Raw genomic sequence first — 57138 nt, 5'->3', positions numbered from 1 at the left:
CGGCACCCCGTTGGTCATCCCGGCCGCCCGCCGGCCGGCCAAGACGGCCGTGCCGGCCGCGGCTACAGCAGCGTCCTGAGCCGCAGCAGATCGCGGAAGCCGGCCTCCAGCTTCACCCGGCCACTGCCCCAGGCCCGGGCGAAGTTGAGGTCGCCGGCCACCAGCGCGACCAGGTCGTCCCCGGTCATGGACAGCCGGATCTCGGCCTTCTCCGGCGGCGGCCCGGGCACCGCGGTCACGTCCCGCAGCACCCCGTCGACCAGCCGGCCGACGAAGGTGGTGTCGAGGTCGGTGATGCGGCAGCTGACGGAGCGGTCGAGGGCCGCGGCGCCGCGCACCTCGCCGTCCGCCGAGGACAGATTGTGGGCCAGCCGGTCGAGCGCGGCGCGGCACTGGTCGAGAGTTGCCATCGCGCCCGACGATACGCCAGGTCACGGACGGCCGGGGGCGGGCGTCCGAGGTAGCGTCGGGGGCATGGCAGACCCGACGAACGACCCGGAGCCGGCGGTCCCCGACAACCCGGCCGAAGGCCCGGAAGGGGCACAACTCCCCGGCGGCACCGACCCCGTCGAGCCCGCCGGCCCCCGGCCGCTGGGTCTGGCGGTGACCCCCACCGGCCAGCCCGCGGTCGACGCCGGCCTGGCACGCCTGGCCGGAGCCGACCACCTCCCCGTCAGCGGTCACCTGGGCATGTACGAGGATGTGCACCGAGGGCTGCGCGACACCCTGGCCTCGCTCGACCAGCACCCCGGGCCGTCCGCACCGTCCCCGACGCACGACCGTCCCGATCACTAGGAGCTGAACCACAGGTGGCAGGAGTGGCACGACGCCGACTCGACGCGGAGCTGGTGCGCCGCAAGCTGGCCCGCTCGCGGGAGCACGCGAGCCAGCTCATCGCCGCGGGCCGGGTGACCGTCGGCGGGACCACCGCGACCAAGCCGGCCACCCAGGTGGAGACCAGCGCGGCCGTGGTCGTCCGGGCCGACGAGTCCGACCCCGACTACGTCTCCCGCGGCGGCCACAAGCTGGCCGGCGCGCTGGCCGCCTTCGGCCCCCTGGGGCTGCGGGTCGAGGGCCGCCGGGCCCTGGACGCCGGCGCCTCCACCGGCGGCTTCACCGATGTGCTGCTGCGGGCCGGCGCCGGCCACGTCGTCGCCGTCGACGTCGGCTACGGGCAGCTCGCCTGGCAGCTCCAGAGCGACGACCGGGTCACCGTCAAGGACCGCACCAACGTCCGTGAGCTGACCCTGGAGCAGATCGACGACCGGCCCGTCGACCTGGTCGTCGGCGACCTCTCCTTCATCCCGCTCGGCCTGGTGCTGCCCGCGCTGGTGCGCTGCGCGGCGCCCGACGCCGACCTGGTGCTGATGGTCAAGCCGCAGTTCGAGGTCGGCAAGGAGCGGCTCGGCAGCGGCGGCGTGGTGCGCAGCGCGGCCCTCCGCGCCGAGGCGGTCCGCGACGTCGCCGACCGCGCGGCGGGGCTGGGGCTCGGCGTCCTGGGGGTGACCGCGAGCCCGTTGCCCGGTCCGTCGGGCAATGTCGAGTACTTTCTGTGGCTGCGCGCCGGGGCGCCTGCACTCGACCCGGCGGATGTCGACCGTGCAGTGGCGGAGGGGCCCAGTTGACCACTACCCAGGCAGTTGAAGGCAGCGCAGCACCCGAGACCGGCCGCGCCGGGCGGACGGTGTTCCTGCTCGCGCACACCGGCCGTCCGGCGGCCGTCCGCAGCGCCGAACTCGTCGTCCAGGGGCTGCTGCGCAGCGGGATCGGCGTGCGGGTGCTGGCCGAGGAGGCCGCGGACCTGCCGCTGCCGGAGCGGGTGGAGCGGGTGGAGTCCGAGCAGTGCGCGGCCGAGGGCTGCGAACTGCTGGTCGTCCTCGGCGGGGACGGCACGCTGCTGCGCGGCGCGGACTTCGCCCGGACGTCCGGGGTGCCGATGCTCGGCGTCAACCTCGGCCGGGTCGGCTTCCTCGCCGAGGCCGAGCGCGACGACCTCGACAAGGTCGTCGACCGGGTCGTCACCCGCTCCTACGAGGTCGAGGAGCGGATGACCCTCGACGTCCTGGTGCGCAACAACGGCGCCGTGGTGCACACCGATTGGGCGCTCAACGAGGCGTCGGTGGAGAAGGCCGCCCGGGAGCGGATGCTGGAGGTGGTCACCGAGGTCGACGGCCGGCCGGTCTCCCGGTTCGGCGGTGACGGGGTGGTCTGCGCGACCCCGACCGGCTCGACCGCCTACGCCTTCTCGGCCGGCGGGCCGGTCGTCTGGCCGGAGGTCGAGGCGCTGTTGATGGTGCCGATCAGCGCGCACGCCCTGTTCGCCAAGCCGCTGGTCACCGCGCCGACCTCGGTGCTGGCCGTCGAGGTCCAGCCCAAGACCCCGCACGGGGTGCTCTGGTGCGACGGCCGGCGCACCGTCGAACTCCCCGCCGGCGCCCGCGTCGAGGTCCGCCGCGGCGCCGTCCCGGTCCGGCTGGCCCGGCTGCACCACGCCTCCTTCACGGACCGGCTGGTCGCCAAGTTCGCCCTCCCGGTGGCCGGTTGGCGGGGCGCTCCCCACTAGGGCCCGTCCTGAGGACCGTCCGTACGGACAACGGCCCGGACCGCGCGCGAGCGTGCGGTCCGGGCCGTTGTCGTGGGCGGGCGTGCGGCTACGCGCCGCCGCGCGCCAGGAGTTCCCGGGCCCGGGTCAGGGCCGTGTCGCGGCGGGCGGAGAGCTCCGCGGCGGTGAAGACCGGGGTGCGGACGGCGGGTGGGATGCCGGCTCCGTCGAAGGTGCGGCCGTCGGCGGTCAGGAACTCCTCGTTGGGCAGCCCGAACCCCCAGCCGTTGGGCAGCTTGCGGTCCAGCACGTCGGAGAAGACGCCCTGGGTGTTCTCGCCGATCCGGGTGGGCGCGGGCGAGCGGCCCATCAGGGACTGGGCGAAGGTCTCGCCCGCGCTGATCGTCAGCCGCCCGGTGAGGAGGGCGATCGGGCCGGTGTAGACGGGGCCGCGGTGCGGGCGGACGACGAGCGGCTCCGGGGTGGTGAACCGCCCCGCGTCCTGTGGGTCGTTGCGGGCTTGCTTGCGGTAGGCGAGGTAGGAGCGGTCGGTGAGCCGGGAGGCGATCCGCAGGCCGAGGGTGTCCGAGCCGCCGCCGTTGAGCCGCAGGTCGAGGACGAGGCCGCGGAGCGCGTGCGGCCCCTCGGTGCGCTCCTTGGTGAAGACGGCGTCCAACGCCCGGTCGAGCTCGGCGACATCGTCCGGGTAGCCGCCGTTCTTGGTGTAGCCGGCGAACTGGGTGATGCGGAAGTAGCCGATCCGGCCGGGCAGATCGGCGTAGGAGAGCTTGCCGTCGGCCCAGTGCCGCTGGACGGTGCCCGGGCCGAGGTGGGCGGCGAGCGCCGCGTCGACCCGGGTGGTGAACTCCGGGGTGGGCAGCACGGTGCCGGGGCGCTTGCCGGCGAACCAGTGGTCCTTGTCGGCGACGACCCGGGTGTGCGCGTCGTGCAGCGGCTCGATCATCTCGCGCAGCACCGCGAAGAGTTGGGCGTCGGTGGTGCGGGCGGTGATCCGGGGGCGGTAGCGGTCCCGGACGGCGTTCCAGTCGATGCCCTTGGCCCGGAAGAAGGGATAGTTCTCGGCGTAGGTCTGCCAGAAGACGTCGAAGACCGTCCGCGGGTCGTGGGCCGGCGGGGTCGTGCAGCGCCCGGGCAGCGCGCCGGCGCGGTGCAGGGTGCGGTGGCCGGCGTTGTCCTCGGAGGACAGCCGGGCCTCGTCCCGGCCCGCCGGGGCCACGGTGAGCGGCGCCCCGTCCGGCACGGTGAAGCGGACCGTGCCGTCCGGGCCGGGGGTGCCGGCCCGGCTGCCGGTGAGCGAGCCCGGCAGGCAACTGAGGGCGGTGGTCTCGTAGGTCTTCAGGGTGCGGCCCTGGAGGGTGACGAGGGTGCCGTAGCCGTCCGTCCGCCAGACGCCGTCCAGCGACGGCGCGGCGGCCCGCGCCGTCCCCCTCGCGTGGGCGGGGGCCGCGGCGGCGGTGCAGGCGGGCAGCACCGTCACCGCGGCCAGGGCGGCGGCCAGCAGGACCGGGGTGCGCGGGCGGCGGTCCTGGCGGGACGCGGTGCGGCGGCCGGGAGCCGGCCGGAGCGTCGCCGGGTCGCTCATGGGAGTACCTCACAAGGGTCGAAGGGGCGGAAAAGCGGGAGAAGGGGCGCCGGGCCGATCCGGTGCGCTGCCAGCCTGCCGGCCGGCCCGGACCGGCGACCATGCGGCGGCCTCCCCTCTTCCGGTGGGGTTTTCCGCAGGTCCCGGGCGCGCGGCCGGTCCCGGAGGGGAGCGGAGGGGGTGCGGGGGCGGTGGCGGTGTGGGGGAGGCCGTCGCGGGGCGGGCCCGGGACCTCGTAAGGTCATACCCGTGTTGGAGGAGATGCGGATCCGGTCCCTGGGCGTCATCGACGATGCGGTCGTCGAGCTGTCCCCGGGCTTCACGGCCGTGACCGGTGAGACCGGCGCGGGCAAGACCATGGTCGTCACCAGCCTCGGGCTGCTGCTGGGCGGACGGGCGGACCCCGCCCTGGTGCGGATCGGGGCCAAGTCGGCGGTGGTCGAGGGCAGGCTCACCCTCGCGTCCGCCTCCCCCGCGGCCGTGCGGGCCGAGGAGGCCGGCGCGGAGCTGGACGACGGCGCGCTGCTGATCAGCCGCACGGTCTCCGCAGAGGGCCGCTCGCGGGCCCATGTGGGCGGCCGTTCGGCGCCGGTCGGACTGCTCGGCGAACTCGCCGACGACCTGGTCGCGGTGCACGGCCAGACCGACCAGCAGGGCCTGCTGCGGCCGGCCCGCCAGCGCCAGGCCCTGGACCGCTACGCCGGGGACGCGGTCGCCGTCCCGCTCGCCAAGTACACCGCCGCCCACCGCCGGCTGCGTACCGTCGCCACCGAGCTGGACGAGCTGACCACCCGAGCCCGGGAGCGCGCCCAGGAGGCCGACCTGCTCCGCTTCGGCCTGGACGAGATCGCCGCCGCCGAGCCGCTGCCCGGCGAGGACGTGGAACTCGCCGCCGAGGCCGAACGGTTGGGCCACGCCGAGGCGCTGGCCTCCGCCGCGACCGCCGCGCACGGCGCGCTGGCCGGCGACCCCGTGGACCCCGAGGGCGTCGACGCCACCACCCTGGTCGCCGGCGCGCACCGCGCCCTGGAGACGGTCCGCGGCCACGACCGGGAGCTGGCCGCCCTGGCCGACCGGCTCGGCGAGCTCGGCATCCTGATGGCCGACGTCGCCACCGAACTCGCGAGCTACGCCGACGGGTTGGACGCCGACCCGCTGCGGCTGGCCGCCGTCGAGGAGCGCCGCGCCGCCCTGACCCACCTCACCCGCAAGTACGGCGCGGACCTGACCGCGGTGCTGACGTGGTCCGAGGAGAGCGCCGCCCGGCTCGCCGAACTCGACGGCGACGACGACAAGATCGCCGAGCTGACCGCGGAGCGCGACGCGCTCCGCGCCGAACTGGGCGAGCTGGCCCAGCAGTTGACCGACGCCCGGGCCGAGTCCGCGGAGCGCTTCGCCGCCGCGGTCACCACCGAGCTCGGCGAACTCGCCATGCCGCACGCCCGGGTGAGCGTCGCGCTGCACCAGAGCGAGGTGCCCGAGGACGCCGACGGCATCGTCGTGGGCGGCCGCACGGTGGCCTACGGCCCGGCCGGCGCCGACGAGGTCGAGATCCTGCTGGCCCCGCACCCGGGCGCCCCGCCCCGGCCGATCGCCAAGGGGGCCTCCGGCGGAGAGCTGTCCCGGGTGATGCTCGCCGTGGAGGTGGTCTTCGCCGGCTCCGACCCGGTGCCGACGTACCTCTTCGACGAGGTGGACGCCGGCGTCGGCGGCAAGGCGGCCGTCGAGGTCGGCCGGCGGCTGGCCAGGCTCGCCAAGTCCGCGCAGGTCGTGGTGGTCACCCACCTCCCGCAGGTCGCCGCCTTCGCCGACCGGCAGTTGCTGGTGGAGAAGACCAACGACGGCTCGGTCACCCGCAGCGGCGTCACCGTCCTGGAGGGCGAGGACCGGGTCCGCGAGCTGTCCCGGATGCTGGCCGGCCAGGAGGACTCCGAGACGGCCCGCGCGCACGCCGAGGAGCTGCTGGAGACCGCGCGCACCAGCGCGTAGCGCAGCAACGACCCACCAGGGGGAGCGACATGACGGGGACCAGCGGCCGCGGCCGGCCGCCGCGGCGGGGCGCGACGCTGCTCGCGGCGGCCGGCGCGACCCGGGCCGCCTACGAGGCGCTGCGCCGCCGGCCACCGGGCGGCCCGGCCCGCTGGGAGCGGACCAACCACGCGGGCCGGACGGTCACCCTGCACGCCGGCCCGGCGGCCGCGCTCGGCACCGCGCTGGCCGCGGCCAGCGCGCCGGGGCTGCCCGTCCGGGCGCGCGCGGCGGCGGCGCTGGCCGTGCTGGCCGCTGGCGGCTGCGGCGGCTACGACGACGTCGCCGGCGCCGGCGACCCCCGGCGCGGCTTCCGGGCGCACCTGTCCGCGCTGCGGCACGGCGAGGTCACCAGCGGCACGGTCAAGCTGTTCGGCATCGGTGCCGCCGGGCTCGCCGCCGGCACCCTGCTCAAGGACCGCCCCGCGGAACGGGTGTTGGCGGGCGTGGTGATCGCCGGCTCGGCCCATCTGGTCAACCTCCTCGACGTGCGTCCGGGCCGGGCGGCCGGCGCCGCGCTGGTGCTGGCCGCGCCGGGGCTGCTGCGCCGCGGGCCGGCCGGGCCGCTCTCCGCCGTCCCCCTCGGCGCCGCGGCCGCGCTCGTCGCGGACGACCTCGGGGAGCGCACCATGCTCGGCGACGCCGGGGCGCATGCCCTCGGCGCCGCCCTCGGCCTGGCCGTCGTCGCCGGCAACGGGCGGGCCGGACTGGCCGCGCACGCGGCCGGGTTGGTCGCCGCGGCGGCCGCCGGCGACCGCATCAGCCGCCTCGCCGGGGCGCTTTGACCCACCCCGGCGCCGGCCCCGGTTTTCCGGCCGCCCGGCCCGGAGAAGATCCGGTGCTACCCGATCCGGACAGTGAAGGTCGGGTTCCGGACAGTGGCGGGGGTGACGCTCCAGGGGCGGGTTCACCCCGTTCGGGTGGCAATCCGCGCACGCATCATGTCGCCCATGTGGGTGAATCCGTGGATCCGCGGATGAGACTTCCCACCGGAACGGCGTGCGCACGGTGCCGAATTGACGGTGCCCAACTGGCATCCTGGGCGCGGTGCGCAGTGCCGGGGCGCGCCCGCTCCGCCCTGCCCACGGGCCGGGCACGCAACCACGCCCCGACACATCGCGGCACCTCGCAGTGGCAAACCGCCCCGCCGGTACGGTTCGTACCGCGTGTACCGCCCCCCGACCCAGGAGCCCGCCCTCGTGAGCTGCACCCCGACCCCGCCGCACGGGCCGTCGTCGCTGCGCACGGTCCAGGTGCTCGGCCAGGGCGGTGCCGGCAGCGCGGCGCACGTCCGCTCCCTGGCCGAGGGGCTGGTCGCCCGCGGGATCCGGGTGACCGTCTGCGCCCCGCCGGAGTCCGAGGAGACCTACGGCTTCGCCGCGGCCGGCGCCCGCTTCGTCCCGATCACCCCGCGGCTGGACCCGGCGGGCATGGCCGTGCTCCGCGGCACCTGTTGGGACGCCGACCTGGTGCACGCGCACGGACTGCGGGCGGGCGTGCGCGCGTCGATGGCCCTGCGCGGGCTGCGCGGCCCCCGGGGCGGCCGGGTCCCGCTCGTCCTCACCTGGCACACCAAGGCGCACACCGAGGGCGCCCGGGCCCAGATGGTGCACCTCATGGAGCGTCAGGCGGCGCGGGCCGCCGCGGTCGTCCTGGGCGTCTGCTCCGACCTCGTCGACCGGGCCCGCGAGCGCGGCGCCAGGGACGCCCGCCTCGCGCCGGTCGCCGTCCCGGACCTCCGCCCCGGCCGGGCCGCCGCCGACCCCGACCGCAGCCCCGACAAGGAGCGCGCCGAACTGGGCGCGGTGGACCGGCCGTTGCTGCTCGCGGTCGGCCGGCTCGATTCCTCCCAGGGGCACGACGTGCTGCTGGACGCGGCCCGCGCCTGGTGCGGGCTGGACCCCCAGCCCCTGTTGGCCATCGCCGGCGAGGGCCCCCAACGGGCCGCGCTCCAGCGCCGGATCGACGGCGAACGACTGCCGGTCCAGCTCCTCGGCCGCCGCGACGACGTGCCCGAACTCCTCGCCGCCGCCGACCTGGTGATGCTGCCGAGCCGTTGGGAGGCGCGGTCGCTGATCGCCCAGGAGGCGCTGCGCGCCGGCGTCCCCCTGGTGGCCACCGACACCGGCGGCACCCGCGAACTGGTCGGCCGGGCCGCCGCGTTGGTCCGCTACGGCGACGCCGCCGCGCTGGCCCGTACGGTCCTGGAACTCCTCGCCGACCCGGTGCGCCGCACCGCGCTCGCCGCGGCCGGCCGCGCCCAGGCCACCCACTGGCCCAGCGAGAACGACACCGTCGCCCAGGTCCTCAGCGTCTACGACGAGTTGACCCAGCCGACCCCTTCGGACCGCCCGGTCTGACCCGGCCCGCGCACCGCGCGCTACCGCCCGGTGTGCCGCCGCGCCCGCAGCGCCAGCCGCAGCCCCAGCACGGTCCCCGGATCGTCCAGGTCCGTCCCCAGCAACTGGGCGATCCTCGCCAACCGGTCGTAGAGCGTCTGCCGGTTGACGTTCAGATCGCGGGCGGTCTCGGCCTTGCGGCCCGCGCTGGCCAGGTACGCCTCCAGCGTCGGCAGCAGCGGCTGGCGGGCGGTCCGGTCGTGGGCCAGCAGCGGGCCGATGGCGCGCTCGACGAAGTCGCCGAGCATCCCCTGCTCGCCGTGGTCCCGCATCCGCCACAGCAGCAGCTCGATGTCCAGCCGCTGGGCGTCGTACCAGGGCGCCTCCGGCAACCCCTGGGCCGCGGCCGCCGCCTCCGCCGCGTGCCGCAGCCCGGGGCCGGCCGCCGCCCAGTCGCCGGCCGTGCCGACCACCACCACCGGGCGCTGCGCGGACGGCCGGTCCAGGCCGGCCCGGACGACGCCGGCGCGCAGCGCCTCGGCGATCCGGTCGGCCAGCGCCGCCCGGTCCTGGCCGCCGCGCAGCGCCACCAGCAGCGGCACCCGGCCCTCCACGGGCCGCACACCGAGCAAGACCGGCGCCCCGGGCCCGGCCAACTCCTCGCGCAGCGCCTGGGCGAGCAGCGCCCAGCTCCCGGGGGAGGGCAGCGCCGCCGGCAGCCTCATCACCACCGGCAGGATCGCCTCGGCGCCCGGCCGGAAGCCCAACAGCCGGGCCTGCGCCGGGGCTTCGGCCGCGGAGACGCGGCCCTCCGCCAGCTCGGCGAGGAAGTCGCCGCGGCCGCGGGCGGCCAGCACCTCCTCCTGACGGGACTGGAGCATGACCACCGCCAGCAGGTCGGCGGCCCGTTCCGCGGCGATCCGGTGCACCGGCGCCAGCGGCCCGTTCACCGGGAGCAGCACCAACCGGGCGCGCACCGCGTCCGGCCCGGGCCCGCCGCCCGGCACCTCGATCCGCACGCCGGTCTCCCGCAGCCCCTCCCAGGCCAGCAGCGGATCGGCGTCCGCGCCGCCGTCGTCGCCCTCCGGCCCGGCCGCGTAGAGCGGGCTGCCGTCGGGCGCCTCCAGGCACAGCGGGTTGCCGGTGAAGACCGCGAGCAGCCGCAGCACCTCCGGGGCGCCGCCGCCCCGCAACAGCACGGCGGTGCAGCGCCGCAGCAGTTCGTCGGCGCGCCGCAGCAGGCCGTAGTGGCTGTTGATGATCTCGGTGTGGATCTCCTCGGTCACCGTGACGTACGGGACCTCGCGGTGCAGTTGGACCAGCGGCAGCCCGCAGTCCCGGGCCGCGTCGATCAGCGCCGCTGGCAGCGCGTCGAACCGCGACCCGAGCTCCACCACCAGCGCGGCCACGTCCCGGTCCGCCAGCTTGCGGATGAAGGCGCGCTGCTCGGACGGCCGGGTGCCCACCCCGAGGCCGGTGGTCAGCAGCAGCTCGCCGCCCTTGAGCAGCGAGGCGATGTGCGGCACCTCCCCGGCGTGCACCCAGCGCACCGGCCGGTCCAGCCGCCCCTCGCCGGCCAGCACCTCCGGCAGCCCGCGCCGCAACGACGGCAGCTCCAGTGCCCTGCGTACCGTGATCTCGGCTTCGATCGCCGCGCGTGGCCCCATGCCGCGAACGCTACCGCGCATCCGCCGATCCGGAGGAACGCCATCCGGATAACCGCCGCCGCCCCCGGGGAGCACCCGCCCCGCCCTTCCCCAACTTCCCCTCCCGCCCGCCCACTTGACGGCATCGGGGATCACTCGGCAGGGTGCCCGCACCAGGAGAGCGCTCACCCCCCACGAGGAGCCGCCCCATGATCACCCGCCGCACCCTGCTCGGCGGCATAGCCGCCGGCGCCACCGCCGCCGCCCTCGCCGGCCGGGCCGCCGGCGCCCCCGCCCCCCGCGCGGCCGGCCCCCTCCCGCTGCACATCGTCAACAGCTCCGGCGCCTACGCCAACACCTCCGCCTGGATCTACGTCATCGGCAACGCCGGCGGCCAACAGGTCCGCGTCACCCCCGACGGCCGCCTCGCCCCCGTCGCCCTCGCCGACAACGGCCAGGACGGCTTCACCGACTACGCCATCCCGCTCGCCGGCTCCGGCCCCACCACGCTCCAACTGCCCCCGATGTCCGGCCGGATCTACGTGTCCCTCGGCGGCAAGCTCAAGATCAAGGCGGTCGCCGACGGCAACGGCAAACCGGCCCTGGCCTACCCCGCGGGCTGGGTCGCCGGCGACCCCAACTACGACGTGCTGCACGACTGCGCCGAGTTCACCTACGACGCCAGCGGGATGCACTGCAACACCACCATGGTGGACATGTTCAGCGTCCCGCTCGCGCTGCACCTCACCGGCGCCGCCGACCAGACCACCGGCACCCTCAAGGAGGGCGCCCGTGCCAAGGTCTTCGCCGACGTCAGGGCCGCCGCCGGCTTCGACCGCCTGGTCGTCGGCGACCGCCGGGTGATCGCCCCCGGACACGGCCTGGACACCGGCCTGTTCGCCGCCGACTACCTCAACTCCGCCATCGACGAGGCATGGTCCGCCTACGCCGCCAAGGACCTCAAGGTCACCACGAACGCCGGCACCTTCACCGGCCGCACCAGCGGCGGCCAACTCGCCTTCACCGGCCCCGGAAACCTCTCCTTCACCAAGCCCGGCACCCGCGACGTGCTCTTCTGCGACGGCGTCCTGGCCGCCCCCAACGACGGGATCCGCGGCCCGGTCGCCGCCGTCCTGGGCGCCGCCCTCAACCGCTCCACCCTGGCCACCCACGCCGCCCAACCGGTCACCGACCCGGCCGCGTTCTACGGACAGCCGCACACCAACCACTACGCCCGCGCCATGCACGCGGCCACCAAGGACGGCAAGGCGTACGGCTTCGCCTTCGACGACGTCGCCGGCTTCGCCTCCTACATCGAGGACCACGCCCCCAAGGAACTCACCCTCACCCTGACCCCGTTCTGACCCCGCACGCGGACACCCCCTGCGGACCGCCCGCAAGCGCGGTCCGCAGGGGGCGCCCCAACGGGACCGGGGCGCTACCCCCCGTACGCCCCGCTCGCCGTCAGCCGCAGCGCCGTGTCGATCAGTGGAACGTGGCTGAACGCCTGCGGGAAGTTCCCCACTTGGCGCTGGAGCTTGGAGTCCCACTCCTCGGCGAGCAGCCCCAGGTCGTTGCGGAGCGAGAGCAGCTTCTCGAACAGCCTGCGGGCCTCCTCGACCCGGCCGATCATCGCCAGGTCGTCGGCCAGCCAGAACGAGCAGGCCAGGAACGCCCCTTCCTCCCCTTCGAGGCCGTCCACCCCGAGCCCCTCACCGGCCGTCGGGTAGCGCAGCACGAACCCGTCCTCGGTGGACAGCTCCCGCTGGATCGCCTCGATGGTGCCGATGACCCGCTTGTCGTCCGGCGGCAGGAAGCCGACCTGCGGGATCAGCAGCAGCGACGCGTCCAGCTCCTGCGACCCGTAGGACTGGGTGAAGGTGTTGCGCTCCTTGTCGTAGCCGCGCTCGCAGACGTCCCGGTGGATGGTCTCCCGGAGGTCCTTCCACCGCTCCAACGGCCCGTCCACGTCACCGGATTCGATCAGCTTCACCGTACGGTCCACCGCGACCCAGGTCATCACCTTGGAGTGCACGAAGTGCCGGCGCGGCCCGCGCACCTCCCAAATGCCCTCGTCCGGCTCGTCCCAGTGCTTCTCCACCCAGTCGATCAGCTTGATCTGGAGCAGCGAGGCGTAGTCGTTGCGGGCCAGCCCGGTCATGTGCGCCAGGTGCAGCGCCTCGGTGACCTCGCCGTAGACGTCCAACTGGAGCTGGCCGGCGGCCCCGTTGCCGACCCGCACCGGGCGCGAGTCCTCGTACCCGGGCAGCCACTTCAGCTCGGTCTCGCCCAACTCCCGCTCACCGGCGATGCCGTACATGATCTGGAGGTTCTCCGGGTCGCCGGCCACCGCCCGCAGCAGCCACTCCCGCCACGCCCGGGCCTCCTCGCGGTAGCCGGTGCGCAGCAGCGACGACAGGGTGATCGCCGCGTCCCGGAGCCAGGTGAAGCGGTAGTCCCAGTTCCGTACCCCGCCGATGCACTCCGGCAGTGACGTCGTCGGCGCCGCCACGATCCCGCCCGTCGGCGCGTACGTCAGCGCCTTCAGGGTGATCAACGAGCGCACCACCGCGTCCCGGTAGGGCCCGTGGTACGTGCAGTGCTCGACCCACTCCCGCCAGAACTCCTCGGTCGCCTCCAGCGACGCCTCCGGCTCGGCCAGCGCCGGCGGCTCCTGGTGCGAGGGCTGCCAACTGATCGTGAACGCGATCCGCTCGCCCGGCGACACCGTGAAGTCGGAGTACGTCGTCAGGTCCTTGCCGTAGGTCTCGGTCGAGGTGTCCAGCCACACCGCGTCCGGCCCGGCCACCGCCACGGTCCGGCCGTCCACCTTGTGCACCCACGGCACCACCCAGCCGTACGCGAACCGCATCCGCAGCTCCGAGCGCATCGGTACCCGGCCGCTGACGCCCTCCACGATGCGGATCACCTGCGGCACGCCGTCCCGGGGCGGCATGAAGTCGATCACCCGGACGGTACCGCGCGGGGTGTCCCACTCGGACTCCAGGACGAGTGAATCCCCGCGGTAGCGCCGCCGGTCCGCGGCCCGCGGACCCTCCCCGGCCGGCCCCATCCGCCAGAAGCCGTGCTCCTCGGTGCCCAGCAGCCCGGCGAAGACCGCCATCGAGTCGAAACGGGGCAGGCACAGCCAGTCGACGGTGCCGTCCCGGCACACGAGAGCGGCGGTCTGCATATCACCGATAAGTGCGTAGTCCTCGATGCGCCCGGCCACGTGCATCTCCCGTCGAACTGGAGTCACGCCCCCCATGGGACGTTGTGTGCTGTCCGTCCTGCCCATGAAACGTCGCCGAGCTGCGGGACCGGAAAACGGGCGGGGGTGGTGCCTTCCCGGACGGCTCGGAGCGAGTGTCCGAGCAGGATACGACGCAGGCGGGCGGGGCGCGCGATGCTCGCGTCGAGTGGGGCTGGTCCGAACGGGTGGCCGTGTTCGAGGGCACTCCGGGTGCGCGGCCGGACGCGACCACGCCCGGTCGCTGATAGCCTGGTACCCCGTGGACCGGTGGGACCCAGCAGAAATGCGGCACCCCCGAACCGCAGCGACACCGCCCCCTGAATCCCAGGGCCGGCGCCCTGTCGCCCCTCTCCACCTCGCGACCACGGGAGCTCCCTCTTGGCCATGCCGCCCAAATCCACGACGACCAAGCACCTCTTCGTCACCGGGGGCGTCGCCTCCTCGCTCGGCAAGGGGCTCACCGCCTCCAGCCTGGGTGCGCTCCTGAAGGCGCGCGGCCTGCGGGTCACGATGCAGAAGCTGGACCCGTACCTCAACGTCGACCCCGGCACGATGAACCCGTTCCAGCACGGCGAGGTGTTCGTCACCAACGACGGCGCCGAGACCGACCTGGACATCGGCCACTACGAGCGCTTCCTCGACGTCGACCTCGACGGCTCGGCGAACGTCACCACCGGCCAGGTCTACAACACCGTGATCGCCAAGGAGCGGCGCGGCGAGTACCTCGGTGACACCGTGCAGGTCATCCCGCACATCACCAACGAGATCAAGCACCGCATCCGGCGGCTGGCCACCGACGACGTCGACGTGGTCATCACCGAGGTCGGCGGCACGGTCGGCGACATCGAGTCGCTGCCGTTCCTGGAGACCGTCCGCCAGGTCCGCCACGAGGTCGGCCGGGACAACGTCTTCGTCGTGCACATCTCGCTGCTGCCCTACATCGGCCCGTCCGGCGAGCTGAAGACCAAGCCGACCCAGCACTCCGTCGCCGCGCTGCGCAACATCGGCATCCAGCCCGACGCGATCGTGCTGCGCGCCGACCGCGAGGTCCCCACCGCCATCAAGCGGAAGATCTCGCTGATGTGCGACGTCGACGAGGCCGCGGTCATCGCCTGCCCGGACGCCCCGTCGATCTACGACATCCCCAAGGTCGTGCACGCCGAGGGCCTGGACGCCTACGTCGTCCGCAAGCTGGACCTGCCGTTCCGGGACGTGGACTGGACCCAGTGGGCGGACCTGCTCGACCGGGTCCACAACCCCGACCACGAGGTCAAGGTCGCCCTGGTCGGCAAGTACATCGACCTGCCCGACGCCTACCTCTCGGTCACCGAGGCGCTGCGCGCCGGCGGCTTCGCCAACAAGGCCCGCGTCAAGATCAAGTGGGTCACCTCCGACGACTGCAAGACCCCGGCCGGCGCCCGCGAGCAGCTCGCGGACTGCGACGCGGTCTGCATCCCCGGCGGCTTCGGCGACCGCGGCGTGGACGGCAAGGTCGGCGCGATCACCTACGCCCGGGAGAACAAGCTCCCGCTGCTCGGCCTCTGCCTGGGCCTGCAGTGCGTGGTCATCGAGGCGGCCCGCAACCTCGCCGGCATCGAGGGCGCCAACTCCACCGAGTTCGACCCGGCCGCCACCGACCCGGTGATCTCCACCATGGCCGAGCAGATGGACATCGTCGCCGGCGAGGGCGACATGGGCGGCACCATGCGGCTGGGCATGTACCCGGCCAAGCTGGCCGAGGGCTCCATCGTCCGCGAGGTCTACGGCGGCGAGCCCTACGTCGAGGAGCGCCACCGCCACCGCTACGAGGTCAACAACGCCTACCGCGGCGAGCTGGAGAAGAAGGCCGGCCTGCTGTTCTCCGGCACCTCCCCGGACAACAAGCTGGTCGAGTACGTCGAGTACCCGCGCGAGGCCCACCCCTACCTGGTCGCCACCCAGGCGCACCCGGAGCTGCGGTCCCGCCCGACCCGTCCGCACCCGCTCTTCGCCGGCCTGGTGAAGGCCGCCGTCGAGCGCAAGGTGGGTGCCCCGAAGCCGGGCGCCAAGAAGTAGGCGGAACCCCTCCCGTTACGGTTGCCGGGGTACGGCCTCGTTCAGCGAGGCGGTACCCCGGTTTCCGCGTTGGCACAGGCACACACAGGAGGACGCGCATGGCGATCAAGGACACCCCGGAGGAGTGGACCGTCACCGGGACCACGACGCCGTTCACCGGGGCCAAGACCAGCGTCCGCACCGACCGGGTCGTCATGCCGGACGGCTCCACCGCCACCCGCGACTACCAGGTCCACCCCGGCTCGGTAGCGGTCCTCGCCCTCGACGACGCCGACCGCGTCCTGGTCCTGCGCCAGTACCGCCACCCGGTGCGGCAGAAGCTGTGGGAGATCCCCGCCGGGCTGCTCGACGTCCCCGGCGAGAACCCGCTGCACGCCGCACAGCGCGAGCTCTACGAGGAGGCGCACGTCAAGGCCGGGGACTGGCGGGTGCTGACCGACGTCTACACCACCCCGGGCGGCTGCGACGAGGCGGTGCGGATCTTCCTGGCCCGCGGGCTGTCCGAGGCCGAGGGGGAGCGCTTCGAGGTCTCCGAGGAGGAGGCCGACATGGAGCTGGCGCGGGTCCCGGTCGACGAGCTGGCCCGCGGCGTGCTCGCCGGCGAACTGCACAACAACTGCCTCGTCGTCGGGGTGCTGTCGCTGATCGCGGCCCGGGCCGGCGACGGCCTGTCCGCCCTCCGGCCCGCCGACGCGCCCTGGCCGGCCCGCCCCTTCACGGTCTGACCCGCCGCCGGCCGCCCGGTTCCGCCTCCCGGTCGGATGATCGTCCGATCCGATCGAGTGATCCAACAGCCCTGCTCCGCACGGGTCGTGACGGTTCGTGAACTACGCTCGGCAGGGTTCCCGTGCGCGCCCGCGACGGGGACCGACGCGCAGGGCGGACGGGAGCGTGACCGGTGACGGACCAGGTGGTGGGCGGGGGGCACCTCGCACCGGGAGCGGCGCGCGGGGCCGGCGCGGCGGCGCGGGAACGGCGGGGCGCGCTGCCCCGTCAGGACGCCGCCACCGCCCGCGCCGGCCTCCCGGGTTTCGCCGGCCGCCGCCATGAACTCAAGGCGCTGCGCGCCGACATCGGGCGGGCCGGCCTGGACACCCTCACCGGCCGCCGCGGCGCCCGCAGCCGGGTGCTGTTGATCGCCGGCCGCCCCGGATCCGGCCGCACCACGCTCGCCGAGGCACTGCTGCGGGAGGTCGCGGACGACTATCCCGACGGGGTGCTGCGGGCCGTCCTGACCGGCCGGGACGGCGCCCCCGTCGGCCTCGCCCGCACCGCCCGGGACCTGCTCGCCGCGCTCGGTGCCGATGCCCCGGCCGGCGCCGACGAGGACGAGTTGGCGGAGGCGGTGCGCACGGCCCTGGCCGGCCGGCGGGTGGCGTTGCTGCTGGACGACGCACCGGGCGCCGAGCACGTCGAGCCGCTCATCCCGGACGCACCGGACTGCCTCGTAGTGGTCGTCGCTCAGGGCCCGTTGACCGGCATCCCGGACGTCCGGCCGTGCGCCCTGGGCGGGTTGGACACCGCGTCCGCCGTCGAGGTGCTGTGCCACTACGCGGGGCCGACCCGGGTCACCGTCGATCCGCGCACCGCGGAGGCGGTGGCCGAGGAGAGCGGCGGCCAACCGGCCGCGCTGATACTGGCGGGCGCCTGGCTCGCCGCCCGCCCCAAGCTGTCCGTCGCCGACCTGCGCCAGGCGCTGCTCGCCGTGCCGCTGCCGCCGGACCTGCCGGCCGGTGCCCGCCCCCTGCACCGCGCCTTCCACCTCACCTACGGTTCGCTGCCCCAACCGGCCGCCCGGATACTGCGGTTCGCCACCCTCGCCCCGGACGGCCTGGTGGACGCGCACACCGCGGCCGCGCTCGGCGGGTGCACGATGCCGGCGGCCGCCGCCGTGCTGCACGACTTCGTCGCGCTGGGCCTGTTGCGCCCGGTCGACGGGACCGACCTCGCCGGGGCCGGTCCCGTCGACGCCGGCGCCGCCCCCCGCTACCGGCTCCCCGGCTGCCTCGCCCCGCTCTCCCGGGCGCTGCTGCACGACCACGAGCGGCCGGCCGACGTCCAGTTGGCCCGGGCCCGGATGCTGGAGCGGACCGTGCGGCTGGTCCGCTCCTGCTGGGCGGCCGCAGAACCGGACGGCTCCCCGGCCCGCCGGAGGGCCGCGGAGCTGCCCCGCCCGCTGCGCTTCGCCACCCGGACCGCCGCCGCGCACTGGTTGCGCACCCGCCGCGGCGCCCTCCTGGACGCCGCCGCGATGGCCGTGGCGGACGGCCAACTCGACACGCTGGACCGGCGGTTGATCGCCGCGCTGACCCGCGCGCTCCTCGCCCACCAGGGCCCCGAGACCGCCGCCGCCGACCTCTACGCCCTGCACGAGCTGGTGCTCCGCGTCGCCGAGCGCCGCACCGTCCCGCGCGACCGGGCCGCCGCCCTGCTCAACCTCGGCGACCTGGACGTCCGGGCCGGCCGCACCGAGCAGGCGCTGGGCCGCTACCGGGGTGCCCTGGAGGCGGCCCGGTCGGTGAAGGACCCGGTGGCCACCGGCCGCGCCTTGGAATCGTTGGGCGACAGCTACGCCGAGTTGGCCGACTGGGTCCGGGCCGCCGACTGGTACGGGCGGGCGCTGGAGCTGCGGTTGGCCCGCGGCGAGCGGTCCGACGCGGCGCGGCTGTACTCCCGGATCGGGGGCGCGAACGGCCGCGCGGGCCGCTACGAACAGGCGCTCAAGGACTGCCGGACGGCCGCCCGCACCTTCCGGCGGCTCGGTGATCCCGCAGCTCAGGCGCGTGCGGAGGAGGTCGCGGCGGGGGTCCACGAGTGCGCCGGGCAGCTCGACGCGGCGCTGGGCAGCCGCCTGGCAGCCCTCGATCTCGCCCGCGCCGCGGCCGACGGGGAGCTGGAGGCGGATCTTCAGCTTCGGATTGCGGAGCTGCTCGACAGGCTCGGCGACCCACAAGCGGCACGGCTCCACCGGGCGGCGGGGGAGCGCTGCCGCAAGGAGATCCCCGAGTGACCTACGAAATCGGTAGTGGTCTTCCGGAAAATTAGTTGTTTACAAGGCTAGACAACACGAGGTCCTTCAATAGACTGGGCGAGCCGCGTACGGCGCGGTCGCTCCCGCCATGCATCGCATGAGGGATAATTCCTATCGCAAGCACTCATTCAAGGACCGTGATCGACGTGAAGGTCGGCATCCCCCGCGAGGTCAAGAACAACGAGTTCCGCGTGGCCATCACGCCCGCCGGAGTCCACGAGCTCGTCCGTAACGGCCACCAGGTGTTCATCGAGAAGGACGCCGGCCTCGGCTCGTCCATCCCGAACGAGGAGTACGTCTCCGCCGGTGCCTCCATCCTGGACACCGCCGACGAGGTGTGGGCCACCGCCGACCTGCTGTTGAAGGTCAAGGAGCCGATCGCGGAGGAGTACCACCGCCTCCGCAAGGACCAGACCCTCTTCACCTACCTGCACCTGGCCGCGTCCAAGGAGTGCACCGACGCCCTGCTCGCGTCCGGCACCACCGCGATCGCCTACGAGACGGTCGAGACCGCGAACCGCGCGCTGCCGCTGCTCGCCCCGATGTCCGAGGTCGCGGGCCGCATCGCCCCGCAGGTCGGCGCCTACCACCTGATGCGCCAGGCCGGCGGCCGCGGCGTGCTGCCCGGCGGCGTCCCCGGCGTCCAGGCCGGCAAGGCCGTCGTCATCGGCGGTGGCGTCTCCGGTTGGAACGCCGTCCAGATCGCGGTGGGCCTCGGCTTCCACGTCACCCTGCTCGACAAGGACATCAACAAGCTCCGCGAGGCCGACAAGATCTTCGGCACCAAGGTGCAGACGATCGTCTCCAACGCCTACGAGCTGGAGAAGGCCGTCGTCGAGGCCGACCTCGTCGTCGGCGCGGTCCTGATCCCGGGCGCCAAGGCCCCGAAGCTGGTCACCAACGAGCTGGTCGCCAAGATGAAGCCCGGCAGTGTCCTTGTCGACATCGCGATCGACCAGGGCGGTTGCTTCGAGGACTCCAAGCCGACCACCCACGCCGAGCCGACCTTCCCGGTTCACAACTCGGTCTTCTACTGCGTCGCCAACATGCCCGGCGCGGTGCCCAACACCTCCACCTACGCGCTCACCAACGCGACGCTGCCCTACATCGTCGAGCTGGCGAACCGCGGTTGGGCCGAGGCGCTGCGCCGCGACCCGGCGCTGGCCAAGGGTCTGAACACCCACGACGGCAAGGTCGTCTACCCCGAGGTCGCCCAGGCCCACGGCCTGGAGTTCGTGGAGCTGCGCACCCTTCTCGGCTGACGACGGCGTCAACCGCACGCGTCAAACGCCGCGCAACCGGCCGGGCCTTGTCGACAGGGCCCGGCCGGTCGCATGTGCGACGTGCCCCGAGAGCGACTTCCGGCGTCCGACTCCCAACTCGCCGTGAACGTAGCCCTTTAACCGATTCGCGTACGCCCAAAACATCCGTCTCGGACGCTGCGCGCTCTTGACATCGAGGGGTTCCGTTACCGACACATCGGGCCGGGTCCGGCGGATTGTGTTGCTGCGGACGCCCGACACGCCATAGAGTCGCCAACCGTCGGCATGGTGCCACGCTGACCTATCGATAAGTTTCCTGGTCACATCCAAGGAGGTAAGACGACTTGTGAATGAGTCGACATTTACTCCCGGAGGTGGTCGGCCAGGAGCGGTTGCACGGGGCCAGGGTCCCTCGGGGCGCGAGGCTGTCGGCTCCGTAGCGGTCCACACCTCCGCAGCCCAAGAGAGCACTTCCACGACAGCCCACCAGAGCATGGACGGCCAACACGTGAACGGCATGGCCGGCGACCGGGGCAGTGGAGAGCCCACCCGTCTCGCCGACTACGACGACCTGCCCGAGGGGCACTTCTACGACCCGGACGCCGAGTACGAGCCGGACCCCGAATACGCGGCGACGCTCGCGCCGGACGCGGCGCGCCAGCGGCGCGAGCGGGTCGGCCCGACCGGGCGCCCGCTCCCGTACTTCCCCATCCCGGGGCCGCTGTCGGACCACGGTCCGGCGAAGATCATCGCGATGTGCAACCAGAAGGGCGGGGTCGGCAAGACCACCTCGACCATCAACCTGGGCGCCGCACTCGCGGAATACGGCCGCCGGGTGCTGCTCGTCGACTTCGACCCGCAGGGTGCCTTGTCGGTCGGACTCGGCGTCAACCCGATGGAACTGGATCTGACGGTCTACAACCTGCTCATGGAGCGGGGCATGTCGGCCGACGAGGTCCTGCTCAAGACCGCGGTCCCCAACATGGACCTGCTGCCCAGCAATATCGATTTGTCAGCGGCAGAGGTGCAGTTGGTCAGCGAGGTCGCCCGTGAGTCGACCCTGCAGCGGGCGCTGAAGCCCCTGCTGTCCGACTACGACTACATCGTCATCGACTGCCAGCCCTCGCTCGGCCTGCTGACCGTCAACGCCCTGACGGCCGCTCACAAGGTCATCGTGCCGCTGGAGTGCGAGTTCTTCGCGCTGCGCGGGGTCGCGCTGCTGACCGAGACGATCGAGAAGGTCCAGGAGCGGCTCAACCCCGACCTGGAGCTGGACGGCATCCTGGCGACGATGTACGACTCCCGTACCGTGCACAGCCGCGAGGTGCTGGCGCGCGTCGTCGAGGCGTTCGACGACCACGTCTACCACACCGTCATCGGCCGTACGGTCCGCTTCCCGGAGACCACCGTCGCCGGCGAACCGATCACCACCTACGCCTCCAACTCCGTGGGGGCCGCGGCCTATCGTCAGCTCGCCAGGGAGGTGCTCGCCCGGTGTCACGCCGAGTGAGTCTGCCCGGAGCCGACGAACTGTTCCGCACCACCGGGGGAGTGGGCCTTCAGTCGTCCGCTCCCCGTCGTGCGACCGGCGGCGAGGACGCCCGGGTGCCCGCGCCGGCCGGCGAGTCGGACCCGGCGCCGAACGCCCCCGAGGAGGCCCAGGCGGGCCGCCGGCGGTCCCGGAACGGCTCGGAGGCCGAGGCGCCGGCGGCCGGTGACGGTGGCTCAGGCGCGGCGCGCTCCGCGCCCGCCGCGGCGCCGGCCGAACACGGCGGCCGCGAACCGGAGTCGGAGGCCGCCGCGGGGCACCGGACGTCGGGTGGGCGGGCGGCCCGCGCCGAGCGGGAGGCCGCGGCGACGGCCGGTGCGTCGGGCCGTCGACGGTCGCGCGGCGTCAACCGCCGCCCCAGCGGCCGGGAACGGCACGACGAGAAGATCACCGTCTATGTCTCCGCCGAGGAGCTCATGGACCTCGAACACGCCCGCCTGGTGCTGCGCGGCGAGCACGGCCTGGCGGTCGACCGCGGCCGGATCGTCCGTGAGGCGGTGGCCGTGGTCCTCGCCGACCTGGAGTCGCGCGGGGACGCCAGCATCCTGGTGCGGCGGCTCCGCGGCCGCTAGGGCGCTTCTGACGGACCTCCGCGGCGTCGGAGGTCCGTCAGAAGCGTTCTAGGGCCTGTCCGGTGGGCCGTGGCCGGGGCCTGACCCGCCGGACGGGCCCCAGCGCCCCGGGAGTCGTGCCGGATCCGTCCGACACGCCCTGGAGGCCGGTCGCCGGCGCGCGGCGGGATAGCCTGCCGTCCCGGCGGGGCCTCCCGTCCGTGACCAACCCGCCGCCTCGCGCGGACCGCAGCACCCTGGACCGCCATGCCGACGACCGACGACGACCCCGCCGCCCCGCGCCGCACCCGCCGCGCCCTCGGGCAGGGGCCGGGAACCCTCCAGGAGGCGGCACCCGAGGCCCCCGCAGAAGCGCGAGCGGACGTGCGGGGGGACGGAGAGTCGGCCGCGCCGGCGGAGGCCGCCGAGGCGGCCGTGCGCGGGGGCGTGGACGGCCCGGGGGAGGCTTCCGGGAGCGGGAGCCCGGACGTGGCGGCGGAGGCGCTCACGGGCGGCCAGGACGGCCCCGAGGGTCGGGACGGGCCGGACAGCCCGGACGGCAGGGGCGGTCAGGACGGCCGGTTCACGCTGCGGTTGGACAACTTCGAGGGGCCCTTCGACCTCCTGCTCCAGTTGATCTCCCGGCACAAGTTGGACGTCACCGAGGTCGCGCTGTCCAAGGTGACCGACGAGTTCATGGCCCACATCCGGGCCATGGGGCCGGACTGGGACCTCGACCAGACCACCGAGTTCCTGGTCGTCGCGGCCACCCTGCTCGACCTCAAGGCGGCCCGGCTGCTGCCCGCCGCCGAAGTGGAGGACGAGGCCGACCTCGCCCTCCTGGAGGCCCGGGACCTGCTGTTCGCCAGGTTGCTGCAGTACCGCGCCTACAAACAGATCGCGGACATCTTCAGCGGCCGGCTGGCCGAGGAGACGCGCTGCCATCCCCGCACCGTCGGGTTGGAGCCGCACCACGCGGAGCTGCTCCCCGAGGTCGTGATCAGCATCGGGGCGGAGGGGTTCGCCCGGCTCGCGGTCAAGGCGATGCAGCCCAGGGCGAAGCCGCAGGTCTACGTCGACCACATCCACGCGCCGCTGGTCAGCGTCCGGGAGCAGGCCGAGGTGGTGATGGCGCAGTTGCGCGCGCTGGGCGAGGCCGGCTTCCAGGAACTGATCGCCGACGCCCCGGACACCCTCACCGTCGTCGCGCGCTTCCTGGCCCTGCTGGAGCTCTACCGGGAGCGGGCGGTCGCCCTGGAGCAGGAGGAGGCGCTGGGGGCGTTGACGGTTCGCTGGACGGGCGAGGAGGGGGCTTCCCCCCGGGTTACCGACGAGTTCGACCGGCAACCGGACGGGCCGACCGACGAGGCCGGCAAGGCCGCCGCGGGCGGCGAGGACGCGGACGGCGACGCGGACCCGGTGGGCCGCGCGCGGAGCGAAGAGCAGCGGAAGGAGCCGGCGTGAGCGGCGCGGCGTACGACATCACCGAGCGGGAGCCGGGCGACGGGCGGTCGGAGCCGGAGCGGCCGGCCGGCGCGCTGGGCGTGGCCGACCTGGAGCTGAAGCCCGCGCTGGAGGCCGTCCTCATGGTCGTCGACGAGCCGGCGACCGAGGAGCACCTGGCGCGGGTCCTCCAGCGGTCCCGCCGGGCCGTCGCGCTGGCGCTGCGCGAGCTGTCCGACGACTACACCCGCCAGGGCCGCGGCTTCGACCTGCGGCTGGTGGCCGGCGGCTGGCGGTTCTACTCCAGGGCGGCCTACGCGGACGCCGTGGAGAGCTTCGTCCTGGACGGCCAGCAGGCCCGGCTCACCCAGGCCGCATTGGAGACTCTGGCCGTGGTCGCGTACCGTCAGCCGGTCAGCCGTTCCCGCGTCTCGGCCGTCCGCGGAGTCAACTGCGACGGCGTGATGCGCACGCTCCTCCAGCGCGGCCTGGTGGAGGAGGCGGGGACGGAACCTGAAACAGGTGCGATCCTGTACAGGACGACGAACTACTTTCTGGAGCGGATGGGCCTGCGCGGCCTGGACGAGCTCCCTGAGCTCGCACCGTTCCTCCCGGAGGCGGACGCGGTCGAGGGCGACTCCCCGGAAGGTATCCCGTCGTTCGACGTAGACGACAGCGGCGACTCTCAGACGGATCATTGATGCGAAGCAGCGGCAGGAACAGCAGGGGCAGCAGCGGCGGCGGCAGGGGCAACTACCGCGGCGCCGGCAACAATCGGGACGAGAAGCAGCAGCGCGCCGGCCGTCCCCGTCCCGAGGAGCGCCGCTACGACGTGGGCGGTTCCGGGGGCGGCGACGAGCGCCGGGGCAAGTCCGGTGCCCGGGGCGCGGCGGCCCGCGGCGGCGCCAAGGGAGGCCCCCGTACGGGCGGCGCGCCCCAGGGCGGGCGCCCGGGTGGCCAGGGTGGTCAGCAGCGCGGCCGGGGCCAGTCGCCGGCGCGGTCCCGCGAGTACGACGCCAAGATCGAGGAGCGCAACCGCGCCCGCTACGACAAGCCGTCGGTCAAGACCCCCAAGACCTTCGGCGAGCAGGAGGGCGAGCGGCTCCAGAAGGTGCTGGCCAGGGCCGGTATGGGCTCTCGGCGTGCCTGTGAGGAGCTGATCGACCAGGCGCGGGTCGAGGTCAACGGCAAGGTCGTCATGGAGCAGGGCGTCCGGGTCGATCCGGAGAAGGACGAGATCAAGGTGGACGGCCTGACGGTCGCCACCCAGTCGTACCTCTTCTTCGCGCTGAACAAGCCCGCCGGCGTGGTCTCCACGATGGAGGACCCCGACGGGCGCCAGTGCCTGGGCGACTACGTGACCAACCGGGAGACCCGGCTGTTCCACGTCGGGCGGTTGGACACCGAGACCGAGGGCATCATCCTGCTCACCAACCACGGCGAGCTGGCCCACCGCCTGACGCACCCGCGGTACGGCGTCACCAAGACCTACCTGGCGGCCATCCAGGGCCCGCTCCCGCGCGACCTGGGCAAGCGGCTCAAGGACGGCATCCCGCTGGAGGACGGCTACGCCCGCGCCGACCACTTCCGGGTCGTGGAGAACACCGGCAAGAACTACCTCGTCGAGGTCAGCCTCCACGAGGGCCGCAAGCACATCGTGCGCCGGATGCTCGCGGAGGCCGGCTTCCCGGTGGAGAAGCTGGTCCGCACGCACTTCGGTCCGATCGCGCTGGGCGACCAGAAGTCGGGCTGGCTGCGCCGGATGACCAACACCGAGGTCGGGATGCTGATGCGGGAGGTCGACCTCTAGCCGACACGGCTTGCGGGCGTCGCCCACCACCCCTTAACGTCACCGTGACGATTAAGGGGTGGTTTTCTCATGGGGGCTTCCATGGCGGCATCGTCCGCGGCGACCGGTTCACTTCTCGGGCTGGCGCTCGGGGACGCGCTCGGCTTCCCGACCGAGTTCAAGGACGTGCCGGCGATCGCCGCCGCGTACGGGCCGTGGCGGGAGCTGGGGCTGCCCACGCCGGCCCTGGTCACCGACGACACGCAGATGACGCTGGCGCTGGGGCGGGGGCTGCGCACCGCCCTGGAGCGCGGCGCGCTGACCGCCGGCACCCTGGAGGCGCCGGTCCGCCGGGAGTACGTGACCTGGTGGCGGTCCCCGGAGAACAACCGCGCGCCGGGCGGGACGTGCCTGCGCGCCTGCGCACTGCTCGCCGACCCGCGCCTGCCGTGGGCCGACGCCAGCCAGATCGGCTCCAAGGGGTGCGGCGCCAACATGCGGGTGGCGCCCCTGGGCCTGGTGCCGAGGCTGACCGCGCAGCAGCGGTCCGGCGCGGCCCAGTTCCAGTCCGCGCTGACCCACGGGCACCCCACCGCGCTCGCCGCCAGCGACCTCACCGCGTACGCGGTCCGCGTCCTCGTCGACGGTGCGCGCCCCGCCGAACTGCCGGGCCTGCTGAGGGCGTACGCGCACGCCCAGCGCACCCTTTACCGCGAGGACTGGCTCGGCGACCTGTGGCGGCGCTCCCAGGCACCCTCCCCGACGGCCTTCGCGGCCCGCGGCTGGGACGACTGCCTGGCCGTCCTGGACCGGCTGGACGCCGCACTGGCCGCCCCGGACCGGGAGGCCGACCCGTGCCTGGCCACCGGTGCCGGCTGGATCGCCGAGGAGGCCCTGGCCACCGGCCTGCTGTGCTACCTGCTCTTCCCCGACGAGCCGGACACCGCGCTGCGCCGCGCCGCCTGCACCTCCGGCGACTCCGACTCGATCGCCTGCCTCGCCGGTGCCTTCGCCGGTGCCCGGCTCGGCGCCGACGCCTGGCCGCGCGACTGGACCGACCGCATCGAGTACCGCGAGGAACTCCTGGCCCTCGGGGCGGCCTGGGACGCCTGAGCGGTGCGGCTCCGTCCGCCGCGGCGGACGGAGCCGGTGCCGGCCGTCGGACGCCCGGAGCTCCGGGCACGGTTGTCGGTGGCGCTGGTTACGCTGAGCAGTGCGTACGCGGACGTGTGCGCGGACGCACGACGCAGGGGAGCTGAGGACGTGGCGGTACGGGCCGTGCGCGGGGCCGTCCAGCTGGAGCGGGACGACGCGGAGCACATGCGGGAGCGGGTCGGCGAGCTGCTCACCGCGATATTGGAGCGCAACGGGCTGGCGCCGGACGACCTGATCAGCGTGTGGTTCACCGCCACCCCCGACCTGCACAGCGACTTCCCGGCCGCCGCCGCCCGGGCCCTGGGGATCACGGACGTCCCGCTGATCTGCGCCCAGGAGTTGACGGTGGCCGGCGCCATGGAGCGGGTGGTGCGGGTGCTGGCGCACGTCGAGACCGGGCTGGCCAAGGCCGACGTCGCCCATGTCTACCTCGGCGCGGCCGCGGCCCTGAGGAAGGACATCGCCCAGTGAGGACCGCACTCGTCATCGGAACGGGCCTGATCGGCACCTCGGTCGCCCTCGCGCTCAGCGCCCGCGGCGTCCAGGTCCACCTGGAGGACCACGACCACGCCCAGGCCCTGACGGCCGCCGCGCTCGGCGCCGGCACCGCCGAGCCGCCCCCCGGCCCGGTCGACCTGGTCGTCGTGGCGGTGCCGCCGGCGCACGTCGCGCAGGGGCTCGCCGGGGCGATCCGGCGCGGCGCGGCCCGGGCGTACATCGACGTCGCCAGCGTCAAGGGCGGCCCGCGCCGCGAGCTGGAGGCCCTCGGCTGCGACCTGTCCGGCTACCTCGGCACGCACCCGATGGCCGGCAAGGAGCGCTCCGGCCCGCTGGCCGCGACGGCCGACCTCTTCGAGGGCCGCCCCTGGGTGCTCACCCCGTCGCCCGGCGGCGACACCGAGGTGCTCAACCTCGCCCTGGAGCTGGTCGCGCTCTGCCGGGCCGTCCCGGTGGTGATGGACGCCGATGCCCACGACCGCGCCGTCGCCCTGGTCTCGCACACCCCGCAGCTCGTCTCCAGCCTCGTCGCGGCCCGGCTGAAGGGCGCCGACGAGACCGCCGTCCGCCTCTGCGGCCAGGGCATCCGCGATGTGACGCGGATCGCCGCCTCCGACCCGGCCATGTGGATCGACATCCTCTCCGCCAACCCCGGCCCGGTCGCCGACGTCCTCACCGAGGTCGCGGCCGACCTGGACGCCACGGTCCAGTCGCTGCGCGCCCTGGAGTCCGCCGACGACGGCAAGCGCGGCACCGGCGCCGGCGGCATCGAGGACGTCCTGCGCCGCGGCAACGCCGGCCGCGAGCGGGTCCCCGGCAAGCACGGCGCCGCCCCGGCCAGCTACGAGGTCGTCGCCGTCTACATCGGCGACCAGCCCGGCGAGCTGGCCCGGATCTTCGCCGACGCCGGCCGCGTGGGGGTCAACATCGAGGACGTCCGCATCGAGCACGCCACCGGTCAGCAGGCCGGCTTCATCCAGCTCATGGTCGAGCCGCAGGCCGTCCCGGTGCTGACCGCGGAGCTGCGGGAGCGGGGGTGGTCGATCCGTCAGTGACACCGTGGACGGCGCGCTGTGGCCGAGACAGTAACCTTGTCCGAGGCCCCAGGTCCCGTTGCCGAACTCCCACCCGCCGGTCGTAGCCGGTCCGCCCCGCGTGCGGACGGCGGGAGCGCGACGACGAGACCCGGCGCCCTGGACCGCGCCCCGTGTATCAAGAAAGGTGTTCGTCACCGTGGAAACCGCCGATCGGACCGCCCAGGCTGCAGTGATTGTTGCCATCGACGGCCCCGCAGGCACGGGCAAGTCCAGCACGTCCAAGGCCGTCGCCGGAAAGCTGGGCCTGGGCTACCTCGACACCGGCGCGCAGTACCGCGCGATCACCTGGTGGATGCTGGCCAACGGCATCGACGTCAACGACCCGGCCGCGGTGGCCGACGCCTGCGCCAAGCCCGTGATCGTCTCCGGCACGGACCCGGCGGGGCCGACCATCACCGTCGACGGCACGGACGCCGCCGGCCCGATCCGCAGCGCGGAGGTCACCGCCGCGGTCAGCGCGGTCAGCGCGGTCCCCGAGGTGCGCACCGCGATCACCGAGCTCCAGCGCTCCATCGCCGGCGGGGCGCCGCACGGCATCGTCGTCGAGGGCCGGGACATCGGCATAACGGCCCTGCCCGACGCCGACCTCAAGATCTTCCTCACCGCCTCCCCGGAGGCGCGGGCGGCCCGGCGCAACGGCGAGATCAAGGGCCAGGGCCCGCAGCTCGCGTCCGACCTGGCCGCCACCCGTGAGGCGCTGATCAAGCGGGACGCCGCGGACTCCTCCCGCAAGACCTCGCCGCTGGCCAAGGCCGACGACGCCGTCGAGGTCGACACCACCGACCTGACGCTGGATCAGGTCATCGAATGCGTGGTCACCCTCATCGAGGGCGTCCGCGCCGAGAAGGCGGGGCGAGACATCCGGTGACCGACGGCGGCAAGACGCCGAGCCCCCGCGGGGCCGCGATCGGCCGGCGGATCGGCATCGGGCTGATGTACGGCCTGTGGAAGCCGCGGGTGCTGGGCGCCTGGCGGGTGCCGGCCAGCGGCCCGGTGATCCTCGCCGTCAACCACTCCCACGGCGTCGACGGCCCGATGGTGATGGGCACCGCGCCCCGACCGGTGCACTTCCTGATCAAGAAGGAAGCCTTCATGGGCCCGTTGGACCCGTTCCTGCGGGGCATCGGGCAGGTGAAGGTCGATCGCCAGAGCGCCGACCGCAAGGCGATCACCGATGCGCTCGGGGTGCTGGCCGCCGGCGGCGTGCTGGGCATCTTCCCCGAAGGCACCCGCGGCGAGGGCGACTTCGCGTCGCTGCGCGCCGGGCTCGCGTACTTCGCGGTGCGCTCCGGCGCCCCCGTCGTCCCGGTGGCGGTGCTCGGCAGCACCGGCCGCCCCAGCCGGCTCACCCCGGCCGTGCCGCGGCTGCGCGGCCGCGTCGACGTCGTCTTCGGCGACGCCTTCGACGCGGGTGACGGCAGCGGGCGGCGCACCCGTAAGGCGCTGGACGAGGCGACCGTACGGATCCAGGAGCGGCTGACCGCCCACCTGGCACAGGCCCGGCGCCTTACCGGGCGCTGACCCACACTTGAGCAGTGGGCCCTTTCGCGAGCGGCCCACCGACCACATGGATGAACGAGGAACGGACTTCATGAACGAGCAGATCCCCACCGGCGACGAGCACGGTGCGCTTGGCGACGCCGAGTACGCGGAGTTCATGGAGCTCGCCGCGGAAGAGGGCTTCGACCTGGAGGAGGTCGAGGGCGACATCGCCGCTGCCGGCCACGGCCCGCTGCCGGTCCTCGCCGTCGTCGGCCGCCCCAACGTCGGCAAGTCGACGCTGGTGAACCGCATCATCGGGCGCCGCGAGGCGGTCGTCGAGGACCGGCCGGGCGTCACCCGCGACCGGGTCACCTACGAGGCCGACTGGAACGGCCGCCGTTTCAAGGTCGTCGACACCGGCGGCTGGGAGCAGGACGTGCTCGGCATCGACGCGTCCGTGGCGATGCAGGCCGAGTTCGCCATCGAGGCCGCCGACGCGGTGGTCTTCGTGGTGGACGCCAAGGTCGGCGCCACCGACACCGACGAGGCCGTGGTCAAGCTGCTGCGCCGCGCCGGCAAGCCGGTCGTCCTGGTCGCCAACAAGGTCGACGGCCAGTCCGGCGAGGCCGACGCGGCCATGCTGTGGTCGCTGGGCCTCGGCGAGCCCCACCCGGTCTCCGCGCTGCACGGCCGCGGCACCGGCGACATGCTCGACGCCGCGCTGGACGCGCTCCCCGAGGCGCCCGCGCAGACCTTCGGTGCCGCCGTCGGCGGCCCCCGCCGGATCGCGCTGATCGGCCGCCCGAACGTCGGCAAGTCGTCGCTGCTCAACAAGGTCGCCGGCGAGGAGCGGGTGGTGGTCAACGAGATGGCCGGCACCACCCGCGACCCGGTCGACGAGCTGATCGAACTGGGCGGCAAGACCTGGAAGTTCGTGGACACCGCCGGCATCCGCCGCCGGGTGCACCTCCAGGAGGGCGCCGACTACTACGCCTCGCTGCGCACCGCGGCGGCCGTGGAGAAGGCCGAGGTCGCGGTCGTCCTGATCGACTCCGCGGAGTCCATCAGCGTGCAGGACCAGCGGATCATCACGATGGCCGTCGAGGCCGGTCGGGCCCTGGTCATCGCCTACAACAAGTGGGACACCCTCGACGAGGAGCGCCGCTTCTACCTGGAGCGGGAGATCGAGCGGGACCTCGTCCAGGTGCCGTGGGCGATGCGGGTCAACGTCTCCGCGCGCACCGGTCGCCACATGGAAAAGCTGGTCCCGGCGATCGAGACCGCGCTGTCCGGCTGGGAGACCCGGATCCCCACCGGGCGGCTGAACGCCTTCCTCGGTGAGATCGTGGCCTCCCACCCGCACCCCATCCGCGGCGGCAAGCAGCCCCGGATCCTCTTCGGCACCCAGGCCGGCACCAAGCCGCCGCGCTTCGTGCTCTTCGCCTCGGGCTTCCTGGAGGCCGGCTACCGCCGCTTCGTCGAGCGACGGCTGCGCGAGGAGTTCGGCTTCGAGGGCACGCCGATCCACATCTCGGTGCGGGTGCGCGAGAAGCGCGGCACCAACAAGGGCAAGAAGAAGTAACCGGGCGCGCGTCGGCCGCGGTTCGGGCCGGCGGCGTCAGTGACCGCCGGGCGGCCGCGGTGCCTCCCGGGGCCCCGGTGGCAACGCCGCCGGAAGCTGGCCCCGGGGCCGGAACGGCTGCCGGCCCACCACCTCCCACTGCCCCGGTGACGCCGTCGCAGGGCGCCAGTTCCCGCCGCGCAGCGACTCCGGCACCTCGGGCTCGTCCGTGCGGTCCCCGGGCAGCGCCCGGAAGGCGCGGCGGTACTCGGCGTACAGCTCGTCGTAGATGGGCGTGCCCCCGCCACGGTCCGCGCGGAGCGGCCCCCCGTGGTCGCGGGCCGGGCGCATGCCGGGGATGGGGTGGGGGTACGGGGCGCGAGGGGCGGGGTCGTATGCGTGCACGTAGGTGCCAACGACCCCACTGCCGGCGGGATGCGGCTTTCGAGAGGAAATGGCTGATCGCGGGTGCAATCCCGCCACATCGGGCGGTCCTGCTCCCGCGATCGGGCGCGGAGCGTCAGGTTCCGGCCAGCGGCATCGACCCGGCGACCAACAGGCCCTTGGCGGCGGCCTGTTCCAACGCCTGGCGCATCAGGTCCTCGCGCGGCTGGTGGCCGATGGTGCCCGAGGGCGCGGCGTACATGAGCACGGTCCGCTCCTTGTTGGCCGCGGTGCGCCAGCCGTCCGAGACGGCCAGCGGCTGATGGGCCTGCCACCAGGCGGACTGGGTGCCGTTGGTGCCCGGCTGGAGCACGGCGTGCAGCTTGCCCATGGCCAGCAGCGCGGACCAGCCCTCCAGCGGGGCGGGGCGGTCGTTCACGTCCCGCACGGGGGCGAAGCCGTGCTCCAGGAGCAGCGGCAGGAAGTCGTCGTTCAGGCTGGTCGAACCGGGGCGGGCGATCGGGCCGTTGGGCTCGACCACGAGGGCGGGGTGCAGCTCCTCCTTGACCAGCACCAGGCCGCAGGTGATGCCGAGGGTGGCCTGACGGTCGCTGGTGGGGATCGGGGCCCCCGGGGCGGGCGCGGCGTCCGAGCCGGTGATGGAGCGCACGGCCCCGCGGAGCTGGTCCTCGGCCACGGGGACGACCTGCGAGGGGATGCAGGTGGCATGGGCGAACGCGAGCACCGCGGTCTCCTCGCCGACGAACAGGACGGTGCTGGTCCGCTCCTGCTCGCTGTTGCCGGGCGTCCGGCAGGAAGTGCAGTCGTAGCTGCCGGGGGCGTCTTCCCCGGCCAGCAGCCGGTCGGCTTCTGCATCGCCGATCTCGGCGCGAACGTCGTCGCTGACGTCGAGCATGCGCGGCACGGGTGGCTCCTCGATCTTCATGAGCGGCTGCCGGGTGGTCTCCCGGCTCGTACAAGGACAACGGGCGACCTCCTGCAGAGTCACGCGCGGGCGCGAACAGAATCGAACCACGCGTCGCACGGCGGAGAATCGGCGAGAAGTCGTCATCCGGCCGGTCACGCACCGCCAATTTCTGCGCAGAACACGGCGCAGGTGGCCGCGTTTTGTACACCGGACGGGGTGCGGTCGGACCCCGCGAGGGCGCGGCGCGCGGGGGCCCGGCGGACCGCTGCCTACCGTCACCGGCTATGTCGGACAACTCTTCGGCGCCGCGGCGCCGCGTGGAATCCGTCGGGTTGCTCGTCGCGGCGGCCGCAGCCCTGCTCCTGTGCCTGCCCGGCGGCGCGGTCGCCGACGGGGCGCCGGGCGGCGACGACGACGGCGGTGGGGACGGCGGCCGGCCGTCGTACGCCTGCGCCGACGACCAGTGGCCCTGGGGCTGCCTCGCCGAGTGTGAGAGCAGCGGTGACTGGCACATCAACACCGGCAACAGCTATTACGGGGGCCTGCAGTTCTGGCAGCCCACCTGGGAGAGGTACGGCGGCCTCAAGTACGCCCGGCGCGCCGATCTCGCCACCCGGGACGAGCAGATCGAGATCGCCAAGCGGGTCCAGGCCGACCAGGGTTGGGGCGCCTGGCCCACGTGCGCCCGGCGTTACGGCCTGCTCGGCGACCGGGTCTACGCCGTCCAGCGCGGTGACACCCTCTCCAAGATCGCGCGCCGCCACCACGTCAAGGGCGGCTGGCACGGACTGTACGAGGCCAACCGGGACGCCGTCGGGGAGTACCCGGACGACCTGTCGGTCGGCGTCCGGCTGAAGCTGCGCTGACCTGCGCGCCGGCGCCGCCCCCGCGAGAGTTCCCGCACCGTCATACCGATGCCCTAACTATTTCGGCACGACTTGGCCAATACCCCCAACCCCGAAGGCCACTTCGCAGTCTTACCCTTCAACAGCCGGACACCGGACGCCCGTAGGGCGGACGTCCGGGAAGCGGGGGGACCAGGACGAGCGAGGGACCAGGGGATACGGGGACGGATGCACATCTCATTCCTGATTCACCACGCCTACGGCAGCGGGGAGACGGTGCGGGCGACCTTCAGCCTGGCGGACGCGCTCGCCGAACGGCACGACGTCGAGATCGTCTCCGTCCTGAGACACCGCGACGCCCCGGCGCTCGACCTCGGCCCCAAGGTGGCGCTCCGGCACCTGGTGGACCTCCGGGAGCACGGCCGGTCCGGCGACCGGATGGCGCCGGCGCACGCCCGGCCCGCCAAGGTGTTCCCGACCGCCGAGCCCGCCTCCCGCCAGTACAGCGAGCTCACCGACCAACGGATCGCCCAGTACCTGCGGCGGACCGAGGCCGACGTGGTGGTCGGTACCCGGCCCGGCCTGACCGTGCACGTCGCCCGGCAGACCCGCCGGGGGCCGCTCCGGGTCGGTCAGGAACCGCTCTGTCTGGCCGCGCACAGCCGGGAGTTGCGGCTGGCGCTGCGCGGCGCCTATCCGCGGCTGGACGGGCTGGTCACCGCCACGGAGGCGGACGCCCGGGCCCATCTGCGCCGCTTGCGGCTGCCCGGGGTGACCGTCAGCGCGGTGCCCCGCGCGGTCCCCGCACCGCGGCTGGCGCCGGCCGACGGCACCGGCCGATGGGTGATGGCCGCCGGCGGGCTGACCCGCACCAAGCGCTTCGACGTGCTCGTCCGGGCGTTCGCCGCGGTGGTCGCCCGACGCCCGGACTGGCGGCTGCGGATCTACGGCGGCGGGCCCGAGAAGCCCGCGCTGCGCGCCCTGATCGACGAACTCGGTCTCTACAACCACGTCTTCCTCATGGGCCCGGCCGGCCCGTTGGAGAGCGAGTGGGCCAAGGGCGCGCTCGCCGTGGACTCCTCCGGCCGGGAACCGCTCGGGACGGCGCTGGCCGAGGCGATGCGCTGTGGGCTGCCGGCCATCGCCACCGACTGCCCCTACGGGCCGGGCGAGATCGTCGCGGACGGGACCACCGGCCGGGTGGTGCCGGTCGGGCAACCCGCCGCGCTGGCCGCCGCGCTGCTGGAGCTGATCGGCGACGACGCCGCCCGGACGCGGATGGGCGCCGCCGCGCTCGCCTCGTCCGCCCGCTTCGATCCGGCGGAGGTCGCCGAGCGGCACGCCGCGCTCTTCGCCGAGCTGATCGCCCGGCGCCGCGGCAGCGGGCTGCGCGGCTCCCTGCACCGCGCCCGGGGGACCCTCATCGGGGGCGCCTACGCCACCAAGTACGCCGCCGCGCACGCGGCCCGCGCCGCGGTGAGAGGGGTGCGGACGGCATGAACTCCCCGACGCAGTCACCCGTGACCGGGCCCGGAGCGGCGAAGCGCCCGCGGCGTACCGCGGCGACGGGAGGAGGGGCGCCGGTGCCCGTGGACCTGAAGGCCGACTGCATCGCGGACTCCGCGGGCGGCCTCACCTTCGACCTGAACGTCCCGCAGGACGCCGGGACATCCTGGAGCGCGGCCCTGGTGCTGCGGCTGCGCGCGGCCGACCCCGGCACCGTCGAGACCGCGGCCGACGACGAGGTGCGGCTGCCGCTCGGGCCGAACGGGCCCGGCCGGCTGCGCGCCGTGCTGCCCAGCACCGTCGCGCTGGCCGAGGGCCGTTGGCACGCCTACGCCGACCTCGGCGACGGCGCCGACCCGCGCCGGCTGCTGCCCGGCGTCAACGACCTGCGGTCCCTGGTGGACCGCCGCCCGCTGGCCGGCATCGGCCGGCTCGGCGTGCGCATCCCCTACGCCACCAAGCTGGGCAACCTCGCGCTGCGCAGTTGGCTGCGCGGGCCGCACGCGGAGGCCGGCGACATCCTCGTCGCCCCCGAGGGCATCACCGTCATCGGCCGCCTGTACGGGGCGAGTCCGACGGCCGGCGCCCAGGCCGAGGCCCGGCCCCGCCGGCCCGGTCCGGCCCCGGTCGTCGCCGTCCCGTTGGTCGAAGAGGGACCGCTCTTCCGCTTCACCCTCCCGTACGCGGAGCTGGTCGCCCACTGGCGGCACGGCAGCGAGCCCTGGGACCTGTGGCTGCGCCCGGCGGAGGGCGCCCCGCCGGTCCGGATCGCCCGCCTCCTGGACGACGTCCCGGAGAAGGAGCAGGTGTTCAGCTACCCGACGCGCCCGGTGCCGGCACCGGGCGGCGAGCTCCGGATCGGCCCGTACTACACGCTCGACAACGACCTGGCCGTACGGGTCAGCGGTCCGAACGAGCCGGAGTAGGGCTGCTCCGCCCCTGAGCCGCCGGACGGGCCCCAGGGCGGGCCCATGGCACGGGAGACGGACCAAGTGGCGTTGTGGGTCGGGGAGTTGGCCCGGCGCGCGGGGGTGGCGGTCCGGGCCGTGCGGCACTACGCGGACGCCGGGCTGCTGCCGGAGGCCGGCCGCGGCGCCGGCGGGCACCGTCGTCACGGGGCGGACGCCGTGGACCGGCCGCACCGGATCCGGGACCTGCGCGCCGTCGGGATGCCGCTGGCCGCGATGGCCGGGGCGCTCGCCGACGACGGCTCCCTGGAGCGGGCCCTGGCCGCCCAACCGGCCACCGTCGGCGGGCAGCTCACCGCGGTGCGCTGGCGGGAGGCCGCCCCGCGCGCCCTCACCGCCGCCGCCGACGACCGCCGTCCGGAGCCGCTGCGGCTGCTCGGCGGCCTGCCGCAACCGCCCACCGGCGACGCCCTGGTGCGCTGCCGGCACCGCCAACTGCCCCGCGCGCCGACGGCCGCGCTGCGCACCGCCGTCGTCGACGCCGCGGTGCCCGCGCTGCCGCCGGGTGCGCGCGGCCGACGCCCTGCCGGGCGCGACCGACCCGGTGGCGCTCTCCACGGGCCTGGCCGAGGCGTACGCGCTCGCCGGCGTGGATCTGGCCGCCGGACGCCGTCCCGCGGCTGCGGGCGTACCGGCGGCACGTCGCCGAGGTGACCGACGCGACGGCCCCGCCGACGGGAGCCGCCCATGACTGGCTGGTCGCGGCCCTCGGCGACGCCCGGGGAACGGGAGCCTGAGCGGGCTCCTGCGCGGGCGACTGAACGGCGCGCGGGCCAAGCGGCGTTGGCTGCTGCCGTGGGCCCCGAGGGGTCCGGTGGCTCGGGGACCCCGCGTGCCCGCGCGGGTCCGTGGTGCCGAAGGCGGGCGGGAGTTGGCGGGAGGTCGGCCGGGCGCTCTCGGGCGATGTGCGCGAAATGTGTGTGGAATGTGTCTCGTTGGTCAATTCGGGGGCGGCCGGAAAAGGACGTCGGGTAAGGGGAATCCCGGGGTGTTGCGCGATTAATTCCGGTGGGCTGCCCGGCGTTGTCCGATACGCCGGCACACCCTTCCGTTGCTGATCAAGGGGGAATTCCGGCCGCTTTGTTTTGGGCCCGTTCGCGGTGCTGTACGGCGGGTAACGGGAAGCGCCGCCCGGTCAATCGGAGGGGGGTTCGCTGTGACAGAAGCGTGACCAATGGCCGGGCGGGAAGTCGTGGCGGGACGCGGGGGCGGGCCTTCCGCGCGCCTCCGCGGGAGCCTACGGTGGCTGACATGGCACCCGAACCGAACCTTCCCGGCGAGACCCCCGATGTGCAGGACGACCCCGAGGCGTACGTCGGCCTCGACCGAGAGGCCGCCGAGGAGCTGGCCCGGGCCCGGGGGTGGTCCACCGTCCGGGCGGTCCCGCCGGGCGCGATGCTGACCATGGAGTACCTCGTCGGCCGGATCAACTTCGAGGTCAAGGACGGGGCGGTGGCGCGCGCCTGGCAGGGCTGACGGCCCGTCGGCGCGGCGCCCGCGGCCCGGCCGGCAGCAACACGACGAAGGCCCCGGTCGCTCCTGGACGGAGCGGCCGGGGCCTTCGTGCGGGCGGGCGGGGTGCGTACCGGGTCCGCGCCGCGGGGGTCAGCCGCCGTTGCGGGGGCGGCCGGGGGTCGGGCCGAACGGGGTGGTGCCGCGCGGGAAGCGGTCCGCGTGCGGCGGCCGACGGGATCCGGCCGGGGTGACCGGGCTGCGCTCGGCGCGCGAGGTGTGCGGGCGCGGCGGGTGGTGCGGCCAGCCCTCGGGGGCATGGGCGGCGCGGCTCCCGGTGGTCGCACCGACCGCCTCGCGCACCAGGACGTCGCCGTCCGCGGCGATCCGCTGCCGGGAGACCTCGGGCGCCAGCACGCCGGCCGGCAGCGGGCCGCGCAGCGAGTCCGGGCGCAGCCGCAGCCACAGCCGGAGCAGGATGCCCATCAGCCGGTCCTCGACCCAGGTGATGCCGGGCTCCAGCCACGGCATCGCCAGCAGCACCAGCAGGCCCGCGGCCCAGCCCAGCATGACGTCGCTGACCCAGTGCGTACCGAGGTAGACGGTGGTCATGCCGACGCCCAGCGCGCCCAGCGCGGCGATCACCGACAGGATGCGGCGGCGCAGCGAGGTGGTGGCGAGGTAGGCCAGCACGCCCCAGGTGACCACGGCGTTGGCCGTGTGGCCGGAGGGGAATATGTCGCCGCCGAGCCACATCTCGTTGGAGCCGACCACCGTCGCGTAGTGCGGGCCGAGGCGGCCCATCCCCAGCTTGGCGGCGCCGACGGTGATGTTCAGCAGCAGCAGCGAGGCGCCGAGCACCAGCAGCGGGTGGAGGTTGCGCTGCCGCCAGCAGCGCCAGCCCAGCCACGCCGCCACCGCCAGCGCCGTCGGACCGCGCTGCCCCAGCACGACGAAGTAGTCGAGGAAGGCGTGGTACTCCGGCCACTGCTTGTACGGCCGGAAGAACATCAACTGCCAGTCGATGGTGACCAGGGAGGTGTTGGCGAGCACCCCCGCGACGATCGCCGCATACACCGCCAGCGTGCCCCAGAGCAGCCACAGGCGGGTCCGGGTCATGCGCGGCGGTTTGACGCGATCGGTCGGGAGGTGCTCCTCCATCTGGTCGAGCTTGTCATCGGTACGCACTCAAACGACGTTACCGCGTGTGATGTATGCGCTTGGTCAAACCGTGCGCTTTGTAATGACGATGTGATGTGGAATGGGTCTCAATCCGGGCCGGCTTCCCGGGATTTCGAAGAGAATTACCCGGCTATCTGATTCCCTTCCGGCCAACCGGGTGTCGCTCGCATAGGCGCTTATCTGTTTTTCGGCGGCGGAGTTTATCCGTCATTCGCACGGGTGTCGCGGCGTGTTTTCTTCGGGGCGGCGATTACGGAGCGGGATCTTCCGGTCACGGCGGGCCCGAGCCGTTGAGCCAGAAGGCGCCGTAGAGCGCGGAGCCGACCGCCACGACGCCGATGACCAGCCACGACCGGACGGGACGCCACCGGGCCAGGCCGGTCGCGAGGGGTAGCAGCAGCGGGAAGGCCGGCATCATCAGCCGCGGCTTCGACCCGAAGTAGCCCTTGGCGGTGAGCGCGATCAGCAGTACCAGCCCGCCGTAGACCGCCAGCGGCAGCGGCTGGCCCTTCCGCACCCCGTGCACGTACAGCCAGATCACCAGGGCCACGCCGATCAGCAGGCCGAGGCCGGCGGCGAACGCGGGCCCGGTCAACTGGTGCCAGACGAAGGTGCCGAAGGCGATGCCACCGTCGAAGCCGTTGTGCCAGCCGGCCTGGACGTCCAGGTAGCCGGCGAGCGAGCCCTGTCGGGCGGCGACCCACAGGACGTAGCCGCACCAGCCGAGGGGGGCCAGCGCGACGCCGAGCAGCATCCGGCGGTGCCGGCCGCGGAGCAGGGCGCGCCATCGGGTCCCGCCGGCCCGCTCGTTGGCGACCGTCACCGCCGCGGTGATCCACACGGCGGCGACCACCGCGGCGCCGATCGGCCGGGTCAGTCCGGCCAGTGACGCCAGCGCGCCCGCCCACACCCAGCGCCCGGTGAGCACGCAGTAGACGCCCCAGGCCGCGAGCGCGGTGAACAGCGACTCCGAGTACGCCATCGACTGGACGATCCCGACCGGCAGCGCGGCCCACAGCGCGGCCAGCAGCACCCCGGCCCGGGGGCCGTGCAGCCGCTCCCCGGTGGCGTACAGCGCCCAGGCCGCGGCCAGCGACGACAGCCAGGCCACCGCCATCCCGGCGTCCGCCGCGGAGAGCGGGGTGAGTGCCGAGACGCCCCGCTCCAGCCAGGGCAGCAACGGGAAGAACGCCAGGTTGGAGTGGACGTCGCCGTTGGCGAGATGGACGGCGTAGCCGTAGCCCTGCTCGGCGACCCGGGTGTACCAGAGGGAGTCCCAGCGGGCGGTCAGCAGGGTGTGCCAGCTCTTGCCGTTCGCCGCCGACCAGACCATCAGTACGGCCAGGCCCAGCAGCCGGATCGCCGCGAAGGCCGTGAGGCCGGGGACGGCGCGGCGCAGCGCGGCACGGACGGCGGGTGGGCACAGGGCCCGGCCGGGTGCGGCGGTGGAGGCGAGATCGTTCATCCGGACGATTATCCAGGTGATGTCGGGGGCACCCGATGGGGTCGGTCCGGGGCAACGTCAAGGCTGCGACGAGCGTCTCACCGTGAGGTGGGCCACGCGGGCCGTGGAGGGACTCGCGTAGTCTGACGTCTCAACTCGCCCGTGCCGCCGGTTCCGCCGGCGCGTCGTCGCGCCCTGGACCGCGGCCGCGAGCGCAGCACGGCGAGCGCATGACAGGAGGTACTGGATGTCAGGGACGACCGCGTCCGGCAGGGGGCGGGCGGGTGCTGTTCCCCGGTACACAGGTGGTGGCGCGAACCGCTGGACCGTGCTGACCGTGCTCTGCGTCAGTCTGCTCTTCGTCGCGCTGGACACCACCATCCTCTATGTGGCGGTGCCGTCCATCACCGAGGACCTGCGGCCAGGACCGGTCGAGCTGCTGTGGATCGTCGACATCTATCCGTTGATGGCGGCCTCGCTGCTGATCCTCTTCGGCACGCTCGGCGACCGCGTCGGCCGTCGCCGCATCCTGCTGCTCGGTTACGGGCTCTTCGCCGCCGCCTCGGCCGTCGCCGCGCTCGCGCCCAATCCGCAGGTCCTGATGGCGGCCCGGGCGCTGCTCGGCATCGGCGGCGCCATGATCATGCCGGCGACGCTGTCGATCCTGCGGCAGGTCTTCCCCGACCGGCGGGAGCGGGCGGTCGCGATCGGGGTGTGGAGCGCGGTGGCCGCGGTCGGTGCCGCGGTCGGCCCGGTGCTCGGCGGATTCCTAGTCGAGAACTTCTGGTGGGGCTCGGTCTTCCTGATCAACATCCCGATGATGGCGGCGATGTTCCTGATAGGGCGTTGGCTGCTGCCGGAGTCCCGGGGCGAGCGCAACGGGCCCTGGGACCTGATCGGCGCGGTGGTCGCGGCGCTCGGCGTGGTGGGCATCGTCTTCGGGGTGAAGCGACTGGGCAGCGGCGCCCCGGTGTTCGGGGTGACCACGCTGTTGCCGATCCTGCTCGGCGTCGTGCTGTTGGTGGTCTTCGTCCGTCGGCAACACCGCCGCGCGCACCCGCTGATCGACATGCGGCTCTTCGCCCGCCCGGCGTTCGGCACCTCCATCGGCTGCATCGTGCTGGCCATGCTCGCCCTCGTCGGGTTGCAGCTGATCGCCGTCCAGTACCTCCAACTCGTGCTGGGGCTCAGCCCGCTGGCGACCGGGCTGCGGATGCTGCCGCTGGTGTTCTCCGCGATGGCCGCCGGCCTCACCGGCTCCAAGCTGCTGCAGGCGCTCGGCCCGCGGGTGATGGTCGCGGGCGGCTTCGCGCTGACCGCGACCGCGGTGTTGACGCTGACCGCGATGGGCACTCAGGACCGCTTCTGGCAGCTCTCGCTCGGCTTCGTGCTGCTCGGATTCGGCTTCCAGGCCACGCTGTTCGGGGCGTACGAGTCGATGCTGAGCGAGGCCCCGGCCGCGCAGGCGGGCGGCGCGGCGGCCCTCGGCGAGACCGCCTACCAACTCGGCGCCGGGATCGGCGTGGCACTGCTCGGCAGCGTGATGAACGCCGCCTACGCGCCGGGGCTGGACCACGTCTCCGGGGTCTCCAAGGCGGCCTCCCGATCGGCCGCGCACTCGCTCGGCGAGGCGTACAAGGTCGCCGGCGGGCTGGGGGAGCAGGCCAAGGCGGCGCTCCGGGTGGCCGCCCGCGACTCCTTCGTCCACGGCCTGCGGGTCACCCTCGTCGCCAGTGCGGTGCTGCTGTTGGTCGGCGCCGGGATCGCGCTGCGACTGCCGCGCCGGGCCGCGGAGTCCGCGGACCGGACCGCCGAGGAGGGCGCCATGGCGGTGCCCGAGGAGTGCGCGGCGTCCGCCGGGTGCGAGGGGGCGCGGGCCGCCGCGAGCAGCGGCCGTTGAGCGGTGGGGCCGGTCCGATCCGTCGGGCCGGCCCCGTGTCGTCTTCCGGGCTGGCGGCGCGGCGGTGACCCTTGCCCGCGCGGTGTCGGGGACCGTACCGTCGGACCCGCGTAACTACCACTGCTAGTTTTTCGCGCGAGCGCTGAACCCGCCGGAGGCCGCCATGTCCGCAACGCCGTCCCCGCTTCCGCCGTTCGACCCCGACGACCCTCTGGGCCTGGACGACCTGCTCACCGACGAGGACCGCGCGGTCCGCGCCACCGTCCGCCAGTGGGCCGCCGACCGCGTCCTGCCGCACGTCGCCGACTGGTACGAGCGCGGCGAACTCCCCGGCATCCGCGAACTCGCCCGCGAGCTGGGCGGGATCGGTGCCCTGGGGATGTCCCTGACCGGCTACGGCTGCGCCGGCGCCTCGCACGTCCAGTACGGGCTGGCCTGCCTGGAGTTGGAGGCCGCCGACTCCGGCATCCGCTCGCTGGTCTCCGTCCAGGGGTCGCTCGCCATGTACGCGATCTGGCGGTTCGGTTCGGAGGAGCAGAAGCGGCAGTGGCTGCCGCGGATGGCCGCCGGCGAGGTCATCGGCTGCTTCGGACTGACCGAGCCGGACCACGGCTCCGACCCGGCGGCCATGCGCACCCACGCCAGGCGCGACGGCACCGACTGGGTGTTGACCGGGCGCAAGATGTGGATCACCAACGGGTCGGTGGCCGGCGTCGCGGTGGTCTGGGCCCGGACCGAGGACGGCATCCGCGGCTTCGTCGTCCCCACCGACAGCCCCGGCTTCGCCGCCCCCGAGATCAGGCACAAGTGGTCGCTGCGCGCCTCGGTCACCAGCGAACTGGTCCTGGACGAGGTGCGGCTGCCCGCCGAGGCGGTGCTGCCGGACGCCAAGGGGCTGGGCGCGCCGCTGCGGTGCCTGGGCGAGGCCCGCTACGGGATCGTCTGGGGCGCGATGGGGGCCGCCCGCACCTGCTTCACGGCGGCGCTCGACTACGCGCGCACCCGCGAGCAGTTCGGCCGGCCCATCGGCGGCTTCCAACTCACCCAGGCCAAACTGGCCGACATGGCGCTGGAGCTCCACAAGGGGGTGCTGCTCGCGCACCACTTGGGGCGGCGGTTCGACGCCCGGGTCCTGCGGCCGGAGCAGATCAGCTTCGGCAAGCTCAACAACGTCCGCGAGGCGATCGAGATCTGTCGCACCGCGCGGACGATCCTCGGCGCCAACGGGATCTCGCTGGAGTACCCCGTCATGCGGCACGCCACCAACCTGGAGTCGGTGCTCACCTACGAGGGCACCGCGGAGATGCACCAACTGGTGCTGGGCAAGGCCCTGACCGGACTCGACGCCTTCCGGTGAGGGGCGCGGCCCCGCGCCGACCGCCGCGCCGGTCGGGCCCGTCGGGCCCCGCCGGGGCGGGCGGCCGGGGTCGGCTCAACTCTGGTTGAAGAAGCCGCCGTTGCGGTGGGTGCGGGCCTCGCCCGTGACCACCTTGTAGTCGGCGGGGGTCAGCAGGAACACCCGGGTGGCGACCCGCTCGATGGAGCCGCGCAGACCGAAGGTCAGGCCGGCCGCGAAGTCCACCACCCGCTTGGCGTCGGCCGACTCCATGGCCGTGAGGTTGACGATCACCGGCACGCCGTCCCGGAAGAGTTCGCCGATGCCGCGGGCGTCCCGGAACGAGGCCGGGGAGATCGTGGCGATGCGGGTGCCCTGGTCCTGGGCGGCCTCGTCGGCGACCCGGACCCGGGGGTCGGTCACCCAGGGGTTGCCGCCCGAGTCGGCGGACTCGGGTCCCTCGGCGTAGTCATCGTCGTAGTAGCGCTCGTCATCGTTGTCGTCGACGAGGCCAAGCCAGGCGCTCGCCTTGCGTACCGATCCCATTGACGCCTCCTCTCACCCGCGGCGTGTGCGTTCCGTCCGCCCTATCGTCGTCCATGAGGGCGAGGGTGTGCCAAGCGGATAGCCGCCGCACGGGGGGTTCGTGACATATCTGGTGCAAAGAGGGTGGTGCGCCGTCAGGTCGCGTGCCCTGGCGGTGAACTGACAGTACGAAGGGCATCACGGTAGGTGCACCGGCTCGGTGATGTCGACAAGTTGACGCGACGGATCGGATTCGACTTCCGAGTACGTTCGGCATGGGGACCAGGGCATATGTCCGCGGTCTTGGCAACGGCACATCCGATAGCCCGATCATCGGGTGACCGACCTCTTGGGGCGTCGTTGGCACGGGAGCAGAAACCGTCATCTCTCCTCCATAGACTCTCCGAAAGTTCAGCACGTGACTACACCGATCGAGGCGGAGCGCCTGTCGCGCCTCCGCAGGGCGTTCACGGCGACGGTCGTGGTGCCCCGTACGATCCGCGCCAAGCTGATCCGCATCCTGGCGGTGGCGCTGGTGATACTCCTGGCGCTCCTCGGCTACTCCGCGGCGCGACAGATCGGCGACTACCGCAACGCCAGCACCACCGCCGCCGACGCCCACCTCTCCGACGCGCTCCAGGGCTTCCTCCACGAGCACCAGAAGGAGCGCGGCCTGACCACCGGATACGTGGGCGGGATCGGCCAGTTCCACGACCGGATGGTGGCCCAGCGCACGTTGACCGACCGGGCGCTGGCCGCGGTGCGCCGGGAGCTCGCGGGCCGTCAGGACAGCGCCGCCGATGCCGTGCGCCACGGGCTGACCCGGGTCGACGCCCTCCAAGGCATCCGGCAGGCCGCGGACCGCGGGACCGGCGACGTCGAGCGGACCTACGACTACTTCACCGGCACCAACGTCGCGCTCGACCGCATCGACACCGGGCTCGTCGAGGTCCGCGACGCCCAACTGCGGGCCGACTACCAGGCGCTGAAGGTGGTCGGCACCGCCAAGGAGTTCGTCGGGCAGGAGCGCGCCATCGTGCTCGGCTCGCTGCACACCGGGCGGTTCATCGGCGACGACTACACCCGCTTCATGACCACCCGGTCCGGGCGGCTGGCCTCGCTCGCGGAGCTCCCGGAGTGGGCCACCCCCGGCCAACAGCGCCTGGTGACGGCCGCGTTGGCGACGCCGTCGGCCCGGGAGCTGTTCGGCTACGAGAAGTTGATCGTGGCCGGGCGGGGCGTGCTGCCGGGCGCCGACAAGGTCCCGCCGACCGCCTGGTACAACTCCGCCACCGCCACCATCAACGAGCTGCGCACCGTCCAGATCGCCCTCGGCCGGGACATCAACGACCGGGCGGGCGCGCTGGAGGACGACGCCGCCCGCACCCTGGCGCTGTTCGCGGCGCTCGCCGCCGGATCGGTGCTCGCCCTCGGCGCGCTCGCGGTCGGCGCCGCCCGCTCGGTCTCCGGGCCGCTGGGCTCGCTGACCCGGCAGGCCCGGGAGGTCGCCGGCGAGCGGCTGCCGGCCGCCGTGGCCCGCGTCCAGAACGGGTCCGGCACGCCGGAGCCGCCGCGGCCGCTGGACCTGCCGCGCGGTGCGGGCGCCGAGGTACAGGAGCTCGCCGACGCCTTCGACCAGGTGCAGAAGGTCGCCTACGACCTGGCCACCGAGCAGGCCGTGCTGCGCCGCAACGCCACCGAGTCGCTGGTCAACCTCGGGACCCCGTGCCCCTCTGTGCGGCGGCGCGGGGCGCCGCCCACCCGGATCAGTGCTTCTCCGGCGGGCTGATCCGGGAGGTCGTCAGGGCCGAGGGGGTGGTGCCCCACTTCGCCAGGATGCGAGCGTAGGTGCCGTCCTTCACCAGGTGGTTGACCGCGGCCTGGAAGGCGGGCGCCAGCGGGGTGCCCTTCTTGAAGGCGAAGCCGACGTCCAGGCGCTTGAACTCGTTGAGGAAGCGCAGGCCCGGCTGTTGTGTGACGGCGTAGCGGAGCCCGTTGATGGTGCTCATCACCACGTCGCTGCGGCCCTGTTGGAGGGAGAGCCACAGGGCGCCCTGCTCGGCGTAGGTCCTGACGTCGTAGGGGCGCTTGCCGGCCTCGGCGCACTTCGGCCTGTTCTGTTCGAGCGTCGACTCGAAGGTGGTGCCGGCGCCGGTGGCCACGGTCAGCCCGCAGAGCTGGGTGAGCGAGGTGACCTTGGCGAGCGGGCTGTCCCCGCGGACCGCGAAGCCCTGGCCGTCGTTGACGTAGGTGACGAAGTCGAGGGTCCTGCGACGGTCGTCGGTGACGCCGAAGTTGCCGGTGCCCACGTCGTACTTGCCGCTGTCCAGCGCCGGCAGGATCGCCTCGAAGCTGGCCACCTCCCGGGTGAGCCTGAGGCCGAGGACCTTGCCGACCGCGTTCGCCACGTCGATGTCCTGGCCGACCACCGTCGTGCCGTCGGGCAGGTAGGTGGAGCTGGGCGGGGTGCCGACGCTGGCGGCCAGGGTGAGGGTGCCGCGGGCGCGGACGGCGGCGGACAGCAGCGCGGCGGCCACCGGGTCCCTGCGCTCGCCGGCGACCACGTCCGCGGTGGGCACCGCGGCGCGCGCGGCGGCCGGTCCGGCGTCCCGGGCGCCGGTGACCGCCCGGCCGTAGGCGCAGCCGGTGACCGTCAGGGCCGCGGTGACCAGCAGCGCGGCGGTGCGCCGCGCGGCGGCGGGGAGGCGGGTGGGGGTCATGGGCGCGGGGTCTCCAGATGTTTCTCGAACGGCAGCGGGCCGATCGACTCCGGGTCGGCGGTCAGGTCGAACAACGGGCGGTAACGCGCCGCGAGATAGAGGTTCCTGGCCTCGGGCTGGCGGGGGCCGGTGGTGAGGTAGAGCCGGGTGTAGCCGCGGTCGGCGGCGTGCTCCTCCAGGGCGGTCAGGACGCGTCGGGCCAGGCCGCGGCGGCGGTGCGCGGAGTGCGTCCAGATGCGCTTGAGCTCGGCGGTGCTCGCGTCGTAGCGGCGGTAGGCGCCGCCGGCGACCGGGGCGCCGTCCTCCAGGAGCAGCAGGAACGCGCCGCCGGGCGGGCCGAACTCCGCCGGCGGGTACTCCCGGTCCAGGTCGACGGGGTGGCCGTAGCGGGTGCGGTATTCGTGGGTCAGCTCGGCCAGCAGCGGGCGGGCGAGCGGGTCGGTGACGGTGGTGTGACGGATCGTCAGACAGGCCGCACGGGGCGGCCGGGGCGCGGCGGTCATCGGGGCGTCTCCGTGGCCAGTGGCGGCGCTCGACGGGGCGGGCGCGCCGGATGCAGGGGGAGCGAACGAGGGTAGGGCGAGGGGAGGGGGTGCGCCGGACGGCGGCGCGGTGTGTGAAGCGGTGCGAAGGCGCGCGGCGGGGGAGGAGGAGACCGCGAAGGGGCCCGGCCGATCGGCAGCGGGCCGCGGGGGCAGGGGGTCAGCTCAACAGGAGGACGACCACACGCGACCGAAGTCGATGTGGTCACGGGTGACCAGCCGCTGCCATGGATGCATGGGGCTAAGTGGAACAGGCATCCGTTTCCGCGTCAACCGTGACGTGATCCATCGCTCACAGTCCGAGACGCTCCACCCAACGCCCTTGACAAGCGGCCGTGTTCACCCCATAGCCTCAAGTGCCGGTCGTGCTGAGGGGCGCGGCCCGCACTCTCCTGTGTGAAGTCTCTTCCCGTGTGAAGGCGCTCGGCTCCCGTGCTCGATCGATGCGTCCACGGAGCCTTCGCATGCCTTCCGACACCCTCGACGCCCCCGCCGTGCCCGCGGCGCCGCCGGGCGAACCGTCCCCCGCCGCCGCGCGCATCGTGCCGCGCCGCCGCACCGGGCAGTGGACGGCCGCCGCCGTGCTGCTCGCCCTGCTGGCGCTGGCCCTCTTCTCCGTCGCCCGCAACCCCGCCTTCCAGTGGGACGTGGTCGCCGACTACTTCCTGACCTCCGCCGTGCTGCGCGGCCTGGGGCTGACGTTCTGGCTGACCGTCGTGGTGATGGTGCTGGGCTTCGCCCTCGGCACCCTGCTCGCGGCGGGACGACTGTCCGCCAACCCCGTGCTGCGCGGCGTCGGTTGGGGCTACGTCTGGCTGTTCCGGTCGACGCCGATCCTGGTGCAGTTGCTGTTCTGGTTCAACGTCGGGGCGCTCTACCCGGTCGTCCTCGGCGTCAGGACCGTCGACCTGCTCTCGCCGGTCGCCGTCGCGGTCATCGGGCTCACCCTGCACGAGGCCGCGTACGCCGCGGAGGTGGTCCGCGGCGGCATCCTCGCCGTCGACCGGGGGCAGTGGGAGGCCGCGCAGGCGCTGGGGCTGGGCGCCTGGCGGCGGCTGCGCCGGATCGTGCTGCCGCAGGCGATGCGGTCGATCGTGCCGCCGGCCGGGAACATGCTGATCGGCACCCTCAAGGGCACCTCCATCGTCAGCGTGATCGCCGTCAACGACCTGCTGTACTCGACCCAGTTGGTATACCACCGCACCTACCAGGTCATCCCGCTGCTGCTGGTGGCGACCCTCTGGTACGTCCTGGTCACCTCGGTCCTCAACGTCGGCCAGTTCTACGTCGAGCGGCACTACGCCCGCGGGACGGCCGGTGCCCGATGAGCGCGACCGCACCGGGCCGGGACCGGCCGTCCGTGGTGATCGTGGGCGCCGGGCCGCGGGGCACCGGGGTGCTGGAGCGGATCGCCGCCAACGCCCCCGAGTTGTACGGCGATGCGCCCCTGGACGTGCACCTGGTCGATCCGCACCCGCCCGGCGGCGGCCGGATCTGGCGCCGGGAGCAGTCCCCGCTGCTGTGGATGAACTCCATGGCCGAGGACGTCACCATGTTCACCGACGAGACCGTGGAGCTGGCCGGGCCGGTGCGGCCGGGGCCCTCGCTCGCGCAGTGGGCCCGCGCCGTACGGGACGGTGAGGTCGCCGCCCCGCCGGACCTCGCCGACGACCTGGCGGCGCTCGGCCCGCGGGACTTCGCCGGCCGGCGGCTGCAGAGCGGCTACCTCCGCTGGGTCCACGAGGAGGCGGTGGCCGCGCTGCCGCCCCGGGTCGCCGTGCACGAGCACCGGCGGGCCGCGCTGCGCGTCACCGGCCCCCGCGACGGGCGCCAACAGGTCTGGCTGGCCGGCCGGTCCGCCCCGCTCCCCGCCGACCTGGTGGTGCTCACCCTGGGCCACCTGGAAGCCCAACCGACGGACGAGGAACGGCGGTTGGCGCACTTCGCGGACCGGCACGGGCTGGTGTACCTGCCGCCGGCCTTCACCGCCGACAGCGACCTCGACGCGCTGCGGCCCGCCGAGCCGGTGCTGGTGCGGGGCTTCGGGCTGGCCTTCGTCGACCTGATGGTGCTGCTGACCGAGGGGCGCGGCGGGACGTACACCACCGACGCCGACGGGGAGTTGACCTACCACCCCTCGGGGCGCGAGCCGGTGCTGCACGTCGGGTCCCGGCGGGGCGTCCCCTACCACTCCAAGATCGGCTACGGGCCGTCCGGCGACCTGCCGCCGCTGCCGCGGTTCTTCGGCCCGGCCGAGGTCGACGCGCTGCTCGCCCGCCCCGGCGGGTTCGACTTCCAGCGGGACGTCTGGCCGCTGATCGACAAGGAGTTGGGGTTCGCCCACTACCACCGGCTGTTCGCCGCGCACCCCGAGCGCGCCCTGATGGCCTGGCCGGACTTCGAGGAGAAGTACGCGGTCGCCGAGCCCGGCAGCGCCGCCCTCCAGGCCCTGGTCTCGGCCGCCGTCCCCGACCCGGCCGACCGGCTGGACCTGGCCGCGCTGGACCGCCCGTTGGACGGCATCCGCCACCCCGACGGCGCCGCCCTCCAGGTCGGGCTGCGCGCCCACATCGAGGCCGACCTGGCGCGCCGCCACGACCCGGCGCACAGCCCCGACCTGGCGGTCTTCCTCGCCCTGCTGTCCGTCTACGGCCAGTTGCCGAGGCTGGGCGACCACGGGCCCTGGTGGCACGGCTTCTTCAGCTTCCTCGCCTCCGGGCCGCCCGGCCCCCGGCTGCGGCAACTGCTGGCGCTCTCCCGGGCCGGCGTGGTGCGGTTCCTCGGCGCCGACCTCACCGTCACCGCCGACGAGGACCGCGGAGTGTTCCGCGCCGGGTCCGCCACCGTGCCGGGCCACTGGACGCGGGCCCGCGCGCTGGTCGAGGCGCGACTGCCGGAGCCGACCGTGGCCGGCACCCGGGACGGGCTGCTGCGCGCGCTGGGCGCCGACGGCGCTCGGTCAACTGCCGGCGGGCTGCTGGCCGTCGACCCCGTCGACGGCCGGGTGCTGGACCGGTCCGGCCGCCCGCACCCCCGCCGCTTCGCGCTCGGCCCGCACACCGACGCCCGCGCCGGCGGGGCGTTCACCCGCCCCCGCACCAACGCCCCCGCCTTCCGGCAGAACGACGCGAGCGCGCGGGCCCTGCTCACCTTCCTCCGCGACCGCGTCGCCGCACCGGTCCCGGTCCCCGCACCCACCCCGAGGACTGCCGATGCCGCTGACCAGTGAACCCGCCGTCACCGAGGCCGCCCCGGCCGACGAACCGGTACCGCGGCGCGCCGGGCCACCGGGCGCGGACGACCCGACGGCCCTGCGAGTCGTCCCGGTGCGCCACCCCTGGCGCTGGGTGGGGGTGGCGGTGACCGCCGTACTGCTCGCCCAGTTCGCGCACGGCCTGATCACCAACCCGGCCTGGCAATGGGGGGTGTTCGCCCGGTTCTTCGCGAGCGAGACGATCCTGCGGGCGGTCTGGGTCACCCTCCAACTGACCGTCTACGGCACCGCCCTCGGCTTCGCCCTCGGTCTGGTGCTGGCGCTGATGCGGCTGTCGGCCAGCCCGTTCCTGCGCTGGGTGGCGTTCGGCTACATCTGGGCCTTCCGCTCCATCCCGCTCATCGTCCAACTGCTGTTCTGGTTCAACCTCGCCTACCTCTACAAGCGGCTGGACTTCGGCATCCCGTTCGGCCCGGGCCTCTTCCACCTCGACACCATGGGGCTGGTCGGCGCGATGGGCGCGGCGGTGCTCGGGCTGGCGCTGCACCAGGCCGCGTACGCCGCCGAGATCGTCCGGGCCGGCGTCACGTCCGTGGACGGCGGCCAGTTGGAGGCGGCCGCCGCGCTCGGCATCCCACGGCTGCGCCGACTGCGCCGGATCGTGCTGCCGCAGGCGATGCGCTCGATCCTGCCGAACGCCAGCAACGAGGTGATCTCCCTCTTCAAGGGCACCTCGATCGTCTCTGTGATGGCGATCGGCGAACTCTTCTACCAGGTCCAGGTCATCTACGGACGGAACGGCCAGGTGGTGCCCCTGCTGATGGTCGCCACCGCCTGGTACATCCTCCTCACCACCGTGCTCTCCGTCCTCCAGCACTACGTCGAACGCCACTACGCCAAGGGGGCCGCGCGATGAACGCCATGGTCGAAGTCCGTTCCGTTCACAAGAGCTTCGGGCCCACCGAGGTGTTGCGCGGCATCGACCTCACGGTCGCGGCCGGGGAGGTGACGGTGGTGCTCGGGCCGTCCGGCTCGGGCAAGTCCACGCTGCTGCGCACCATCAACCACCTGGAGAAGGTCGACAGCGGCTGGATCAGCGTGGACGGGGCGCTGGTGGGATACCGGAGAGAAGGGAAACCTGCGGCCCGAAGGGCCACCGGCAGGGGCGGTGGCGGGCGACGGGTGGGCGAGAAGCTGTACGAGCTGCGCGAGCGGGAGATCCTCAAGCAGCGCACCGGCATCGGCTTCGTCTTCCAGAACTTCAACCTCTTCCCGCACCTGACGGTGCTGGAGAACCTCGTCGAGGCCCCGATCGCGGTGCAGCGCCGCCCGCGCAAGGAGGCCGAGGCCGCCGCCGGCCGGCTGCTGGCCCGGGTCGGGTTGGCGGAGAAGGCCGCCGCCTACCCCAGGCAGCTCTCCGGCGGCCAGCAGCAGCGGGTCGCCATCGCCCGGGCGCTGGCCCTCGAACCCAAGCTGCTGCTCTTCGACGAGCCGACCTCGGCCCTCGACCCCGAGCTGGTCGGCGAAGTCCTGGACGTCATCCGGGACTTGGCGCACCAGGGCACCACCATGGTCGTCGTCACCCATGAGATGGGCTTCGCCCGGGAGGTCGCCGACACCGTCGTCTTCATGGACGGCGGGCGGATCGTCGAGCAGGGCCCGCCCGACCAGGTGCTCGACCGCCCGCGCCACGCGCGCACCCGGGCCTTCCTCTCCAAGGTCCTGTGACCGTGACCGCGGCGTCCGCCGCCCCCGCAGCACCACCCGTACCGCTCCGAAGGAGACCTCCCGTGATCCGCCGCACGCTCGCCGCCGTCCTCGCCCTCGCCGCGGGCTCCGTCCTGCTCACCGCCTGCGGCACCGGCGACACGGCGGACGCGGCGGTCGGCACCGGCAACGGCGGCCCGAAGCTCAACATCGGCCCCGACCAGCACCGCGTCCGCGGCATCAAGGACCCCAGGAGCGCCGCGCTGGTGCCCGCCCGGGTCCGGGGCACCGGCGAACTGCGGATCGGCGTGGACGCCGGCGGCATCCCCCCGCTCAGCTTCTACGCCACCGACGACAAGACCCTGATCGGCGTCGAGGAGGACCTCGCCACGCTGGTCGCCGACACCCTCGGCCTGGCCCCCCGCTTCGAGCCGCTGTCCTGGGAGAACCTCTTCGTCGGTCTGGACAGCGGCACGTTGGACGCGGTCTTCAGCAACGTCACGGTCACCGAGGAGCGCAAGGACAAGTACGACTTCGCCACCTACCGGCTGGACCAGTTGGCCATGGAGGCCAAGAAGGGCAGCGGGTGGCGCGTCCGCGGCGCCGCGGATGTGGCGGGGAAGCCGATCGCGGTCAGCTCCGGCACCAACCAGGAGAAGATCCTCCTCGACTGGAGCAGGGCGGACGAGAAGGCCGGCCGCAAGCCGGTGGACATCAAGTACTTCCAGAAGCCCACCGACGTCTACCTCGCGCTCCAATCGGGCCGGATCGACGGCTACTTCGGCCCCGACCCGACCGCCGCGTACCACGTCGCCACCGCCGGCCAGACCGAGATCGCCGGCACCTTCTCCGGCGGCGGCGCCCACCTCAAGGGCGAGATCGCCGCCACCACCCACAAGGGCAGCGGCCTGGCCACGGCGTACGCCGCCGCCCTGAACAAGGTCATCGACGACGGCCGTTACGCCAAGGTCCTGGCCCGCTGGGGGCTGTCCGGCGAGGCAGTGCCGCACTCCCGGATCAACCCGCCCGGCCTGCCCCGGACCGCCAACTGACCCTTCGGACCCGGCCGTTACGCACAGGAAGGCCCACCCCATGCCCCTCCCGCCCCACCCGCTGCGGCTGGCCGTCGCCCTGGACGCCCCGCAGGCCCCGCCCCCGTCCGACGCCGCGCCCTACCTCGCCCTGGCCCGGCTCGCCGAGCGCGGCACCCTGGACTTCGTCACCCTCGGCGACCGCTTCGGCGGCCCCGGACCGGACGCGCTCTCGGTGCTCGCCCGGGTCGCGCCGGCCACCGAACGCCTCGGCCTGGTCGCCACGGTGACCACCACCCACACCGAGCCGTTCCACGTCTCCACCGGCGTCGCCACGTTGGACTGGGTCAGCCGTGGCCGGGCCGGCTGGACGGTGGCGGCGTCCACCGGCGAGGCCGAGGCCGCGCTCGTCGGCCGGCGCCCGGCCGCGCCGGCCGCCGAGGTCTGGTCGGAGGCCGACGAGGTCGCCGACGTGGTGGCGCGGCTGTGGGACAGCTGGGAGGACGACGCGGAGATCCGCGACCGGGCCACCGGCCGCTTCGTCGACCGCGACCGGCTGCACCACGTCGACTTCACCGGCCGCACCTTCACCGTCCGCGGGCCGTCCATCGTCCCCCGGCCGCCGCAGGGCCGCCCGGTGACCGTCGTCGAGGTCGCGGACGCCCCCGACGCCGGCCACGCGGAGCGGGCCCGCTGGGCGGTGGCCGCCGCCCGCGCCGACGTGGTGCTGGTCCGGGCCGAGGACCCGGGGACCGCCGGCGCCGCCCGCGCGGCCCTGCGCGACCGGGCCCGGGCGCACGGCCGCGACCCCGGCGCGCTGCGGGTACTGGCCTCGCTGTCGGTCGAGTTGGAGTCCCCGGCCGACGCCGCCGGCCTCGCCGACCTGCTCGGCGACTGGTTCGCCCAAGGGGCCGCCGACGGCTTCCACCTGCGCCCCGCCGACCCCGCCCGCGACCTGCCCCGGATCGTGGCGGGCACCGTCCCGACCCTGCGGGAGCGCGGCCTGTTCCGCCGCTCCTACGAGGGCGCCACCCTGCGCGACCACCTCGGACTGCCGCGCCCCGCCAGCGTCTACGCGCCCGCCCGGGAGGCCGTCCGATGAGCCCAACCGCCGGCCCCCGCAAGCAGATCCACCTCGCCGCGCACTTCCCCGGCGTCAACAACACCACGGTCTGGGCCGACGAGCGGTCCGGCAGCCAGATCGACTTCGCCTCCTTCGAGCATCTGGCGCGCACCGCGGAGCGCGGCCTGTTCGACTTCTTCTTCCTGGCCGAGGGGCTGCGGCTGCGCGAGCACAAGGGCCGCATCCACGACCTCGACGTGCTCGGCCGGCCTGAGTCGCTCACCGTGCTGGCCGCCCTGGCCGCGGTCACCGAGCGGCTGGGCCTGGCCGGCACGGTCAGTGCCACCTTCAACGAGCCCTACGAACTGGCCCGCCGGCTCGCCTCGTTGGACCACCTCAGCGGCGGCCGGGCCGCCTGGAACGTGGTCACCACCTCCGACGCCTTCACCGGGGAGAACTTCCGGCGCGGCGGCTTCCTGGACCGGGCCGACCGCTACACCCGCGCCGCCGAGTTCCTCGCCACCGCACGGGAGTTCTGGGACTCCCGGTCCGACGCCGGGGAGCCGCTGCCGGTGGATCACCGCGGGGCGCACTTCACCGTCCGCGGCGCGTTCGGCGTCCCGCGCGGCCCGCAGGGGCACCCGGTCGTCATCCAGGCCGGGGACTCCCCGGAGGGACGGGAGTTCGCCGCCTCCGCCGCCGACGTGATCTTCACCCGGCACAGCGGGTTGGAGGCCGGCCGCGCCTTCTACGCGGACGTCAAGCGCCGGCTCCCGGCGTACGGGCGGCGGCCGGCGGACCTGAAGATCATGCCGGGGGTCACCTACGTCCTCGGCGACACCCCGGCCGAGGCCCAGGAGCACGCCGCCGAGATCCGCCGCCAGCAGGTCTCCCCGCAGACCGCACTGCTCACACTGGAGCAGGTCTGGGGCGTGGACCTGTCCTCCTACGACCCCGACGGGCCGCTGCCGGACGTCGACCCGGACCCGCACGGCGAGCTGGCCCGGGGGCGGGTGCGGATCGCCGACCCGCGGGCGGTCGCCGACCGGTGGCGGGCGCTCTCCCGCGCCAAGGGGCTCTCCATCCGGGAGACCGTGATCGAGACCACCGGGCGGCAGTCGTTCGTCGGCACGCCCCAGGACGTGGCCCGCGCGATGGACGCGTTCGTGCAGGGCGACGCCGCCGACGGTTTCATCCTCGTGCCGCACCTCACACCCGGCGGCCTCGACCCGTTCGTGGAGCGGGTCGTCCCGCTGCTCCAGGAGCGCGGCGCGTACCGCACGGAATACACCGGGACCACCCTGCGCTCGCACTTGGGGCTGCCGGATCCGGCGCGCCCCGTAAGGAAGGACTGAGATGACCAGCAGCACGACCCCGCCGGACGCCGTCCAGGAGTGGCAGGAGTGGCGCGAGGGGCGCCGGGCCGCGGTCAGCGGACCCTACGGACCGCTCGCGCTCGCCGGCACCCACTGGCTCGCCGACCACCCCGAGGGCCGGATCGAGGGGTTGCCGGGCCGCTGGACGGTCGCCGCCGACGGGGCCGCGGTCGTCCTCGTGGCCACGCCGGAGGACGGGCTCACCGTGGACGGCGCCCCGGCCGCCGGCGAGTTCCGGCTCGACGCGGACGCCGGGCCCGCGGCCGCCCGGGTGGCCCGCGGCGCGCGCCGCCTGGTGGTGCTGCGCCGCGAGGGCCTGTGGGCGGTCCGCGACTTCGACCCAGACGCCCCGACCCGGCGGGCCTTCGACGGCATCGACGCCTACCCGCACGACGCGCGCTGGGTCCGGCCCGGCCTGTTCCGCCCGTACGCGGAGCGGCGGACCATCCAGGTGCCCAACGCCGACGGGCAGGAGCGCGGCTTCGTCCTGGGCGGGGAGTTGGCCTTCACCCTCGACGGCGACGAGCACACCCTCCAGGTCGCGGTGGAGCCGGACGGCTCGCTGTGGGCGGTGCTGGCCGACGCCACCAGCGGCACCGACAGCTACCGCTTCCGCTTCCTGCGGCCGCCCGCGCCGGCCGCCGACGGCACCGTCCCGGTCGACCTCAACCGGACGCTGCTGCCGCCCTGCGCCTTCGCCGACCACTTCATCTGCCCCTTCCCGCCGCCCGGCAACACCCTGCCGTTCGCGCTGCGAGCGGGGGAGCGGAACATCCTCGTCCGCTGAGCCGGACGCCGCCCCGCACGGGCCGTCACCGCCCCGGTCGCCGTCAACTCGGTGGCCGGGGCGGCGTGTTGGGGGCGTCCGGCGGGGTGGTGCGAGGGGCACGGGATCATGGCAGCCCTCTTGCGCCGCAGGGGCGGCGACCCCCAAAATCCGGTCAAGCGCTTGTCAGGGGCACGTTAAAAATGGGCTGCGGGGCTTCCCTCCGGTGCGCCCGCGTGCTCCTCGACTGCGCCTCACGGGCCGCCCGTTGGCGACCCCCGATCCCCCTCGGAGGAATCAGTGAGGAATGCGCGCACGACCCCCCGCAGCGGCGCAAGACGCAGCCGGCTGATCGCCGCGACCGCCGGACTGGTGGCCCTAGGCGCCCTCGCCGTACCGAACGCCGCCGCCCAAACCCCCGCTCCCGCACGGACGTTCAGCGCGGCCCAGCTCACCGCCGCGGGCGACGCGGTCCGCTCCGCGGACGTCGCGGGCACCGCCTGGCGGGTCGACCCGACGACCCGCACCCTCGTCGTCACCGCGGACCGCACCGTCTCCCAGGACCAGCTCGCCACGATCCGGCGGGCCGCCGGGAGCAACGCCGACGCCGTCCGGATCGAGCGCACCCCGGGCACGATCCGCAAGCTGATCTCCGGCGGCGACGCCATCTACGCGCCGAGCTGGCGCTGCTCGCTCGGCTTCAACGTCCGCAAGGGCAGCACCTATTACTTCCTGACGGCCGGTCACTGCACCGACGGCAAGCCGCCCTGGTACACCGACTCCTCGCACGCCACCAGCATCGGCCCCACCACCGGCTCCAGCTTCCCCGGCCACGACTACGGCATCGTGCAGTACACCAACACCGCGGTGGCGCACCCCGGAGCGGTCGGCGGCCAGACCATCACCAGTGCCGGGAACCCCACGGTCGGCCAGACGGTCACCCGCCGCGGCTCCACCACCGGCGTCCACAGCGGCAAGGTCACCGGCCTGAACGCCACGGTGAACTACGGCAACGGCCAGATCGTCTCCGGCCTGATCCAGACCACCGTCTGCGCCGAGCCCGGTGACAGCGGCGGCCCCCTGTACGCGGGCAGCACGGCGCTCGGCCTGACCTCCGGCGGCAGCGGCAACTGCACCAGCGGCGGCACGACGTTCTTTCAGCCGGTCACGACGGCGCTGAGCGCGTATGGCGTGAGCCTCGCGTAATTCCGACGTTGTCGGCTCTCCCCACGTTGTTGGCTCTCCCGCCGTGCGGGGTGCTGTGCTTTCGCCTTCGGCGGAGGGGTGTGTGGGGCGGGGCGCCTCGTTGTCGGTGGGTGCCGGGGGCGGGTTTCCGGACTGCTTCGCTTTACGTCCGGAAACCCG

At 74.2% G+C, this 57138-nt stretch carries 51 protein-coding genes (1 of these 51 only partly in view); 40 read left to right on the top strand and 11 right to left on the bottom strand.

What is annotated here, in order from left to right; genetic code table 11:
- On the top strand, positions 1-79 hold the 3' end of the coding sequence (locus ACIQU6_RS29590; RefSeq protein ID WP_403484752.1) for an ABC transporter ATP-binding protein. Its footprint begins 749 nt before the window's first position; only the last 79 of its 828 coding nucleotides appear in the window; its start codon lies off the left edge, out of view; it ends in the stop codon at positions 77-79.
- On the opposite strand, the gene ACIQU6_RS29585 is transcribed toward ACIQU6_RS29590, so the two are convergent.
- A complete protein-coding gene (locus ACIQU6_RS29585; protein WP_403484751.1) occupies positions 63-410 on the bottom strand; it encodes a sterol-binding protein in 348 nt (115 codons plus the stop codon). The genes ACIQU6_RS29590 and ACIQU6_RS29585 overlap by 17 nt on opposite strands.
- Before the next feature lie 64 nt (positions 411-474).
- Between ACIQU6_RS29585 and ACIQU6_RS29580 the strand changes: the two genes are divergently transcribed.
- Genes ACIQU6_RS29580 through ACIQU6_RS29570 form a run of 3 tightly spaced genes read left to right on the top strand, consistent with a single transcriptional unit; the run spans position 475 to position 2563 of the window.
- Positions 475-795: a hypothetical protein gene (locus ACIQU6_RS29580; RefSeq protein WP_403484750.1), complete on the top strand. Its 321-nt coding sequence runs from the start codon at positions 475-477 to the stop codon at positions 793-795.
- Positions 796-809: 14 nt separating this feature from the next.
- Complete coding sequence (locus tag ACIQU6_RS29575; protein WP_403484749.1) at positions 810-1625, top strand: TlyA family RNA methyltransferase; 816 nt, start codon at positions 810-812, stop codon at positions 1623-1625.
- A gap of 59 nt (positions 1626-1684) precedes the next feature.
- Positions 1685-2563 (top strand): NAD kinase, encoded by an 879-nt coding sequence (locus tag ACIQU6_RS29570; protein WP_342456968.1) that lies wholly within the window; start codon positions 1685-1687, stop codon positions 2561-2563.
- A gap of 88 nt (positions 2564-2651) precedes the next feature.
- Here the strand turns inward: ACIQU6_RS29570 and ACIQU6_RS29565 are convergent, their stop codons facing one another.
- A complete protein-coding gene (locus ACIQU6_RS29565; RefSeq protein WP_403484748.1) occupies positions 2652-4145 on the bottom strand; it encodes a S41 family peptidase in 1494 nt (497 codons plus the stop codon).
- Positions 4146-4406: 261 nt separating this feature from the next.
- Here ACIQU6_RS29565 and recN point away from each other — a divergent pair, with 261 nt between their 5' ends.
- From recN to ACIQU6_RS29550, 3 genes are all read left to right on the top strand, one after another.
- Complete coding sequence (gene recN / locus ACIQU6_RS29560; protein ID WP_403484766.1) at positions 4407-6134, top strand: DNA repair protein RecN; 1728 nt, start codon at positions 4407-4409, stop codon at positions 6132-6134.
- A 29-nt stretch (positions 6135-6163) separates the two neighbouring features.
- Complete coding sequence (locus tag ACIQU6_RS29555; protein ID WP_403484747.1) at positions 6164-6958, top strand: hypothetical protein; 795 nt, start codon at positions 6164-6166, stop codon at positions 6956-6958.
- 414 nt (positions 6959-7372) lie between these two features.
- On the top strand, positions 7373-8533 hold the full coding sequence (locus ACIQU6_RS29550; RefSeq protein ID WP_403484746.1) for a glycosyltransferase family 4 protein: 1161 nt from the start codon (positions 7373-7375) through the stop codon (positions 8531-8533).
- Between the two features lie 20 nt (positions 8534-8553).
- Here the strand turns inward: ACIQU6_RS29550 and ACIQU6_RS29545 are convergent, their stop codons facing one another.
- Positions 8554-10179: a PucR family transcriptional regulator gene (locus ACIQU6_RS29545; RefSeq protein ID WP_403484745.1), complete on the bottom strand. Its 1626-nt coding sequence runs from the start codon at positions 10177-10179 to the stop codon at positions 8554-8556.
- A 188-nt stretch (positions 10180-10367) separates the two neighbouring features.
- On the opposite strand from ACIQU6_RS29545, the gene ACIQU6_RS29540 reads away from it, so the two are divergent.
- Entirely contained in the window at positions 10368-11522 is a 1155-nt protein-coding gene (locus ACIQU6_RS29540; RefSeq protein WP_403484744.1) for a beta-1,3-glucanase family protein, read from the top strand.
- A gap of 74 nt (positions 11523-11596) precedes the next feature.
- Here the strand turns inward: ACIQU6_RS29540 and ACIQU6_RS29535 are convergent, their stop codons facing one another.
- Positions 11597-13396 (bottom strand): glycoside hydrolase family 15 protein, encoded by a 1800-nt coding sequence (locus tag ACIQU6_RS29535; RefSeq protein ID WP_403484765.1) that lies wholly within the window; start codon positions 13394-13396, stop codon positions 11597-11599.
- A 399-nt stretch (positions 13397-13795) separates the two neighbouring features.
- On the opposite strand from ACIQU6_RS29535, the gene ACIQU6_RS29530 reads away from it, so the two are divergent.
- From ACIQU6_RS29530 to der, 15 genes are all read left to right on the top strand, one after another.
- Positions 13796-15466: a CTP synthase gene (locus tag ACIQU6_RS29530; protein WP_403484743.1), complete on the top strand. Its 1671-nt coding sequence runs from the start codon at positions 13796-13798 to the stop codon at positions 15464-15466.
- A 98-nt stretch (positions 15467-15564) separates the two neighbouring features.
- Positions 15565-16191: an NUDIX domain-containing protein gene (locus ACIQU6_RS29525; protein ID WP_403484742.1), complete on the top strand. Its 627-nt coding sequence runs from the start codon at positions 15565-15567 to the stop codon at positions 16189-16191.
- 173 nt (positions 16192-16364) lie between these two features.
- The gene (locus ACIQU6_RS29520) at positions 16365-18476 is read left to right on the top strand and encodes a tetratricopeptide repeat protein (protein WP_403484741.1); all 2112 of its coding nucleotides are present in this window, start codon (positions 16365-16367) and stop codon (positions 18474-18476) included.
- Positions 18477-18643: 167 nt separating this feature from the next.
- Positions 18644-19759 carry an alanine dehydrogenase gene (ald, locus tag ACIQU6_RS29515; RefSeq protein ID WP_403484764.1) on the top strand — a complete coding sequence of 372 codons (1116 nt, stop codon included), beginning with the start codon at positions 18644-18646 and terminating at the stop codon, positions 19757-19759.
- Between the two features lie 493 nt (positions 19760-20252).
- The gene (locus ACIQU6_RS29510; protein ID WP_383415741.1) at positions 20253-21269 is read left to right on the top strand and encodes a ParA family protein; all 1017 of its coding nucleotides are present in this window, start codon (positions 20253-20255) and stop codon (positions 21267-21269) included.
- Entirely contained in the window at positions 21254-21880 is a 627-nt protein-coding gene (locus ACIQU6_RS29505; RefSeq protein ID WP_403484740.1) for a hypothetical protein, read from the top strand. The genes ACIQU6_RS29510 and ACIQU6_RS29505 overlap by 16 nt, the downstream gene beginning before the upstream one ends.
- Before the next feature lie 246 nt (positions 21881-22126).
- Complete coding sequence (locus ACIQU6_RS29500) at positions 22127-23323, top strand: segregation and condensation protein A (protein ID WP_403484739.1); 1197 nt, start codon at positions 22127-22129, stop codon at positions 23321-23323.
- Entirely contained in the window at positions 23320-24003 is a 684-nt protein-coding gene (gene scpB / locus ACIQU6_RS29495) for an SMC-Scp complex subunit ScpB (RefSeq protein WP_403484738.1), read from the top strand. Before ACIQU6_RS29500 ends, scpB begins: the two co-directional genes overlap by 4 nt.
- Positions 24003-25112 (top strand): pseudouridine synthase, encoded by a 1110-nt coding sequence (locus ACIQU6_RS29490; RefSeq protein ID WP_403484737.1) that lies wholly within the window; start codon positions 24003-24005, stop codon positions 25110-25112. Before scpB ends, ACIQU6_RS29490 begins: the two co-directional genes overlap by 1 nt.
- Before the next feature lie 81 nt (positions 25113-25193).
- Positions 25194-26204, top strand: a complete 1011-nt coding sequence (locus ACIQU6_RS29485) for an ADP-ribosylglycohydrolase family protein (protein ID WP_403484736.1) — start codon at positions 25194-25196, stop codon at positions 26202-26204.
- Between the two features lie 150 nt (positions 26205-26354).
- A complete protein-coding gene (gene aroH, locus ACIQU6_RS29480; protein ID WP_403484735.1) occupies positions 26355-26717 on the top strand; it encodes a chorismate mutase in 363 nt (120 codons plus the stop codon).
- Positions 26714-27799: a prephenate dehydrogenase gene (locus tag ACIQU6_RS29475; RefSeq protein ID WP_403484734.1), complete on the top strand. Its 1086-nt coding sequence runs from the start codon at positions 26714-26716 to the stop codon at positions 27797-27799. Before aroH ends, ACIQU6_RS29475 begins: the two co-directional genes overlap by 4 nt.
- A gap of 166 nt (positions 27800-27965) precedes the next feature.
- The gene (cmk, locus tag ACIQU6_RS29470; protein WP_403484733.1) at positions 27966-28709 is read left to right on the top strand and encodes a (d)CMP kinase; all 744 of its coding nucleotides are present in this window, start codon (positions 27966-27968) and stop codon (positions 28707-28709) included.
- Positions 28706-29362: a lysophospholipid acyltransferase family protein gene (locus tag ACIQU6_RS29465; RefSeq protein WP_403484732.1), complete on the top strand. Its 657-nt coding sequence runs from the start codon at positions 28706-28708 to the stop codon at positions 29360-29362. The genes cmk and ACIQU6_RS29465 overlap by 4 nt, the downstream gene beginning before the upstream one ends.
- A 70-nt stretch (positions 29363-29432) precedes the next feature.
- Positions 29433-30905: a ribosome biogenesis GTPase Der gene (gene der / locus ACIQU6_RS29460; protein WP_403484731.1), complete on the top strand. Its 1473-nt coding sequence runs from the start codon at positions 29433-29435 to the stop codon at positions 30903-30905.
- Positions 30906-30941: 36 nt separating this feature from the next.
- Here the strand turns inward: der and ACIQU6_RS29455 are convergent, their stop codons facing one another.
- On the bottom strand, positions 30942-31235 hold the full coding sequence (locus ACIQU6_RS29455; RefSeq protein ID WP_403484730.1) for a hypothetical protein: 294 nt from the start codon (positions 31233-31235) through the stop codon (positions 30942-30944).
- Positions 31236-31404: 169 nt separating this feature from the next.
- The gene (locus ACIQU6_RS29450; RefSeq protein ID WP_403484763.1) at positions 31405-32193 is read right to left on the bottom strand and encodes a hypothetical protein; all 789 of its coding nucleotides are present in this window, start codon (positions 32191-32193) and stop codon (positions 31405-31407) included.
- 287 nt (positions 32194-32480) lie between these two features.
- On the opposite strand from ACIQU6_RS29450, the gene ACIQU6_RS29445 reads away from it, so the two are divergent.
- The 5 genes from ACIQU6_RS29445 (at position 32481) to ACIQU6_RS29425 (ending at position 36991) form a co-directional block, all read left to right on the top strand.
- Complete coding sequence (locus ACIQU6_RS29445; protein WP_403484729.1) at positions 32481-33062, top strand: transglycosylase family protein; 582 nt, start codon at positions 32481-32483, stop codon at positions 33060-33062.
- Positions 33063-33269: 207 nt separating this feature from the next.
- Positions 33270-34541, top strand: coding sequence for a glycosyltransferase (locus ACIQU6_RS29440; protein WP_403484728.1), 1272 nt, complete (start codon positions 33270-33272; stop codon positions 34539-34541).
- 83 nt (positions 34542-34624) lie between these two features.
- Positions 34625-35473: a hypothetical protein gene (locus tag ACIQU6_RS29435; protein WP_403484727.1), complete on the top strand. Its 849-nt coding sequence runs from the start codon at positions 34625-34627 to the stop codon at positions 35471-35473.
- Between the two features lie 45 nt (positions 35474-35518).
- Positions 35519-36169, top strand: coding sequence for a MerR family DNA-binding transcriptional regulator (locus tag ACIQU6_RS29430; RefSeq protein ID WP_403484726.1), 651 nt, complete (start codon positions 35519-35521; stop codon positions 36167-36169).
- 597 nt (positions 36170-36766) lie between these two features.
- Positions 36767-36991 (top strand): I78 family peptidase inhibitor, encoded by a 225-nt coding sequence (locus tag ACIQU6_RS29425; protein WP_403484725.1) that lies wholly within the window; start codon positions 36767-36769, stop codon positions 36989-36991.
- A gap of 129 nt (positions 36992-37120) precedes the next feature.
- On the opposite strand, the gene ACIQU6_RS29420 is transcribed toward ACIQU6_RS29425, so the two are convergent.
- Both ACIQU6_RS29420 and ACIQU6_RS29415 read right to left on the bottom strand, forming a co-directional pair.
- Positions 37121-38155 carry a phosphatase PAP2 family protein gene (locus ACIQU6_RS29420; protein WP_403484724.1) on the bottom strand — a complete coding sequence of 345 codons (1035 nt, stop codon included), beginning with the start codon at positions 38153-38155 and terminating at the stop codon, positions 37121-37123.
- 265 nt (positions 38156-38420) lie between these two features.
- A complete protein-coding gene (locus tag ACIQU6_RS29415) occupies positions 38421-39614 on the bottom strand; it encodes a hypothetical protein (protein ID WP_403484723.1) in 1194 nt (397 codons plus the stop codon).
- A 226-nt stretch (positions 39615-39840) separates the two neighbouring features.
- On the opposite strand from ACIQU6_RS29415, the gene ACIQU6_RS29410 reads away from it, so the two are divergent.
- Complete coding sequence (locus ACIQU6_RS29410) at positions 39841-41493, top strand: MFS transporter (protein ID WP_403484722.1); 1653 nt, start codon at positions 39841-39843, stop codon at positions 41491-41493.
- A gap of 163 nt (positions 41494-41656) precedes the next feature.
- Entirely contained in the window at positions 41657-42850 is a 1194-nt protein-coding gene (locus ACIQU6_RS29405; protein WP_403484721.1) for an acyl-CoA dehydrogenase family protein, read from the top strand.
- A gap of 75 nt (positions 42851-42925) precedes the next feature.
- Here the strand turns inward: ACIQU6_RS29405 and ACIQU6_RS29400 are convergent, their stop codons facing one another.
- Positions 42926-43375 (bottom strand): cell division protein SepF, encoded by a 450-nt coding sequence (locus ACIQU6_RS29400; RefSeq protein ID WP_403484720.1) that lies wholly within the window; start codon positions 43373-43375, stop codon positions 42926-42928.
- A 397-nt stretch (positions 43376-43772) separates the two neighbouring features.
- On the opposite strand from ACIQU6_RS29400, the gene ACIQU6_RS29395 reads away from it, so the two are divergent.
- Entirely contained in the window at positions 43773-45143 is a 1371-nt protein-coding gene (locus tag ACIQU6_RS29395; RefSeq protein ID WP_403484719.1) for a nitrate- and nitrite sensing domain-containing protein, read from the top strand.
- On the opposite strand, the gene ACIQU6_RS29390 is transcribed toward ACIQU6_RS29395, so the two are convergent.
- Together ACIQU6_RS29390 and ACIQU6_RS29385 are read right to left on the bottom strand one after the other, a co-directional pair.
- Positions 45121-46074 carry an ABC transporter substrate-binding protein gene (locus ACIQU6_RS29390; RefSeq protein WP_403484718.1) on the bottom strand — a complete coding sequence of 318 codons (954 nt, stop codon included), beginning with the start codon at positions 46072-46074 and terminating at the stop codon, positions 45121-45123. The two genes, ACIQU6_RS29395 and ACIQU6_RS29390, sit on opposite strands and share 23 nt — an antisense overlap.
- Positions 46071-46577 carry a GNAT family N-acetyltransferase gene (locus tag ACIQU6_RS29385; RefSeq protein WP_403484717.1) on the bottom strand — a complete coding sequence of 169 codons (507 nt, stop codon included), beginning with the start codon at positions 46575-46577 and terminating at the stop codon, positions 46071-46073. The genes ACIQU6_RS29390 and ACIQU6_RS29385 overlap by 4 nt, the downstream gene beginning before the upstream one ends.
- 503 nt (positions 46578-47080) lie before the next feature.
- On the opposite strand from ACIQU6_RS29385, the gene ACIQU6_RS29380 reads away from it, so the two are divergent.
- The 9 genes from ACIQU6_RS29380 to ACIQU6_RS29340 all read left to right on the top strand — a co-directional run bounded on the left by ACIQU6_RS29380 (position 47081) and on the right by ACIQU6_RS29340 (position 56979).
- Complete coding sequence (locus tag ACIQU6_RS29380) at positions 47081-47944, top strand: amino acid ABC transporter permease (protein ID WP_403484716.1); 864 nt, start codon at positions 47081-47083, stop codon at positions 47942-47944.
- Positions 47941-49845 carry an FAD/NAD(P)-binding protein gene (locus ACIQU6_RS29375; protein ID WP_403484715.1) on the top strand — a complete coding sequence of 635 codons (1905 nt, stop codon included), beginning with the start codon at positions 47941-47943 and terminating at the stop codon, positions 49843-49845. Before ACIQU6_RS29380 ends, ACIQU6_RS29375 begins: the two co-directional genes overlap by 4 nt.
- Positions 49829-50746 carry an amino acid ABC transporter permease gene (locus ACIQU6_RS29370; protein WP_403484714.1) on the top strand — a complete coding sequence of 306 codons (918 nt, stop codon included), beginning with the start codon at positions 49829-49831 and terminating at the stop codon, positions 50744-50746. Before ACIQU6_RS29375 ends, ACIQU6_RS29370 begins: the two co-directional genes overlap by 17 nt.
- On the top strand, positions 50743-51558 hold the full coding sequence (locus tag ACIQU6_RS29365; RefSeq protein WP_403484713.1) for an amino acid ABC transporter ATP-binding protein: 816 nt from the start codon (positions 50743-50745) through the stop codon (positions 51556-51558). Before ACIQU6_RS29370 ends, ACIQU6_RS29365 begins: the two co-directional genes overlap by 4 nt.
- A 62-nt stretch (positions 51559-51620) precedes the next feature.
- Complete coding sequence (locus tag ACIQU6_RS29360) at positions 51621-52589, top strand: ABC transporter substrate-binding protein (protein WP_403484712.1); 969 nt, start codon at positions 51621-51623, stop codon at positions 52587-52589.
- Between the two features lie 40 nt (positions 52590-52629).
- Entirely contained in the window at positions 52630-53670 is a 1041-nt protein-coding gene (locus tag ACIQU6_RS29355; RefSeq protein WP_403484711.1) for an LLM class flavin-dependent oxidoreductase, read from the top strand.
- Positions 53667-54986, top strand: coding sequence for an NtaA/DmoA family FMN-dependent monooxygenase (locus ACIQU6_RS29350; protein ID WP_403484710.1), 1320 nt, complete (start codon positions 53667-53669; stop codon positions 54984-54986). The genes ACIQU6_RS29355 and ACIQU6_RS29350 overlap by 4 nt, the downstream gene beginning before the upstream one ends.
- Position 54987: 1 nt before the next feature.
- Positions 54988-55794, top strand: coding sequence for a DUF1684 domain-containing protein (locus ACIQU6_RS29345; RefSeq protein WP_403484709.1), 807 nt, complete (start codon positions 54988-54990; stop codon positions 55792-55794).
- A gap of 279 nt (positions 55795-56073) precedes the next feature.
- Positions 56074-56979 (top strand): S1 family peptidase, encoded by a 906-nt coding sequence (locus tag ACIQU6_RS29340; RefSeq protein WP_403484708.1) that lies wholly within the window; start codon positions 56074-56076, stop codon positions 56977-56979.
- The last annotated feature ends 159 nt before the right edge of the window (positions 56980-57138 follow it).

It is taken from the genome of Streptomyces sp. NPDC090442 (genome assembly GCF_044769405.1).
GTDB lineage: Bacteria > Actinomycetota > Actinomycetes > Streptomycetales > Streptomycetaceae > Streptomyces.
The sequence above is the reverse complement of the archived record's forward strand: the minus strand, read 5'-3'. Positions and strand labels throughout refer to the sequence as shown.

Coding starts and splice junctions, on each gene's coding strand:
- ACIQU6_RS29385 (WP_403484717.1), bottom strand. CDS start 46,577: ATGACCGCCGCGCCCCGGCCGCCCCGTGCGGCCTGTCTGACGATCCGT.
- ACIQU6_RS29355 (WP_403484711.1), top strand. CDS start 52,630: ATGCCCCTCCCGCCCCACCCGCTGCGGCTGGCCGTCGCCCTGGACGCC.
- ACIQU6_RS29485 (WP_403484736.1), top strand. CDS start 25,194: ATGGCGGCATCGTCCGCGGCGACCGGTTCACTTCTCGGGCTGGCGCTC.
- ACIQU6_RS29555 (WP_403484747.1), top strand. CDS start 6,164: ATGACGGGGACCAGCGGCCGCGGCCGGCCGCCGCGGCGGGGCGCGACG.
- ACIQU6_RS29345 (WP_403484709.1), top strand. CDS start 54,988: ATGACCAGCAGCACGACCCCGCCGGACGCCGTCCAGGAGTGGCAGGAG.
- ACIQU6_RS29400 (WP_403484720.1), bottom strand. CDS start 43,375: ATGGGATCGGTACGCAAGGCGAGCGCCTGGCTTGGCCTCGTCGACGAC.
- ACIQU6_RS29580 (WP_403484750.1), top strand. CDS start 475: ATGGCAGACCCGACGAACGACCCGGAGCCGGCGGTCCCCGACAACCCG.
- ACIQU6_RS29530 (WP_403484743.1), top strand. CDS start 13,796: ATGCCGCCCAAATCCACGACGACCAAGCACCTCTTCGTCACCGGGGGC.
- ACIQU6_RS29405 (WP_403484721.1), top strand. CDS start 41,657: ATGTCCGCAACGCCGTCCCCGCTTCCGCCGTTCGACCCCGACGACCCT.
- ACIQU6_RS29410 (WP_403484722.1), top strand. CDS start 39,841: ATGTCAGGGACGACCGCGTCCGGCAGGGGGCGGGCGGGTGCTGTTCCC.
- ACIQU6_RS29585 (WP_403484751.1), bottom strand. CDS start 410: ATGGCAACTCTCGACCAGTGCCGCGCCGCGCTCGACCGGCTGGCCCAC.
- ACIQU6_RS29415 (WP_403484723.1), bottom strand. CDS start 39,614: ATGAACGATCTCGCCTCCACCGCCGCACCCGGCCGGGCCCTGTGCCCA.
- ACIQU6_RS29440 (WP_403484728.1), top strand. CDS start 33,270: ATGCACATCTCATTCCTGATTCACCACGCCTACGGCAGCGGGGAGACG.
- ACIQU6_RS29370 (WP_403484714.1), top strand. CDS start 49,829: ATGCCGCTGACCAGTGAACCCGCCGTCACCGAGGCCGCCCCGGCCGAC.
- ACIQU6_RS29430 (WP_403484726.1), top strand. CDS start 35,519: ATGGCACGGGAGACGGACCAAGTGGCGTTGTGGGTCGGGGAGTTGGCC.
- ACIQU6_RS29390 (WP_403484718.1), bottom strand. CDS start 46,074: ATGACCCCCACCCGCCTCCCCGCCGCCGCGCGGCGCACCGCCGCGCTG.
- ACIQU6_RS29510 (WP_383415741.1), top strand. CDS start 20,253: ATGGACGGCCAACACGTGAACGGCATGGCCGGCGACCGGGGCAGTGGA.
- ACIQU6_RS29365 (WP_403484713.1), top strand. CDS start 50,743: ATGAACGCCATGGTCGAAGTCCGTTCCGTTCACAAGAGCTTCGGGCCC.
- ACIQU6_RS29380 (WP_403484716.1), top strand. CDS start 47,081: ATGCCTTCCGACACCCTCGACGCCCCCGCCGTGCCCGCGGCGCCGCCG.
- ACIQU6_RS29455 (WP_403484730.1), bottom strand. CDS start 31,235: ATGCGCCCGGCCCGCGACCACGGGGGGCCGCTCCGCGCGGACCGTGGC.
- ACIQU6_RS29545 (WP_403484745.1), bottom strand. CDS start 10,179: ATGGGGCCACGCGCGGCGATCGAAGCCGAGATCACGGTACGCAGGGCA.
- ACIQU6_RS29490 (WP_403484737.1), top strand. CDS start 24,003: ATGCGAAGCAGCGGCAGGAACAGCAGGGGCAGCAGCGGCGGCGGCAGG.
- ACIQU6_RS29540 (WP_403484744.1), top strand. CDS start 10,368: ATGATCACCCGCCGCACCCTGCTCGGCGGCATAGCCGCCGGCGCCACC.
- ACIQU6_RS29500 (WP_403484739.1), top strand. CDS start 22,127: ATGCCGACGACCGACGACGACCCCGCCGCCCCGCGCCGCACCCGCCGC.
- der (WP_403484731.1), top strand. CDS start 29,433: ATGAACGAGCAGATCCCCACCGGCGACGAGCACGGTGCGCTTGGCGAC.
- recN (WP_403484766.1), top strand. CDS start 4,407: ATGCGGATCCGGTCCCTGGGCGTCATCGACGATGCGGTCGTCGAGCTG.
- ACIQU6_RS29565 (WP_403484748.1), bottom strand. CDS start 4,145: ATGAGCGACCCGGCGACGCTCCGGCCGGCTCCCGGCCGCCGCACCGCG.
- ACIQU6_RS29350 (WP_403484710.1), top strand. CDS start 53,667: ATGAGCCCAACCGCCGGCCCCCGCAAGCAGATCCACCTCGCCGCGCAC.
- ACIQU6_RS29445 (WP_403484729.1), top strand. CDS start 32,481: ATGTCGGACAACTCTTCGGCGCCGCGGCGCCGCGTGGAATCCGTCGGG.
- ACIQU6_RS29425 (WP_403484725.1), top strand. CDS start 36,767: ATGGCACCCGAACCGAACCTTCCCGGCGAGACCCCCGATGTGCAGGAC.
- ACIQU6_RS29375 (WP_403484715.1), top strand. CDS start 47,941: ATGAGCGCGACCGCACCGGGCCGGGACCGGCCGTCCGTGGTGATCGTG.
- ACIQU6_RS29525 (WP_403484742.1), top strand. CDS start 15,565: ATGGCGATCAAGGACACCCCGGAGGAGTGGACCGTCACCGGGACCACG.
- ACIQU6_RS29535 (WP_403484765.1), bottom strand. CDS start 13,396: ATGCACGTGGCCGGGCGCATCGAGGACTACGCACTTATCGGTGATATG.